Consider the following 57671-nt stretch of genomic DNA (forward strand, 5'->3'; position numbering starts at 1 on the left):
GCACTCGTTTCGCAATTATCAAAGAATAAATCAGACCCCCCTTTTAAGTTAGTGCGTTTAATTGATCCGACATTAGCGCGAACAATGAGTGAAGCAGTATTAACTTGGGTACTGTACTTGCATCGAGATATGCCCATATATTTACAACAACAACAATCAGCACTTTGGCTACAGCATCGCTATGTTCTTCCTCAAGAGCGAACGGTAGGCATTTTAGGTTTAGGTAAACTCGGAAAATGTAGTGCTTTACGGCTGCATGAGAATGGCTTTAATGTGCTTGGTTGGAGTCAAAGTGAAAAGTTAATTAACGGGGTTAATTGCTACTCAGGCGATGACGGATTACTCGCGATGGTGAAACAATGCAATATATTAATTTGTTTACTCCCGCTCACACCAAACACCTACCAACTTATTAATAATAGTCTACTGAGGAATTTACCTTTAGGTGCCAGTGTCATTAATTTTGCCCGAGGTGGTATTGTTGCTAATGACGATCTAATTAAATGCTTAGATATCGGTCATATTAAACATGCCATTTTAGATGTTTTTGAGCAAGAACCTTTAGATGAAGGTGATGCATTTTGGTCACATAAAAAAGTGACGGTACTCCCTCATATTTCTGCACCCACCCACTTTGCCAGTGCTGGCGAAATCGTTGCTAGTAATATCGGTGAATATCGAAGTAACGGTCAGTTACCTGTTTGTATTGATTGGCAACAAGGTTATTAGCACTTTTTATTTTTAAGGATTATCTAAAATTATAAACCGAAAAAAACCTCACAAAGGTTGAGGTTTATTTTCAGTTAATGTTAAAGACCTTTTGAGATGAATTTAGCTAGGTTCATTTAGTCAGACTCAGTTGCTAATATTTCACGAATATTGATATTTTTTTCGTATTTTATAAAGCCTATCTCTTGTGATGTTCTAGCGAGTACCGCCATGCGATCGGCGAGTTCATTACCCTCAATATTAGCGTGGCCTTTAACATGAGTAATAGATATTTGCTTTTTAATTTCTTGATAAAGTGTGTAGCAAGCTTTGACTAATTCTGGATTTTTAATCGCTTCACCGTTAGCTTTTTTCCAACCTTTATTTTTCCATCCTGTTGCCCATTTAGTTATACTGTCGATAGAATATTTCGAGTCAGACAACACTTGAATGGTTTTATCGGGGTTAGTGTCGATATAAGCTTTTGCCAATTTAAAGGCCTGTAACATGCCAATTAACTCAGCGGTATTGTTGGTACCATTTGCGTTATAAGCGCCATACCAGAGGCTACTAATTTCGCCTTGGTGATAAACAGCTACACCTGTTCCTGATTTTCCTGGGTTTGGCGAACATGCACCATCACAATAAATATCAATATTTGATTGAGTTACCTCACGATCGCTACGAACCGTGCTCCCCGCTGGTTTTGTTGAACTTGTCGCTCTACTCGACGACGAACTCGCTGTTTTAGCGGCAGCTGGATATTCAGTTCCTGTTCTTGGTGGCGTTTTTAAAGAGCGCTGGGTTAATGCTTTTGTGTATGTTGATTTAAAAGCAGCTTCGGCTTCGGCCTGTGAAGGGAATCCCATAAATTGTGCATCTGCACGGCCTGACGTTACTGACTGAACCGTCGTCCAATTATCAAACACACCGGTTTTTGACCCTTTCCAAACGACGTAATATTTTTTACTCATGTTCTTTTACTCATGTTCTTTTATTGAATGTTTATTTATGTTTATTTTTAGCTGATAACGACCAAATTAATAAGACAATACCCGCAATGAAAAAGGGAATACTCAGCATTTGTCCGGTATTTAATGCCCATATTGATTCATACGCGGCTTGTTTCACTTTTACCGACTCTATTAAAAATCGAGCCGTGAAGGTTAAAATCAAAAATAAGCCCAATAATGAACCCTTGGGTGTTTTATCTTTTGATTTTTTATAGATAAAGAAGAGAATAATAAAAATCAGTAAATACGCTATGGCTTCATAAAGTTGCGCGGGGTGGCGAGGTATATTATCTATACGCGCAAAAATAATAGCCCAAGGCGCATCACTGGCAACGCCTAATATTTCAGAATTAACAAAGTTAGCTGAACGAACAAATACACCAAAGAGAGCGGTACAAATAGCTAATCGGTCGAGTAGCCATAAATAGTTTTCTTGATACTTTCTTGCGTATATACCTAATGCAACTATGAGTCCTAAACCGCCGCCATGGCTGGCAAGTCCACCTTCCCAAATGGCAAGTATCTTCAATGGGTTAGCAAAGTAATATTGCGGGTCGTAAAAAAAACAATGGCCTAAGCGAGCACCAATAATGATACCAAATACGGCATACATGAGTAAATTGTCGAGCGCCTCAATATCTTTGTGCTCTGTTTGATAAACCCATTTCATCACCTGTAGGCCTGAAATGATTGCCGCTGCAAAAAGAGCGCCATACCAATGAATCGTTAACGGACCAATAGAAAGTAAAACTGGATCAATATCCCAAATAAAATGTTGCAATGAAAAAACCTTATTTATACGTATGCAATGAGTTTGTTATTGATGAACAACAACCATAAAGTCGCTATTATGTCAGTCAATTAGCGATAAAACGAGCGTAAAGTTGTAATGAAAAATTATAGTTTAGGAAAGAGCAATCTTCAGTCATCACGATTAATCTATGGTTGTATGCGAATTGCAGGTGATCAGTCAGTAAATGATATTGCTAACGGTAAACTTGCTGTTCATAGTGCAATCGATGCTGGATACAATCACTTTGATCACGCAGATATTTATGGTGGTGGGGCGAGTGAGCAATTATTTGGTGAATTGTTAAAGCGATCACCACACTTGCGAGAGAAAATGATCCTCACCTCCAAAGCAAGTATTCGCCCAAAAAACAATGAGAACCCTTATGCGCCAACACGTTATGATTTTAGTAAACAATATATTTTATCGAGTGTAGAAGGTTCTTTAAAGCGTTTGCACACAGAACAACTTGATCTTTTTTTATTACATCGTCCAGACTACTTACTTGATATTCATGAAGTTACTGAAACATTCAAGCAACTTAAAGCCAGTGGTAAAGTTGCCCACTTTGGGGTGAGTAACTTTAAACCCTCGCAAGTGGCTATGTTGCAAAGTGCTTTAGGTTTACCATTATTGGTTAATCAGGTGGAAATTAATATTCATAATATTGATGCACTTAATGACGGTACATTGGATCAATGTCAACAGCATAGTATTACACCTATTGCTTGGTGTCCCCTCGGAGGTGTTGCTTACGCTGCATGGGGCAATACTTTCTTGGCAAAAGACGAACAACGCATTGCTGGTGAATTAACATTGCAAGCGCAAAAATATAACTGTGAAGCTTGGCAAGTTATTCTCGCTTGGTTATTAAAGCACCCTGCAGACATATTTCCTATTATTGGTTCAACCACACCTGAACGTATTGTAGCGGCAAAAGTCGCACTTGAACTTAACTACAGCCGCGAAGATTGGTATCGATTATTGGAAGCCAGAAATGGTCAATCAGTTCCATAACTAATAACTATCAATAATAAGTTATCGTTTATCGGTAAATAAGGGGTTGAAATTCAGATTGTATCTGCTACATTAAGCTTATCGAATCAATTTAGATTATGAGTTTTATGTTACCGCATTATCGGATAAGCAAAGTAAGTAAAATCGTTAGGGCATTAGTGGCACTCTTCGTTATGATGCAAATTTTCAGTTTTGCACTTTTGTTATTACTAGGAATTAATAATAATGGCACCTATGAGCTTTCTGAACATTTTTCATTTATTTCTTCTGCTGCCAGTATCGATTTTTCAGGTAGCTGGGAAAATTTAGCGTTAGCCTTAACCGATGAAGGTTTTAACGCTTTGCTTATACTAGGCAGTGCAGATTTGTTGCCAAGCCTTTTAATTTATTGGTCTTTGTTTAAGTTATTTGGTTTATATCAGCAGGGTTTAGTCTTCACTGTCGCCAATATTCAATGCATTAAAAATATTGGTACTGTGCTGTTAGCTTGGATTGCCTTAAAGCTTCTTTATCCGATAGTGGTGACCTTAGTATTACGATTTTCAGGCGCTTCTGATACGTTATCGTTATACATAAGCTTAGGCTCTGATGAGTTAAGATTTTTATTAATTGGTTTAGTGATATACGTGATAGCTTGGATAATGAGCGAAGCGACTAGCTTGCATCAAGAGCAGGAGTTAGTTATCTAGTGGCTATGATTATAGAACTGGACGTTATGCTAGCAAAACGTAAAATGAAATTAAACGATCTTGCTCTGTCAGTAGGTATCACAGCACAAAATTTATCGGTGCTTAAAAGTGGTCGGGCAAAAGCAATACGATTCTCAACACTTGAAGCGATATGCAAAACGCTAGAATGTCAGCCAGGCGACATTTTACTTTACGAAAAAGATCAACAAACAAGGAATGATGATGAATAAATCTTTAGTCATAATGCTTTTAGGTAGTTGCTTCGCCACGAGTATTTCAGTGGTAGCAAACGATGACGAACCTTATAAATTTGTGGCTTTGAACTTAACGAAATACGATAGCCTAAAAAACGTAGATTTAAGTCACACTACAATTGATTTAGTGCCGGAGATTTCTTTTGGGGTAGGCAAGCATTATCAATTAAACGAAGATTGGCAAGTTGCCACAGAGATTTCGCTGCATTATGCTAAAGCACATTTTAGTGGTTTAGTTGAAAAGACGAATGTTAATAACTTCTCTGCAGAGCAACAAATTTTTTCGGGTAATTATGACGCGCTTGGTTTATGGGCTACATCACGTTTTAAGTATGTTAGCTTGAGTGAAAATGTATCTCCTTTTATCGAGTTAGCTGTTGGCGCCGTACAAACGAACCACGGTACACTTTTTGGTGAAGAAAAAAACCAAGATCTTGCTTATAAAGCGATAACAGGTGTAGAGTTTGAAGTCGCTAACGACATGACTTTCTCTATTGGCTTTGGTCTTTCAGATAACGACAACAATCTTTGATTTTGTAATTTACCGATTATTTATCAACGATTGAGCGGCTATTTCGGCCGTTTTTTTTCTGTCTTTAATATAATAAAACCAAGTCGCCGCAAAGAGTATCGCGATAAATGGCATACTGGTAAGTACCACCATATGCCAACCCGCTTTAAATAACACCCAACCTGCCAGTAACGATGCAGTTGCTTGTAAACCAAAGATAATGAAGTCGTTAATCGCTTGTACTTTATGTCGTTCACCCGGCTTATAACTTTGCGGTAGTAATGTTGTACCGGTTAAAAATAAAAAATTCCAACCGATGCCTAACAAAATCAGTGCCCACCAGTAGTGCATGACTTGTTCGCCTGAAAGCGCGACTACAGTTACTATCGCGTAAATTGCGGTCCCTATTAACATTAAACTTTTTAAGCCTATTTTTTTTACTAACCAAGCGGTAAATAGAGAAGGAATAAACATCGCCGCAATATGACTTTGAATAACCCACTTTGTATCATTTAAGCTATGTCCGTGCATTTGATGCATGCTTAAAGGTGTTGCGGTCATTAAGTAACTCATTAAGGCAAAACCAATTGCCGCTGATAGTATCGCGATAATAAATATGGGTTGTTTAATGATTTTACTTAATGGACGAATATCTTCTGCTTGCTGATGACTTTCAATTTGCGTATTTTTAAAGTTCAACATGATTATCATCGCGCAAATGATTAAGCCCGCTAATACTAAAAATGAGCCAGCATAGCCATGAGGTGAAACTAACCAGTCTTTAGCAACTACGGCAATTTCAGGCCCTAAGAAGGCAGAAAAAATGCCACTTAGCATAAGAATTGACAATACAGTAGGGATATCTTTATCCTTTTTTATGCTTTCTATCGCAGCAAAACGTAACTGTTGAATAAATGCCGTACTAATACCAAAGAGTAAACCTGAGAAAACAAAAAGTTCAAAATTGGCAATAAGCGCAGATACCATAGCGGTTAATGTCGCCAATAAGCCACAACTATAACCGGTAAAAATCGCAAAACGACGGCCTTTGTTTTTGGCAAGCATCGCTGCAGGAATCGCGCCACAGGCAACACCTAAAATCATAACCGTAATGGGAAGGGTAGCTAGAGATGGGTCACTTGCCATGCTGGTTGACAATATTCCCCCAATGAAAACAATGACTGGTGATGCGGCCATCACTAAAGGTTGGGCAATAAACAACAGCCAAATATTTTTTGGTAAGGTGAAATGTCGAGACAATAAAAAAGCACTGGCAATTAATAAGGCTAAGGTAATAAAAATATTGGATAACATAGTTGTTCATTTATGATAATTATTCTGTTGCTATCATAACGTATTATTTTTAATTGAAAGAACATAATTTATGTTGGTTTTTATTATTCAAATGATAAACTGCGTTCGTTGAAATTCGACAAATACTGTTACTAAGGTTGTTATGAAATTTAGTCCCCTTGTACAAGAATTAATAAATGCACTTAAATGTTTACCGGGTGTTGGAGCTAAATCTGCTCAGCGTATGGCATTTCAGTTACTTGAACGTAATCGTATCGGTGGTGCTAAACTTGCCGGAACATTAAAGTCAGCAATGGAAAATATTGGTCATTGCTCACAATGTCGAAACTTTACTGAAGATGATACCTGTGAAATTTGTCAAAGTGCTAAACGACTTATTAATCAACAGCTTTGTATTGTTGAAAGTCCAGGAGATGTGATCGCGATAGAGCAAACCGGCGAGTTTCAAGGACGCTATTTTATTTTAATGGGACATTTATCTCCGCTAGATGGAATCGGGCCAGACGATCTTGGTTTAGATATATTAGAAAAACAGCTGGCGACCCAACAGTTTAAAGAAATAATTTTAGCAACCAACCCGACGGTTGAGGGTGAAGCAACGGCTCATTTTATTGCTGAACTGGCTAAAAAACATCAAGTTGTTATTTCTCGTATTGCTCATGGTGTGCCTGTTGGTGGTGAATTGGAATATGTTGACGGTAATACGTTATCTCACGCGTTGTCAGGACGTAAAAACTATAGCTTTTAGTTTCGCTGTAAACTTAGCAGAATATTATATGCAGGCTAAAGCGTGTCCTCTTAACTAAAAGCTAAGTTCAGCAATAACAATTTGAGTATTGTCATCTTTTAAATAATTATACCCTTAGGCATTTTATAAATTATTGGCAAGATGATTTCCTGTCATAAAATGAGTTTTCGCGTATTTGAGTAATAATATGCCACAACAAACAATAAAAGCGGTGAGATAAAGCGCAGCATTATAGTTTTTAAAGTGCTCTATTAATGCGACACAATAAAGCGGTGCTACCACTTGTCCTACACCATAAGCGGCTGTGATGGTTCCCATGATAAATACAGGGTTTTTACCTGCTAATTGCCCACCAAAATTCATAAATAGTGCAACAAGGCCAATGAAGGTTCCACCATATAACACGCCACTTATTAAATTAAGTACAATATTTGAAGAGAAGGTAGGAATTAAAATAGCAACAATTTGTAGCGCCATCGCTACCATCATAATGTTGATACTATTATAACGATGTGCCAAACGCATCCAAATAATACACGAGGGTATACCGGCTAAACCAACGGCTAACCAAGCATAACCACCATACCCTGACAATCCTTCTAATGAATTAATAATATCAGGGAGGAATGTTGCTTGTACAACCATACCAACGCCTTCTGTGAAATACGCTAGGGCTAAAATGATCACCAAGGGATTAAACAACGATTTATCAAATTTGTATTTAATAACTTTATTTGATGTTTGTTTATCAAAACTTAAAATATAGGCTGAATAACTCGCGAATATCGTCCCTGCAATTGCTAGGGCAAGCCAAGCATGTTGCCAATTATCACTATAAATAAATACGCTACGCATAATTAAATCAGCAATAAGTATTGAGAATCCTAAGCCACTAAAATGTATGCCCATTGCTTTAGTTTTATTCGTATTTTGTAATTTTGACATCACGATGGCTGAGCCAACGACTAATGCCATCGCAGCACCAAATCCAGCAAAAAGCCGAGATAGCCACCAAAGTGTATTGTTTTCGGTAACGGCGAGTAATAACGAAGTTATGATAGACAAAGCTAAGCCAATACGAAAAAATTTTACTTTTGCATGAATATCTTTAATAAAAATTGAGAAAATTGAACCCGATAAATAGCCAACATAATTAATGGAGGCGAGTATGCCAGCGAAAGCAATACTTAGGTGGTTTTCTAGCATCGCGGGTAATAAAGAAGTAAACGCAAAACGAGCAACGCCTACGCCAACAACCAAAGCAAGGATACCTGCTAATAAAATAGCCGTATTGTTATTTCGGTCAAGCAACATTTTAAATCCTGTGTTGTCAATTTTATAAATACAGCGACCAAGGCCGCTTTTTTAGAATGAAAATTTTTTGCTAAGCACAAGCTTCAATTTAAGGATAGTAATGGCTGAAAGCAAATCATTATTTGTGATGAAGGATATTTAAAAATGATATAAATAAAATTATTCTCCTAAGAGGGGTAAAATAGGGGCGCATAATTTATGTAAGATTTTTTAATTTTTTGCTTGAAATTGTTTTCTCTACCCCCCACATGTTAACTATCTATGTGAACATCAGCTTCGATGTGCGCTTTTAAACACTGTTAAATTTAGGAAATATCGAAAATGTCAGAAACAGGCCAAAAAGAAAATCATCAGTTTGCAACTGATAACGCTAAATTACTCAAATTAATGATCCACTCACTTTACTCAAACAAAGAAATTTTCTTACGTGAGTTAGTATCAAACGCTGCTGATGCCGCTGACAAATTACGCTTTAACGCACTTTCACATGCTGATTTATACGAAGGTGATGCCGATTTACGTGTACGTGTTAGTTGTGATAAAGAAAACAATACACTGACTATTTCTGATAACGGTATTGGTATGACTCATGATCAAATTGTTGATCATCTAGGTACTATTGCTAAATCTGGTACGGCTGAGTTTTTCTCGCAACTTTCTGGCGATCAAGCTTCAGACTCACAACTTATTGGTCAATTTGGTGTTGGCTTTTACTCAGCATTCATCGTTGCTGACTCAGTAACTGTGCGTTCTCGCGCTGCTGGTGTCGACGCTTCTGAAGGTGTTGAATGGACAAGTGCTGGTGAAGGCGAGTTCACTACGGCTAAAATTTCAAAGACAAACCGTGGTACTGATATAATCCTTCACCTAAAAGCAGAAGAAAAAGAATATGCAGACGACTGGCGCTTAAAGTCAATTGTCACTAAGTACTCAGACCATATCTCAGTTTCTGTTGAAATGTTAACGCCAGCAGTTCCGGTTGTAGAAGCGGTTGCTGAAGTTAAAGATGATGAAGGCAATGTTACTGTTCCAGCAGCTGAAGCTGTTGCTGAAGTTCCTGCAATATGGGAGCCTGTAAATAAAGCTACGGCATTATGGACACGTGAAAAGTCAGAGATTTCTGATGATGAATATAAAGAATTTTACAAGCATGTATCACATGACTTTGGTGACCCACTTGTATGGGAGCACAACAAAGTAGAAGGTAAAACAGAATATACGTCATTACTTTATATCCCAAGTAAAGCGCCATTTGATATGCATAACCGTGAAAAGCAACATGGGTTAAAATTATTTGTACAACGTGTATTTATAATGGACGACGCTGAACAGTTTATGCCAACTTATTTGCGTTTTGTAAAAGGTTTATTAGATTCAAATGATTTACCATTAAACGTTTCTCGTGAAATTTTACAAGATAACAAAATTACCCAAGCAATCCGTAAAGGCTGTACTAAACGTGTCCTTAAAATGCTTGAAAAATTAGGTAAAAAAGATAAAGAGCAATATCAGTCATTTTGGAATGAGTTTGGTCAAGTTTTAAAAGAAGGCCCTGCAGAAGATCAAGGTAATAAAGAGCAAGTTGCAAACTTATTACGCTTTGCTTCAACAGAAAGTGACACGGCTGTGCAAAGTGTTTCAATTCCAGAATACGTAGAACGTATGAAAGAAGGACAAGAAAAAATTTACTACGTGGTTGCAGACAGCTTTGAAGCGGCTAAAAATAGCCCACATTTAGAAGTTTTCCGTAAAAAAGGCATTGAAGTATTATTAATGTCTGACCGTATCGATGAATGGTTAGTGAGTCACTTAACAGAAGTTGATGGTAAGCAATTGCAATCGGTAACTCGTGGCGGTTTAGACCTTGGTGATATGGATGATGAAGAAACAAAGCAAGCTCAAGAAAAACTTGAAAAAGAGTTTGACTCAGTTGTTACTCGTATTAAAAAATCACTAGAGGGTAAAGTGAAAGATGTTAAATTGTCGCAACGTTTAACAGACTCACCAGCTTGTATTGTTGCCGATGAACACGACATGAGCAGCCAAATGATGAAGCTTATGCAATCAGTTGGACAGGAAGTGCCAGATGCCTTGCCTATATTTGAAATTAATGCAGAACATGAGTTAGTAAAACATGTTGCTGATGAAACTGATGATGAGAAATTCAATCAGTGGACTGAAGTATTGTTTGAACAAGCAATGTTAGCTGAACGTGGTAGCTTAAAAGACCCTGCTAGTTTTGTTGCACGTTTAAATAAATTAATGTTGAGCCTCACTAAGTAAGTTAACGTATAAATTTGATGATATAAAAAGGGGCTTTAGCCCCTTTTTTTGATCCCATAAAAGTCTTTATTTTATTTGTTCACTTAATAGAGCTTGTAGCTGTTCAACACTTTTATATCCATGACTCAATGAGTAATTGTCGCCGCGCACAATCATAACCGCCGGAAAACCTCGAAAGGTAAGTTGCTTACCTTCTTTATCTTTAAGGTCATCAAAAACAAAGCTTGAAAGCATAAAGTTGATGGTTGCTTTTACGGGGATAAAGTCTTCATTTAATACTTTAGCTAATGCAGGGTCAGTAAAAACATTTTTTTCCATCGTTGCACAGGTTGTACAAAAACGCATTTTAGCAAAAACAAAAATGGGTTTTGTTGAGTCGATAGTTCGAGCACTTTTATAATTATGCCATTGAACGTTAGGTTCATATAACGTCGGTGAAATTAAAGCATAGAAGCTTGGTATTAAAATAATAGCGGCAATTAGTGCGATAAAAAACTTATTCATAGAGTGCTCGTTGTTCAACAGTATAAGTATTAACTAGACCCTGAAAACGGCTATATACTTTCAACTTATCATGAAAATTTAAAACAATAACAGCGTTTTAGCTATAATTTAAAGATAATTTCGAGGAGTAAGCAATAATGCTTTCAGTGTAAATTATAAGCCACCACTATGGTATAACGGCTTTAATTTATACGTAAAACTTTCTTTTTAATAAATGACTTAGATACGAAAGGGAATGTATTTCTGATGTTAATGACAGATATTCAGTAAAGTAAATACACCCTGAGAAAAAGGAATAACTTATTATTAGTTAATCGCTATTAATAATGAAGGATTAGTTGTTACCTTTAACTTTATCCCTAAGCCTAATCTTGAGTATAACGTAATAATATTTCAGACTAAGCTTCATTATTATTCATTTTTTGAATAATCGGTTCAATATCTTCAAAAACGGCTTGGTTTTTATGTAATACCATAACTTTTCTTGCATACTTATCGTGTCGATGAAGAGAGACATGAAAGAGGTCGCGTTTTTTACTTTGTCTAGTAATATAATTAAATGTAGACTGACTGGTTATTGTGCTATCAATCCCCTTACTTATAAGCATGTTAATTAATGCCTGCTCGCTAATTGTGTTAATGCGATTTATTTCATTTTTAGCGACCAACTCATTTATACCATAGTAATAAAACCCTCTAACTCCCCCAAATTCAAGGTTTTTTAAGGAGGATGGATTGGTATATTCAATAGGGGTATCTGTTAGAGAGATAACTTCATCTTGGTCAATGAAAATATCTGAAGTCCACAGGTATTTATTTTCTTCTTTGTTCTTAAACTAAATAGGATTTACACCCAGTAATATGCCATTTAATGTGTTTTGCACCATCATGTGGTCGATGCGCTTGCGAGGAATAAACACGGTTTTAAAACGATACTTTTCACTCTTACTATTTAAATAAGCAGAAAAATCATAATAAAGCCCTTGCTCCTTTTTTAAGTGAATAATAAATCGAGGTTTTAGGTGATACACATAGACATTAATGGCCTCTTTTTCTATAGCATGAGCAATGAAAACACTAATAATGTAAAAAACATAACAACGACAAGGCTTTTCGTTACATTTACATCAAAGAAGCCTTCTCTGGTTCATATTAAGTTAAAGTTTTGTTAATCGTAGCATTTAAGTTTACGTTAACAGATCAATGTTAAAATTCTACAAAAGGAGGGCTATATTTCCCCAAAATTTATTTACCTAAACAGGTATACACTATGCGGGAGAATGTGTGTGTTGCGAATATCTTTTGCTATCATTGTAGGTAACATTATGATCTTAAGGTTATAAAGTTTCGTAATTTTAGCTATCTGTATAACAATAAGACTAAGGAATATAAATGAAGCATAATATTATCACCTCAAGTATAACCGCTATTCTTCTCATTACTGGCACGGCTACAACATCGAATGCTTTAGCAAATGAAAAGAAAATTGAAGCAAATGATTTAGTTGAAATGTTCGAAAAGCTAGGAGGAAAATATCCTGGTTTTAGAAAGGCACATGCTAAAGGTTTATGTGCTTTGGGCACTTTTATGCCAGCACCTAATAAGCACTTTTCAGGAGCCGCGCTACTCTCAAATGGTGAACTGCCGGTGTCGATGCGCTTTTCATTAGGGGGGACTAACCCAAACAGTGATGAAAAATCCCCTGGTACTCGGGGCATGGGCATGCAAATAAAATTACCTAATGGCGCTTTACATACTTTTACAGGTAACAATTTTCCTGTGTTTGCTGGCAAAGACCCTGAAACTTTTTATGGATTTTTATCAACACTTCTTCCTGATGAAAACGGAAAGCCTGATCCGGCTAAAACAGTGGCATTTATTCAGCAGAACCCGAGTGTGCAAGCTAACGTAATGTGGAATAAAACGGCTAAAACAGCTGCGTCATTTGCGAATACTGCATTTTTTGGTTTGCACACTTTCTACTTTGATCAACCCAATGGACAGAAAACTAAATTTCGTTGGAATATTCAGCCAAGCTTAGGTGTAAAAACACTCGAAAAAGCAGAAGCAGCTAAGATGCCAAATGAGTTTTTAGCTGATACTTTCGCGCAACAACTTAAAGATGAAACGGTTCGTTTTACCATTATGGCAAGCTTAGGAGAAGCTGAAGACAGTGTTATTGATCCCTCACAACAGTGGCCGAATGAACGCCCTCAAGTAATACTAGGTACTGTAACCGTTAATGCGAGTGGTGGTGATGCGTGTAAAAATATTAACTTTGATCCTAATATGATGTCCGCAGGCTTTACACCAAGCGCGGATCCGGTGTTAAAAATGCGCTCACCCGCTTATGCTATTTCTTTTGGTAAAAGGTTAAGTGGTCAATAAAGAACCGCTAACAAAAGATATGTTTATTATCGGATTATTGTCCTAAACACGAGGCTTAATGAGCGTTACTCGATTGATTTTTTGAATGCTTAAGAGTCAATACAGAATAGCTCTCATTTTTTAGAATTCCTGGGGAGAGAGGGATGTAATATGACATCAGTATCACATTTGGTTATTATATTTATATGATTTATGTTGGTATAGCTAATTAACAGAGCCGCAAAGGCATAGACTTTAGTATAAAAAATGTCTTTTAACGGTCTTTTTTGATGATAGAGCGGTAATGCTACTTGTTTGACTACAACTGAACTTGTATAGTGTTGCACATTCAAAAAATACTCATTTGGCTGTTATATTAGCGGTATGTTGTACACAAGTACAACAGCCCAATTAGTATATTAAACATATAAGGCAATATTTTATGCGCATTATTTTATTAGGTGCTCCGGGCGCTGGCAAAGGCACGCAAGCACAATTTCTAATGGCTAAATTTGGTATTCCACAAATTTCTACGGGCGATATGCTACGTGCTGCAATTAAAGCAGGTACAGGACTTGGTAAAAAAGCTAAAGCGGTTATGGATGCTGGGCAATTAGTTTCTGATGACTTAATCATTGGTCTAGTAAAAGAACGCATTGCACAAGATGACTGTAAAGCGGGTTTCTTACTTGATGGTTTTCCTCGTACCATTCCACAAGCTGACGCCATGAAAGATAATAGTGTATCAGTTGATAGTGTTATTGAATTTGATGTGCCAGATGAAGTTATTGTTGACCGCATGAGTGGTCGTCGTGTTCATGCTGGTTCTGGTCGTGTTTATCACTTAGTCTATAATCCACCTAAAGTTGAAGGTAAGGATGACGATACGGGTGAAAGCTTGTCTATTCGCCCTGATGATGAAGAAGCTACTGTTCGTAAACGTTTAGGTATTTATCATGAACAAACTAAACCATTAGTGGCGTATTATCAAAGTGAAGCGAAAGCCGGTGCATGTTCATACTTGACTATTGACGGTACTAAGCCTGTTGAAGAAGTGAGTGCCTTAATTGCTGATGAACTAAGTTAAGCGAAATAAGTTTATTGATAATCCTTACTCGTCATAAAATAATTAATATAAAGTTCGCTTCGGCGAACTTTTTTGTTTTACATGTCGAAAATTTATGTTTTTCCCTATCAAAATAGATTTTAGAACGTAAACTATAATATCTCATTTATAAATATAAGAAGAAATACAATGATAGTCAGTTTATCTATAACCGGTCTTTATACGAGTTTGTTGGCACTTTTATTTGTTGGTTTAGCCATGAATATTATCCGGTTACGTTTACAGTTTAAAACAGGGATTGGTGATGGTGGTCATCAGGCATTAGCACAAGCTATTCGTGTGCATGGTAATTTCGCTGAATTTATTCCTTTAGCGTTATTGATGTTAGGAATATATGAAGTCAATGGAGCAAACCCTATAGCGTTGCACCTTCTAGGAGCGGTTTTATTTATTGGCCGAATATTACATGCTATAGGACTATCAAAAACAACAGGACTTTCAAAACAGCGACAAATAGGTATGGTCTCACTATTTATCGTTATTCTTATTTTAGCGGTTGAAAATATACGTTTATTTATCAGTTAACCGTCTTTAATAACATGGCAATGTGCGGAATATTATCTTCTAAATACATTTTTGATACACGTTCAAAACCATGTTTATTATAAAAATTTTCTAGGTGTTCTTGTGCTGATATTTTTATTTTCTGATCGGGAAAGTACCGTTGACAAACGGTTAAAGCTTTAGTCATTAGCCGATGACCCAAACCTGTGCCTCTCGCTTGTGCTGCCACAATAACTCTACCAATTGCAATATAATCATCGTAACTTTGACCTTTGGCTAAAATACGTAAATAGCCTGCAATATTACCTTCTAGATAACAAAATAGGTGGACAGTATCTTTATGTCGGTCAATATTATCTATATCAGGATAAAAACAAGTTTGCTCAACAACAAAGACATCAATACGCAGTTTTAATATTTCGTATAGTTCATCAATATTGAGATCTTTAAAATTTTTTACTTGCCAAGCTATAGTCATTATCTTACCTATTACGATGAGAAAAAAGGCTATTTTTTCATGATTTTTGATACAGGTAAAGTTAATAACCTATATGCTTAGTGATGAAGCACTTGTAAATAACCATGATAACTTTTGCTTGTTAAGTAATTGGAAATGTCTTTACGATATTCACTAATATTTACTTGAGGAAACTCAATGTACATCGTCTCTTTTAATGAAATATCATCAAGAAAGAGTATGTAGCCTAAAGGTAAGTATTTTGGAGAAAAGTTGTTTTGAAATATTGTCGTACGCACTTCAGAAGCAGTGTAGTATTGTTTGCAGCCAAAATTTCTTTCAAGGGTTGGAAGAAGTTTTGTGCCGTAACTTTTTATTGACCAGTATTTAAACATTGCTATTCCTTAGCTGTTTTTTATCATCCATTTTCTCGAGAAAAATATACGCTGTTCTATGTAAATGTCAATAGTTTTAGCGATTAGCTGATTTTTATACTATATAAAATAAGGGGTGTAGAGAAGTTAGCGGTTTAGTTAACTGTACTATTGAGCATTTAAAACCTTGATTTTATCAGGGTTTATAAAAAATGAGCTGCCTATGAGTTTTTATAAGCAGCACAGCTATTCGTTTATCTATTTGTTATGGCGCTTTTGCAACACAGCCATGACCTCTGACATATCAATATTCTGATCTTGAAGTAAAACGAGCGTGTGATAAAACAAATCTGCGCATTCTCCGAGTAAATCATCTCTTGTTTCTGCAACAGCGGCGAGTGCAACCTCAACACCTTCTTCACCCACTTTCTGAGCTATCTTGGTTGTGCCACGAGAAAATAAATGAGCGGTATAACTTGTTTCCGGGTCTTGTCCTTTTCTACTGGCAATGACTTGTTCTAATTTGCTCAGAAAGTTTTGTTGGCTTAATTTTTGTTCAGGGAAACAAGACTCTGTACCCAGATGACAACTAGGACCGATAGGCCGACAAGCAATTAACAAACTGTCGTTATCACAATCTGTCAAAACCTGGCTAACATTCAGAAAGTTTCCTGACGTTTCACCTTTTACCCAAAGCGCTTGCTTTGAACGACTAAAAAAAGTGGCTTTGCCTGTGGTTAATGTTTTTTCAAGGGATTCAATATTCATATATCCTTGCATTAGCACGGCCCCCGTATCTTGATGCTGAATAATTGCCGGTATTAAATCAGCCATTTTAGCCCAAGCTAATTCGTTGATATTCTCTAGGTTAACTAACATAATCTGATCTCTATATTTTGACTTTTCAACGTTTGTTTTAATTCGTTCATCTCAATGATACCTTTATGGAAAACACTCGCCGCTAATGCACCATCTACATCGGCTTGTTTAAAAACGTCAGAAAAATGTGATATTTCGCCCGCTCCCCCCGAAGCTATTAAGGGAACATTGCACACAGCGCGTGCTTTTTGCAATTGCTCAATATCATACCCTTGACGAACACCATCTTGGTTCATGCAATTTAGAACAATTTCACCAGCCCCACGTTGTTGCACTTCTTTGATCCAATCAAACGTTGTCCATTTCGTTTGTTGAGTACGGGTTTCATCACCAGTAAACTGATAAACTTGATACAAACCGGTTTCTTTATCATAAAAACTGTCAATACCAACAACAATGCATTGTTGACCAAATACATCAGCTAAGCGGGTGATCAAGTCAGGGTCTCGTAAAGCAGGGGAGTTTATCGATATTTTATCTGCGCCCATCATTAATATTTCTTTTGCATCTCGCTCTGTTTTTATACCACCAGCAACACAAAAAGGGATATCGATAACTTCTGCTATTCTGCTAACCCAACTCTTATCAACGACTCTATCATCAGCGCTGGCAGTGATATCATAAAAAACTAATTCATCAGCACCGGCTTGTGCATATTTTTGCGCAAGAGGAACAATATCACCTATTATTTCATGATTTCGAAATTGAATACCTTTAACGACCTTGCCATCGCGAACATCAAGACAAGGTATAATTCTTTTTGCTAACATTAGACTTTACCCTTAGCATTTGGCCAACATGCAATTGCCTCTTCAAGTGTGAATTTACCTTCGAGTAATGAGCGGCCTAGAATAACACCACTAACACCGGTTGGAATCAGTGCTTTTATGTCTTCAAGACTGCCAATACCACCTGAAGCTTGCCACTGGATATCTGGATATTTTGCGCAAACCTCTCGATATAAATCAACATTGGTTCCTGTTAATGTCCCGTCTTTACTGATATCAGTGCAGAGCACGTGTTTAATGCCTGCATCTTGGTATTGGGCAAGCAAGTCTTCTAAATTAACGCCACTGTCTTCAATCCAGCCATGGGTAGGCAGTGTTTTATTACCGTTGGCATCAATTTTAATATCAAGGGCTAAGACAATTTTTTCACTGCCATAGGTCGTTACCCATTGAGTAACGAGTTCAGGTTGCTTAATCGCTAAGCTACCAATAACCACACGGTCGGCACCAAGTGCTAATAGTTGTTTTACGTCTTCTTCGCAGCGTATACCTCCGCCCACCTGTATGGTCATGGTTGGGTGTTTAACAACGGTTTTTAAGGTTTCAAGTTGACGTTTAGTGGAATCTTTTGCGCCATCTAAATCAACAAAGTGCATCACGGTTGCGCCTGATTTAGCATACGCTTGCTGACGCTCTTGAACCGTGTATTGGTAGTTCGTCTTTTGGTTGTAGTCGCCCTGAAATAACCGGACTACTTCGCCGTTTATTAAATCTATTGCGGGTATCATCATGATGTCAGTATCTCTGTTGAGTCGAGCTTTAAAAAATTCTTAATAATTTTACTGCCTAATTCACTTGAACGTTCAGGATGAAATTGACAACCAATAAAGTTATTTTTTGTGATAGCTGCTGAAAATTCACTGCCATATTTACAAACTGCAGCGGTATATTCACTTATTGGCGCAGCAAAGCTATGGACAAAATAAAAATAGTCGCCGATATTAATCCCATTAAATACTGGGTGATCAGTCATAGAAGTTAGCGTGTTCCAGCCCATATGGGGCAGTCTATTGTTTTTAGCATTCAAGGGGACAATATCGGTGTCAATAATACCTAAACATTCAACTTTTTCACCCTCACTGCTTTCCAATGATGAATTACACATTAACTGCATGCCTAAACAAAAACCTAAAACAGGTTGAGTTAAGTTTTGTAATGTTTCTACTAACCCCTTAGCTCTAATATTTGCCATCGCATGTTTTGCAGTGCCAACACCGGGCAGTATCACTTTTTTAGCTTTTTTAATCGTCTCAATATCATCAGTGATGATGACTTGAAAACCTAACCGTTCTACCGCGAATTTTACTGATGATAAGTTGGCGCAGCCAGTATCAACAATAACGTTCATGGTTGCTTTTTCAGCAGACATCACAGAGTACCTTTAGTGCTAGGGAGTACATCGCCACTTACCGTAATTGCTTGGCGTAATGCTCGGCCAAACACCTTAAATAAACTTTCTACTTGGTGATGACAGTTACCTTCGGTTGTTGAAAGGTGCAGGGTAATTGCCATCGAGTCTGCAAGTGAACGGAAAAAGTGTGAAACCATTTGCGTCGACATATTGCCTACTCTGTTATCTGTAAAGTCAGCATCAAATTCAAGCCACGGACGACCTGATAAATCGATAGAGCATTCCGCGCGACATTCATCCATCGGCAGTACAAAACCAAAACGACCAATGCCACGTTTGTCACCTAATGCTTTTCTCAGTGCTTGACCAAGTGCTAGAGCGGTATCTTCAACACTATGATGTTCATCAATGTGATAATCACCATCGACGCTAACGTCTAATGAAAAACCACCATGAGCAGCGATTTGCTCAAGCATGTGATCGAAAAAGCCTAAGCCGGTATTAATTTTTACGATGCCGATTTTATCTAAATTAACGCTAACATTAATATTGGTTTCTTTGGTGGTACGAACAACTTTAGCTTCACGTTGTTGTTGGTTCAATAATTGTGCTGAGATTGCCAACCAATTTAAGTTTTCTCTGTTATATTTTATTCCCTCAATACCCATGTTAGCAGCAAGTTGTATATCGGTTTCACGATCGCCAATGACAAAAGAATTTTCGAAGTTGACTTTACCTTGCTGTAAGTAATCACTGACTAAGCCAAGTTTCGGTTTACGACAACTGCAATTTTCATTGTCAAAATGTGGGCAAAGCAGTACATCATCAAATATAACGCCTTGTGATGAAAATATATCCATCATCTTGTTGTGGGGTAAATCAAAGTCGGCTTGTGGATAACTAATCGTTCCTAAACCATCTTGGTTTGACACCATGACTAAACGAAAGCCCTTTTTTTGCAGTGCTAATAAGACAGGGATGACGTTAGGTTCAAAAACTAATTTCTCAAGGGTATCTACTTGCTTATCAGAAACTGGCTCTTCAATTAAAGTACCATCTCTGTCGATAAATAATATGTTTTGTTTTTTTGTATTGAGCATTTTTAGGTCTCTGATTTAACTTGTGAAAAGGCATTGGCGATCGTGTTTTTGAGTAGCGATAGCTCACGTTCACTACCAATACTAATACGTAAGCAATCGGCTAATTGCTGTTGCGCTGATTGGTCGCGAATTAAAATACCTTGTTGTTTAAGGCAATCGAAAATAAAGTTTTTGGTATCTGTATCTACGGCGCGAAATAAAATGAAGTTAGCATCACTATTAAAAACGTTAACACACCAGTCTTGGCCTTTCAGCCAATCGAATAGTTGGATACGTAAAATTACGGTTTCTTGAACACGGATAGTCACTTGTTCAAGCCCTTTTTTTGCCAATGCGGAGCTTGCAATATCAGCGACGGGCGCTGATATTGGGTAAGGAGCAATAACCTTGCTGAGCATTGTTATAATATCTGCGTTAGCTAAGGTAAAGCCACATCGTAGGCCTGCGAGTGCAAATGCTTTCGATAACGTTCTTAGTATAACCAACTGTGGGTAATCTTTTAACCAATTCGCCGTGCTCTTTTCAGGGCTAAATTCAATATAAGCTTCGTCAACAACAACAATCGCGGTGTCACCAAACATCTCAAGTGCTGCACGAATCGAGTTGGTTGTTAATACATTACCTGTTGGGTTGCCGGGTGAGCACAAAAAAACCACTTTTACTTTACCCACTTGAGCTTTCATTGCTTCAATATCAAGTTGGTTATCAACTAATGGTACGCGCGTAATACCTGCACCGTGATTCTCAGCGCTAATCGCATACATACCGTAGGTCGGCGGACAGATTAAAATGCTGTCTTGATAAGCTTTACTAAAGGTACGTATGATAAGTTCAATACCTTCATCAGCGCCGCGAGTAGCAAGAATATTGGTTGGCATTACCCCTGAATATTCACTATAAGCTTTGATTAAATTATCAGGTTGAAAGTCTGGATAACGGTTAATACAGCTACTATTTAAAGTATATATTCCCGGCCCAGAGGCTTCATTGGCATTAAGCCAAATCTTATGACTTGTTGTCGAAGATGAGTCACTGCCACTTGCATACAGTCGTCTTGCTGATTGATAGGGCACCATATCAACAAGTTCTTCGCGGGCAAGTTTATCGGCTATTGTTGACATAATTATTCCTCTAACCTGATCGTTACGGCTCGTTTGTGACCATCTAAACCTTCAGCATCCGTTAGCTCAGTTATGCATTCGGCAATATTCATCAAGCCTTGTTTAGTGATTTCTTGCACCGTAAATCGTCGAGAAAAATCAGCTAATGACAAACTAGAAATGACCTTTGAATAACCGTAAGTGGGTAAAACATGATTGGTACCACTGGCGTAATCACCTGCAGACTCTGGGGTATATTCACCAACAAATATTGAACCAGCATTACGTAAAGTTTTTAATAATTCTTGGGCATTATCAGTTTGAATGATTAAGTGCTCAGGCGCATAACGGTTAGAGACCTCAACCGCTGTTGATAAATTATCAACTAAAATTAATCGACTTTGAGTGAGCGCTTGTTCTGCTATTTTTTGGCGAGACAGTACGGCTACCTGAGTTAATAACTCACGTTGAACGTTAGCGATTAATTCAGCGCTGTCAGATAATAAAATAACCTGGCTATCAGGACCGTGCTCCGCTTGAGAGAGCAAGTCAGCAGCGATAAAGCTTGCTTTTGCGTTTGCATCAGCAATAACTAAAACTTCAGAAGGGCCTGCAGGCATATCAATAGCAAAACCATTTATTTGCTGAGCCAGCTGCTTTTTCGCTTCGGTAACATATTTATTGCCAGGACCAAATATTTTGTTAACGGGTTTTATTGTCTCAGTGCCAAAAGCCATTGCTGCACAACCATGTGCGCCACCGACCGTATAAATTTCATCAATTTCACATAATTTTGCGGCAACAAGAATTTCGTCAGCAAGTTTACCGTTAATGTCAGGAGGACAAACTAAAACAGTACGTGGACATTTTGCTAGCTGCGATGGAACACCAAGCATTAATACCGTTGAAGGCAATGGAGCAGAACCGGCAGGAATATATAAACCAACGCTTTCTATTGCTTCCGTTTTTAACGTACAACGTACACCAGGTGCCGTTTCTACGGTAATATCTTCAGATAATTGTGCTTGATGAAAACGCTTGATTTGCCCATAGGCGGTTTCAATGGCTTTTAATCTTTTAGCCGACAATGCTGCTCGTGCTGTTGTTATTTGTTCATCAGTAACGGTTAATGTTGTCAGCTTTACACCATCAAATTTCTCCGTTAATTCATAAAGCGCTTTGTCGCCATTTCGTTTCACGTTATTTAATATGTTTTCAACTTGCTGCGAAAGTAAGCCGCTTTCATTTATCTCTGGTCGAGCTAGCGCTGATTGCTGCTCACGTTTTGATAATGCTTGCCAATCAATCATTTTATTTTCCATTACCTTAATCCTAACCTTTATACTTTACTTGTCGTGAAGATGATGATCATTAACCCATCATTTTTTCAATGGGCATAACCAATATAGAGTTACAGCCTAGTGCATTAAGCTTTTCCATGGTTTCCCAAAAGAAAGTTTCTGTCGCAACAACATGTACCGCAACTAAATCATCTCGACCGGCCAAAGGCAAAATTGTGGGTGTTTCTTTACCTGGCATAAGGGCACTTACTTCAGCTATTTTGTCTTTTGGTGCATGTAACATAATGTACTTGCTTTCTTTTGCCTTTATGACCCCTTGAATACGTGGCAGTAGTGTATCGAGAATACTTTGCTTTTCACTACATAATGGGTCAGCTGTTTGAATAAGAGATGCTTTAGATTTAAAAATCTGTTCAACTTCAACCAAACCATTAGCTTCTAATGTTGCGCCGGTTGAGACTAAGTCACATATACCGTCAGACAAACCAACACGCGGTGCAACTTCGACGGAGCCTTTTAATAAACAAAATTCAACATTGATACCTTTGTCTTTTGCATAACGATTAAGTAGCTGCGGGTAAGTGGTTGCAAAACGCAAACCGTCTAAACTTTTGATGCCTTGATAATCAAAACCTTCAGGCATCGCAATCGATAAACGACAGCCACCAAAGTTAAGGGGTGAAGTACGAATATATTGAGACTTTTGACCCATGAGTTCGCGTTCTAACGCGGCTTCTTCTAAGGTGTTGTCACCGACAATACCTAAATCACAAACCCCGTCCATAACTAAACCTGGAATGTCAGAGCTACGAACGCGCATGATATCGATAGGCATATTAGCAACATGTGCTAACAAGCGTCGGTCAGTAACATTGAGCGTTAAACCACAACGTTTGAGTAAAGCTTGAGTGTCGTCACTTAAACGACCTGATTTTTGCATAGCGATGCGTAAGCGAGTTTCTGTTGTCATGTTTGTATTTCCTTTAGTAAAATCTTTGACCAAAATTGTGGTACGTGTATATACAATTTCAAGGCCTATAAAATGCGAAAAACCCCCGAGAGAGATAGACTCTTTCGGGGGTTAGATCTGAGTTATATAACTCGCCGAAAGGTCAATGCCCCTCAGCGAATGAACCTGAGCGGCTAATCGATATGGTGATGATGGCGATGTAATGTGCTTAGGTTAATGTTCATATTGTACTCGTTATCTGTTTTTATTTACTAACAAGTTACTTAACTTGTACTGTTAATATGGTAAATAATTTAACGAAAGATTCATTTCGTTAAGATTATTCTCTAATTGGTACTTACAGTACTGATTATTTTTATAATGGGCAAGTAATAAATAAGTTGTTCTTATAAAATAATCGCATAAGGTTATAAAGAATTCTAAAAAATGGTCGATACTTAAATTAACAGGTTAATAAAAGGTTAAACAATTAATGGATATTTTTACCACCGTATTAACACGTGTTGTACAGGTGCAAATTAAACCAGAACGCTTACGTGTAAAAGCTTTAGCTAAAGAGCCTTCAATTAATAAGTTAACGGATGACCCTGATCATATTGAAAGTCATGAAAACTATGTTGACTTTTCTAAAGAGAATTCAGAAAAAAAACAAGAGCACAAAAATCAGAATCAGCACCCAGAGAGTATATTAGAGGTTGAAGACGATATTGCCGACAATCGTGTAGATGACATATCAGGAGTGATCACCCACAAAGAAGAGCTGATTCACCCCGTAAAAAAACATGATGAACTTGATGAAGACATCCATCATTTAGATCTTTTTGTTTAAAGTTTTTATCAAACACAGACTACATTAATGGAATGTGTATTTCTCTCTGGCTTTTTATTCTTTATACTGGCAACAATATTTATTAGTAGTATTTTTCATGACACTCGTTGAACAAGCATTTTCATCCTCAGGTATTCTCGCTAAAGTGCTTTCCGGCTATTCTCCGAGGCAGGCTCAAATTGATATGGCGATAGATGTTGAACGCGCCATAGAACATAAAAGTTGCTTAATTGTTGAAGCAGGTACGGGGACCGGCAAAACCTTTGCTTATTTGATACCTTCATTGCTTTCAGAAAAAAAAGTGATTGTTTCAACGGGGACGAAAAACTTACAAGAGCAATTGTTTCATAAAGATATTCCGCTTATTCGTAATGCCATGGCGACTAATGTGCAAATTGCCTTACTAAAAGGGCGAGCAAATTACCTGTGTATTTATCGCCTTGAACTTTATGTAAAAGAGCGAGGGCAATTGGATGCAGCAATGCTGACAGATTTTGTCAAAATTCGTTCATGGGCAACATCAACCCGTAGCGGAGATATTGGCGAAATAGTTGATGTAGCCGAAGACTCCGGCATATTTCCTTTTGTTACCAGTACCACCGATAATTGTTTGGCAAAAGATTGCCCTAATTTTGACGACTGTTATTTAGTTCAAGCACGTAAAAAAGCCATTGACGCTGATGTGTTGGTGGTTAATCACCATTTGTTTTTTGCTGATATGGCGCTAAAAGATACCGGTTTTGGTGAACTTATTCCCAAGGCTGATGTGGTCATTTTTGATGAAGCTCATCAAATTCCTGATATTGCGAGTGAATACTTTGGTGAAGCTTTTTCTACTAAGCAAGTGCTTGATTTATGCTCTGATGTTATTCAAATATATAAAACAACATTGACTGATGTGAAGCAACTCGGAAAAGCGGCGGAGAAATGTCAAAAGGCTGCACAAGAGTTTAGGTTGTTATTTTACCATGATCCAGAACGAGGCAATTGGCGAGAAAAATATCGTCAACCAAGATTTGAACAGGCATTTGCTGCATTAAAAACTGATCTCGATTTTCTGTATCAAGTGATTAAATTATGTATCTCACGTAATGAAGCCATTGATAATTGTTATGAGCGTGCGGTAGATATACTTGCTAAATACGACATTATGGCGAATGTTGACATAGATGGTATGAGTTTTTGGTATGAAACGACTCGTCGGCATGTGGTCTTACACTTAACTCCCTTAAGTGTTGCTGACAAATTTAGTGACTATATTGCTAAATCAGAGGCGGGTTGGGTGTTTACTTCAGCCACTTTAGCAGTAAATGGTGGCTTTGATCATTTTTCTCAGCAATTAGGGTTGAATTTAGCCAAAACTAAAGCGGCAACGTTACTTGTTGATAGTCCGTTTGATTATCAAGCGCAGTCACAACTCGTGGTGCCACGTTACTTACCTGATGCTCAGCACCATGGTCGAGCATTAGCATTAGCTGAATTAGCAATACCTTTAATTTTGGCGAGTCAGGGCGCTTGTTTCTTATTGTTCACGAGCTATAGAATGTTAAATCAAGTGGCTGATATTTTAGCCGAAAAGATTGAATCCCCCTTATTAGTGCAGGGGCGAATGAGTAAAGGACTTTTATTAGCTGCTTTTATCGATAATCCGCAAGCGATTTTATTGGCAACGGCAAGTTTCTGGGAAGGCGTTGATGTGCGAGGCGACAAATTAACTTGTGTGATCATTGATAAATTACCGTTCGCTTCGCCTGATGACCCCATGTTGCAGGCGCGTTGTGAGGATGTTCGACGTCGTGGTGGCGATCCTTTTGCTGAAATTCAATTACCGCAAGCTGTTATAGCATTAAAACAGGGCGTTGGTCGTTTAATTCGAGATGTTACCGACCAAGGCGTCATGGTAATATGCGACGATAGGCTAGTGAATCGACCTTATGGTGAAGTCTTTTTAAAAAGCTTACCAACGATGAAACGCAGTCGAGATATTGAGCAAGCAAGCCGATTTTTGACCACGTTATCGAAATAACAGATAATTTAAAAAGCAATAACGACACATTTTAGAGAGAATAATTTGAATTTTTTGGCAATAGACGCTTCAACTGAAGCATGTTCAGTCGCATTAACCTTTAATAACCAAACGATCAGTGAGTTTGAGTTAGCCCCACAATCACACAGCTTACTCTTACTGCCGATGATTGACCGCTTACTTAAAAAAGCAGATATAAAATTAGCGCAATTAGATGGGCTTATTTTTGGACAAGGACCCGGAAGTTTTACAGGGGTACGAATTGGCGTTGGCGTTGCACAAGGTTTAGCTTTTGCGGCAGACCTAAAAGTTGTTGGCGTGTCAACGTTACAAGCGATGGCGCAAAAGGCTTATAGATTGCATCAACAAGTTGAGGTCATCGCGACTATTGATGCCCGTATGTCAGAAGTTTATGCAGGTTATTATCAGTTAAATGCACAAGGTATTATGGAAGCTGCCCTTGATGATACGGTGTTACCTCCTGCCAAATTAGCGGAGTATTTGAGTGGCTTTTTAACTGAAAATCAACAGGTTTATGGTGTCGGTACAGGATGGGACGCTTATAAAACAGAACTTGAAACCTTAAAAATTAATGCTGGAACGCCAGAAATAATTTTTCCTCATGCGGAAGAATTGTTAGATATTGGTCTGTACTACTTTTCAAAAGGAATGGCGGTAAGTGCTGAAAATGCGCAGCCTGTTTATGTACGTGATACCGTTTCATGGAAAAAACTGCCAGGCAGATAATTGATTTTATTTTAAGAAAAACACAAAAAGTTTTGTGATTTCACAAAACTTTGGTAAATTTAAAGTATGCAAATAAATAGTGCAAGTTCGTACACGCCCCAATCAAGCGGATCTTTGTCGGTTGATAACCCAAATCAGGTTGCTGAGCAACGTGACCGTTTTCGTGTACAAGAAACGCAGCAAAGCACGCAGCAAGTAGAAAAAAGTAATAAGCAAAGTGCGCAACAAACGCAAGAGCAAAGCAAACAAGCAGCCCAAGTTGAGCGTTTTGATATTGATGAGCAAGCACTTGCTCTGGTTGAACAAGCCCAATTCGAAAATCAACAAGCACAGCTCAACCAAAGTTCATCTCGAACATCTTTACAAAGTAATAATGCTTTTTCAGGCCAAAGTAACCCGCAAAGTGCTGATAAGAATGGTAGCCAAGCGAGCTATGACTCCCCATCAAAACAAAACCAAACGGCAATTGCGGCATACTCTTCAATAGACAACATTGCTCAACGTGAGAGTATTAAGCAGGTATTTGGTGTTGATTTACTCGCGTAACAACCGCGCTGAATCACTTTTTGTCATTTTATAATTTATCCTTAAATATAATGAAAAATACAATATGAATACTCAATCGTTACCTTTCTCGACAAAATATCGCTTTTGGCTGATATTGTGTGCAGCCTTGATTTTGAGTCAAATTCCGATTATTTCGATTCCTTTTAAGTGGCTTGAAAGCTATTTTCATGAAATCAGTCATGGCTTGGCGGCTTTATTTACTGGCGGTTCTATTGTACAAATTCAATTGTTTTCGAACGGAGCAGGGCTGTGTACGACTCGTGGTGGTATGAGTTTTTTGATTAGCTTTATGGGGTATGCTGGCGCGGCATTATGGGGGATGGGCATTTATTATATTGCCACTATGCACCAACGAATAGCCCAAATATTGAGTGGTATTATTGCTTTATTATTACTAACGACTCTTGTTTTTTGGGCGAGAGATTTATTAACGTTGCTTATTATCACCGCTTTATTAGCGTTAGTTGTGTTGAAGTTTAAATACAGTAAATTAAGTTACTTGCAGATAAGTTTACAAATAACAGGAGCACTTATTTTACTCAATAGTGTAAAAAGCCCTTGGTACTTGATTGATGGACGAAATATTGGTGACGGTGCCGCATTATCACAACTCACTGGCATACCTGAATTTTTATGGGTTATTGTATGGTTTAGCATTGGTGTTGGTGGTATTGTTTGGTTAGCAAGAACGTCTAAAAAAAGGTAAATATGATGAAAAAACGTAACCTACTATTAATGTTACCTTTGTGGGTAAGTGCCTTATTTATGAGTGGCTGTACATCAGTTCCAGAAGCTTTACAGGTATCTGAAGAGACAGTACTGACAAATTTTTCTGTGGTTCGTGATAATACAAATAGTGAACAGGGCAAGCTCGCTCGCTGGGGCGGTGTCATTGCTAAAGTGACTAATAATGTGAACAACAGTATGCTGGAAGTTGTTTACTTTCCACTGAAATCATCGGGTAGACCTAAGCAAAGTGATGAAACACAGGGACGTTTTCGTGTTTACTTTAATGGGTTACTTGATCCTATAATTTATAAAGAAGGTCGAAGTATAACGGCTTTAGGCAGTGTTGCAGTCTCAGAGGAAGGAAAAATTGGCGAACACGAATATAAGTATCCTGTGCTGAAATCGTCGTATATACATTTATGGAAAGACATTCAGAAAGTTGATGTAAGTATGACGCATAATCCTTTTTGGTACTCCCCTTCGTTCTGGCATTATCAGCGCCCATCGTACTATCCCAGAAGCGTAATTGTGCGTAAAGCTTCAGCGCCTGTTAAAAAATAAATAGTTAGCTTTTTTATGATAAATAAAATTGAAGAAATTAGTTTTAATTTAGGTGAACTGACCCTGACTGGTTTGGCTTTTGGCGATAAAAATGATGAGTTGTTGCTGTGCCTGCACGGCTGGTTAGATAACGCAGCTAGCTTTTTACCATTAATGCCTTACTTAAAAGGTAAGCGTGTTATCGCATTAGATTGGCCGGGACATGGCTTGTCGTCTCACAGAAGTGCGGATGCTCATTATCACTTTATAGATTATGTTTATGATTTGTTACTGCTGTGGGAGACAAATCAATGGCAAAAAATTGATATTGTTGCTCATTCAATGGGCGGTATGATCTCTTCTGCATTTTCAGCGGCTTTTCCGGAAAAAGTTAAATCATTAACCTTACTTGATTCTATTGGCTTTATAAGTAGTGACGCACAAGAAAGCACTGAGCATTTGCGTAAAGGGATGCTCAGTCGCTTAAAGAGTAATGCAGACATAACATCCTCATCTAAAAAGAAGAAAATTCATCCAAGTCTTGAATCTGCGGTTAATGCTAGGGTTCAAGTGTCTGATTTAAGTTTTGAACAGGCAAAATTACTTGTTGAACGAGGGATCATTAAAGAAAAGAACGGTTTTTTTTGGCGCTCTGATAGTCGTTTAAGAACCAGTTCTGCGTATCGTCTTACTTTAGGACAAGCGAAACAATTTATTCAAGATATTTCCATACCTGTACAATTAATTTATGGTGATAAAGGTTTGTCTTTTGTACAAAGTGGTTTAAAAGAATTTGCGCCTTTGTTTGGTCACTTTTCCAGTCATAAATTAATAGGAGGACATCATTTCCATATGGAAACCCCTGAGGCCACCAGTAGACAAATTTTAGAGTTTATTAGCTGATTTTTTCTAATATTGGCTATTTATTAAAGAGAAAGCTGTAAACCCTAACAAAAATTATAGACATCAGACCAGTAATCACGTAAAAAGAAAATTCAAACATCCGTTTTAATAATTCAAATAATTAATATAAAATAAAATGACGAGTTCGATTAAACAATAAAACTAAAAATATTAATCGAATAAAACCAATAATCGTCTAAAGTTAAGCTATTAATAGAGGAGTCGTAAAGTGCAAAAAACGCAAAAAATTTGGCTTGAAAAAAGTTATCCACCTGGTGTCCCATTTGAGATTGATGCAGATAAATACTCCTCATTATCTGATATGTTCAATAAATACGTTGATCTTTATGCTGAACGTACTGCCTTTATTAATATGGGTGCAGAGATAAATTACCGAGATTTAGAAATTCAATCAAAAGCTTTTGCTGCTTATCTGCAACATGACTTAGGACTAGTTAAGGGCGATAAGTTCGCTATTATGGTGCCAAACTGTTTGCAATACCCAATCGCATTATTTGGTGCTTTGCTTGCTGGTTTAACGGTTGTTAACGTAAACCCGTTATACACTGCTCGTGAACTTGAGCATCAATTGAAAGATTCTGGTACTAAAGCGATGCTGATCATTGAGAACTTCGCGAGTACCTTAGAAAAAGTCATTGATAATACCTCTGTTGAACATGTCATTCTTACGTCATTAGGCGATAGACTAGGTATGGTAAAAGGCGCAGTGGTTAATTGTGTTGTTAAATACGTTAAAAAAATGGTCCCCGCTTTTAAGCTAGCTAATCCTATTCGATTTAACAAAGTTATTTCACAAGGCCTGCTAAAAACGTATAAGCCTGTTGTTCTTTGCGGTGAAGATCTCGCATTCTTGCAATATACGGGTGGTACAACCGGTGTTTCAAAAGGGGCTATGCTGACCCATCGAAATATGATTGCCAATTTATTACAAGCGAAAGCTGCAATAAAACCATTAATGGAAGATGGTAAAGAACTCGTTGTAACCGCTTTACCGCTTTATCATATCTTTGCATTAACGGCCAACTGTCTAACTTTTTTGACGTTAGGTGGTACCAACTTGTTGATCACTAATCCTCGAGATATGCCAGGTTTTGTAAAAGAACTTGCTAAGTATCGCTTCACGGCAATAACAGGAGTTAATACTTTATTTAATGGTTTATTGAACACATCAGGGTTTAATGAACTTGATTTTAGTGCGTTAAAAATGTCACTAGGCGGCGGCATGGCAGTGCAACGCTCTGTAGGTGAAGAATGGGAGCGTGTTACGGGTACGCGTTTATTAGAAGGGTATGGTTTAACAGAATGTGCGCCTTTAGTGACATTATGTCCTTATAACCAAAAAAGTTACAGTGGTAACATTGGTCTGCCTGCTTCATCAACAGATATACGTATCATCAAAGATGACGGAAGTGACGCAGAAATAGGTGAACCAGGTGAAATGTGGGTTAAAGGCCCGCAAGTTATGAAAGGCTATTATCAACGTGAACAAGAAACAGCTGAAATCCTCAAAGAAGGTTGGTTAGCGACAGGTGATGTAGCGGTTATGGATGATCAAGGTTTCTTTAAAATCGTTGACCGTAAAAAGGATATGATTATTGTTTCAGGCTTTAACGTTTATCCTAATGAAATTGAAGAAGTGGTGATGATGCATGAAGGTGTATTAGAAGTTGCTGCTATCGGTATTGAACATGAAGCAACGGGTGAAGCAGTAAAAATATTTGTTGTTCTTAAAGACAAAACGCTTACAGATAAAGATCTTATTAAACATTGCAGAGAAAACTTAACCAGTTATAAAGTTCCTAAGCATGTTGAGTTTCGAGATGAATTGCCAAAAACAAATGTCGGTAAAATTTTAAGACGAGAACTAAGATAACGCGTGAATACACTGATAAAAATGTATGCATAAAAAAGGCTGCAACTGTTTAACACTTGCAGCCTTTTTTAATTTTACTTTTGTGCGTTAACACGTTGTCCGTTAACCGACAAACTATCAGTCGTCATTAAATAAACATAAGCGGGCATAATATCTTTTGGTTTTGCTGAGTCATGCTCACTTTCTCCTGGGTAAGCAATACCACGCATTGGTGTGCGCGTTGCACCAGGATTAATGACATTAACCCGTAAGGTGCTCGTTTCGTATTCATCAGCAATGACTTGCATGAGTCCTTCAGTGGCAAACTTAGACACACTATAAGCGCCCCAATAAGCTTTACCTTTGTTACCGACACCAGAAGTGGTAAACACTAATGAGGCATTGTCACTGAGTAATAATGCAGGAATTAACGCTTGTGCCATCAAATGTTGAGCCGTTACATTGACTTGCATAACGTCTTGCCAAATTTGTTCGTGCACCTGAGTGTAAGGGGTAAGTTCACCAAGTATTGAAGCATTAAGTAATGCCCCATCAAGTTGTCCAAACTGATCCACAATTGTTGAGGTCATATCAATATAGTTTTGTTTCGACGCACCTTTTAAATCGAGTGGAATAATGGCCGGTTCAGCTGAACCTTGAGCAATTATCTCGTCGTAAACTGATTCTAATTTAGCTGTGGTTTTCCCTAATAAAATAACAGTAGCGCCTAATTCTGCATACGTTAATGCAGCTTGACGACCAATACCATCTCCTGCGCCGGTGACTAAAATTATTTTATTGGCTAAAGATTTTGCCGTTATTGGGTAATTAAACATAGTTTGAACACAAATTATTTATGAAAATATGAGGAGTAATTCTACTACTTTGCCCTACTGACTGACGAGTAATATTTGAAATTTTTAGCTAAAATAGCGCTATAAGTTATAATAAAACAAAAAACCGCTAGCACTTAGGCAATTCTTGCGTTAAGTTTAACTGGTCGAACAAGTTAATTTTGTGATCGAAATATCATAAAATTAAAAATAAATAAAAAATAAAGCATAAAAAGCTAAATAATATAAAGCTCGTCTGTGGGGAGATAAAATGAAAAAGCTCGTACTTAGTGTTGCTATTGCCAGTATTCTAGGATTAACGGCATGTGATGATGAATCAATTAAAGATGTTCAAAAAGAAGTGGTTGATAACGGCAGTGCCGTAACAGCAACCGCGCGTGTCAAATTTGACCCAAGTGCTGGCGCTGCCGGACTTTCTATTCCAAATGACTTGATTTTTCAAGGCACCGTTGACGGTACGTTAGAAATTCCTGTTGTAGATCCAACTGATGGTTCAGACCCTTTAGTCGCCATTAGTGCACTAGACGGTTGGTCCATTTCTCAGCCTTTTCCTTTAGCGATTGAATTCCCTGCGGGTACCTCTTTAGATGCCGCTAGTGCTTCAGAACCTGCGTCGGTAAGAGTTTTTGAAACAATTATGGGGGGTGATGCGAATGACAGTGACTGTACTGCTGTAACACGTGGCCTTGCCTGTAAGGTTGTTGGTGAGCTTGTGTTCATGCAAGATTTTGTTACGCAAAAGTCTGGCGATAATGTTTTGTTTATCCCAATTCAGCCACTTAAGGCAGAAACGACCTATGTTATGGTAATGACGAACAACCTTCGTGATAACAATGGTAAAGCTATTGCGGGTTCAACTACCTATGAATTAGCACGTCAAGATATTAATACTTTACCACTAGGTAATGCATCGCAATTAGGTTTGCAAGCTGCAATTAATAGTTATGAAGCTGCTGTAGTCGCAGCAGGGGTTGGTAGTGATACTATTGTTTATACCGCTGCAATGACAACACAATCAACGACGCGAGTATTAAGTACGGTTAAGTCTTTGATGGCTGCGGGCGTACCTCAAATGGTTGCTAATGCTCAACAAGGAATTCCTGCAATTGGCGTAGTCGATACTGATATTTCAGTTGCAAACGTATTAGCGGGTTCAATTCCAGAAAGTTTGATCCCATTATATTCAGCAGCAAACTACATGCGTGGTTCAATTACACTTCCTTATTACTCAGGTGTACCTTCTGCCGAAAACCCATTAGCTCCTGTTAATGACTGGTGGCGTGCACGTTGTGATTCTGGCGCTACACTTGCAGGCTTAGCAGCAGCAAACCCTGCGGCGATACCTGCTGATGCGTTAGATGCTAATGATGGTTTTTGTATGAATTTTGGTTTACGTGATTTAAGCTCAAGCGCAAATCCAGTATTAGCCACTCTTGATACCGAACGTAATTTAACTAAGTTTAACCCTATCCCTGCAACAAGTGCGATGTTGCCCATTGATGTGCAAATGACTACCCCTGATTTAGTTTGGGCTAACCCAGTACGTGCAAGCATGGGCTTACCGGCATTAGAAGTACCTGAAAATGGTTGGCCAGTAGCGATTTTAGTGCATGGCATTACTTCAACCAAAGAACAAATGTTACCGATCACCGGTATATTATCGGCATTTGGTATCGCAACTATTGCGATTGATCAGCCATTACATGGTAGCCGTGGTTTTGATTTTAATGGTGACGGTATTGACGAGATTAATACCTCTACAGTGTCAACATTACACTATATTAACTTACGTAGTATGCTGAGTATGCGTGATAATACGCGTCAAAGTACCGCTGATTTATTAGGTTTGCGTTTAGGCATGAATTTCTTAGGTGGTGTTGATAGTGATGGTAATCCAATTAAAATTGATAGTTCTAAAGTACACCTTCTAGGACATTCATTAGGAGGTATATATGGTATGAATGCTGTTGGTTTAGCAAATACTGAACTAAATCCACAGATTGACGGATTATTTAAAATTGCTAGTACCTCTTTAGCGATGCCAGGTTTAATGTTAGCCAACTTCGGTATAGATTCACCAATATTTGAAGGCTTAACTAAGTCTAATTTAACTTTACGATTATCGCCTGATTTTGCTGCAGCAGTTGCAGCAACATTACCTGCTGATTATACTCAAGCTGAACTAAGTGGTTTCTATTTTGCTTTCTATGATGGTTTATCTATTGAGCAAAAAGCAACATTAAATGCTGGATTCGCGCAGTTTACGTTTGCCGCGCAAACGGTTACTGATTCTGGTGATCCTATTGCTTATGTACAAGCATTAGCAGCAACGCAAACACCTACACACTTCATTGAAGTTGTTGGTGACGGCGCAGATAACCTTCCAGACCAAACAGTGACTAACAGAGCACCGTTTACCCCTATGGGAGGCACTGAACCTGCTATTGCTTTATTAGGCTTGGAAGCTGTTAGTGAAACTACTGCTGGCTCAGGTGTGGTAAGATTTATTCATGGTCATCATACTTCAATACTTGACCCTCGTGCTACTGCCGCTTCACCTGACGCCGGGTTAAGTGCTAGAGCAACACAAGAGATGCAATCACAAGTAGCCGTATTCTTTGCGACGATGGGACAACAGATTAAAGTAACAGATACAGCTGTTGTAAAATAAAGCTAAGTTTAGCTTAACTGTTAAAAACCCTCTTCGGAGGGTTTTTTATTACCTTTTTTATAGCTTTTTAGTTTCTTAACTTTATTTATGCCGAACACGCCCCATATACCCTATAGATAAATTAATAAGTTAACCTCAAATATCATAAGTTATTGAACAGAACTGAAGTTATTATTAGGAGAAAGTATTGGAATTTTTATACGAATATGGATTATTTTTAGCTAAGGTAGTGACCTTTGTTATTGCTGTTGTAGTCATTGTTGCACTCATTGCATCGTCAGCGATGAAGCAGGGTGGGAAAAAAGGTGAATTAGAGCTTACCGACTTATCCGAAGAGTTTAGTGATGTAGAAGAAGATATTATTCACTATTTATTATCAAAAGATGAGCTTAAAGAAAAAGAGAAGAAAGATAAGAAAGCAGCAAAAGAAAAAGCTAAGGCTGATAAAAAGTTAGCTAAAACTCAAGGTGATAATGAGAATTTTAGCCCTAAAGCTGAACCTCGAATTTTTGTGCTTGATTTTGATGGCAGCATTGACGCACGAGAAGTCAGTGGGTTACGCGAAGAAATATCAGCAATACTCACCGTTGCAACCCCTGAAGATGAAGTGTTTCTTCGTTTAGAAAGTGGCGGAGGTATGGTGCATGGCTATGGCTTAGCGGCTTCACAACTCGATAGACTTCGCCAGCACCAGATACCATTAACCGCTTCGGTTGATAAAGTTGCGGCAAGTGGTGGCTATATGATGGCCTGTGTTGCTAACAAAATAATTTCTGCACCATTTGCTATCCTTGGTTCAATAGGTGTTATTGCGCAGGTGCCTAATTTTCATAAGTTACTCAAGAAAAACGATATTGATTACGAGCAGTTTACTGCAGGTGAATTTAAACGCACTGTTACCATGTTTGGTGAAAACACCGATAAAGGTCGTGAAAAGTTCTCTGAAGAATTAGAAGAGACTCATGTATTATTCAAAGACTTTGTTCGTGAACACCGCCCAAGTTTAGATATTGATAAGGTAGCAACAGGTGAGCATTGGTTTGGTAGCACGGCGAAAGCGCTTGGTTTGGTTGATGAGATACAAACAAGTGATGATTTTTTACAGTCGCGCAGTAAATCACATCAAATAATTGCTTTGAAATACGTGATTAAAAAAACCTTAGCTGAAAAGTTTTCAAAAGCGGCTTCAATGTCTGTTGATACGATTTTTAGTAAACTTTGGCAAAATAATCGTATATTCCCAAGTTAATTCGCATGTAGTGATTAAGATCTAAAAAAGGATGCTTATGGCATCCTTTTTTTTCGTTTTACACTATTATAAATCGATGTATTTAAAACACATTACTTTACGAGAAGTTCTAGAGAAACTACAGATAAAGCTTAAGAGGTAAGGTAAAAATCAAACCATACTAAACGCTATTCAGCAACCGATAGTGACTTTGTAAAGCTTTGCTTATCTGCTTGCTCTAAGTCGTTAATCTGTTCTATCTGAGCGTTAATAACAGCTTTAGCTAACGTTATTTTGCTAGTTTCAAATTTCATTGAATCAGCGAGGCTTTTTTGAGCCGCTTCAATAATTGAAAAACTTGCTACGGTTTCTACTTCTACTAATTCGATAGCCTGAACTTGTGCTAACATCATGGTTGTTACTAATGTTAATGCTGCGATTTTATTAAAAACTTTCATAGGGTCACCTTTAAATTAAACGTTATATCCATATAGATGTTTTGGGACCTTTTCTTACTTAATTCTTGAATATGGGTTGGGAATCACATTCAATAGTTAGCCCAATATTTTTGGGATAAAGATGAAGTCCTTCATCTATGAAGCGAATTCTACGTTAACACTGGCAACTTTTAAAATGACAATTTATAATGTTTCTCATTAGAAAAACTAATGAAAGATAGTTATTTATTATTGTTGGTTATTTATGCATTCGTTTTGAGTGCCATTATAAAAAAATCATAGAAAAAGGTGAATTTTGTCTAATAGACTCCCTCCACTAAACGCTCTTAGGGCATTTGAAGCATCAGCAAGACAATTGAGTTTTACCCGTGCGGCTGAAGAATTATTCGTCACTCAAGCCGCTATTAGCCATCAAATAAAATCGCTAGAAGAATTTTTAGGCATAAAGTTATTTATGCGTAAAAATCGTGCTTTGTTGTTATCTGAAGAAGGTCAAGCATATTATCTCGATATTAAAGATGTTTTTAATGCCATAAATGATGCGACCGAACGTTTGTTAGCACGTGGTGAAAAAGGGGCAATAACGGTTAGTACCCAACCTAGCTTTGCTATTCAGTGGCTTGTACCAAGGTTGAACGCTTTTTATGCTTTACACCCAGACATTGATGTTCGTATTAAAGCGGTTGATCAACCGGAGAATTCGCTTACTGAAGATGTTGATGTCGCTATCTATTATGGACGTGGCCATTGGGTAGATATACACGCAGAGCAATTACAAAAAGAATATCTTGTTCCTGTGTGTTCACCTCTACTTTTACAAGGTAAAAAACCACTCAGTAAAGTTGAAGATCTCGTTAACCATACTTTATTGCATGATACTTCTCGTCGAGATTGGAAGCGATGGTTTAAACAAGTCGGTGTTAAAGCCACTAACGTTAATCATGGGCCTATTTTTAGCCATTCCGCTATGGTTGTACAAGCGGCATTACATGGACAAGGTGTTGCGTTAGCCCATAGTTTCCTTGCCAAACCAGATATTGCTGCTGGAAGGCTTATCTGTCCCTTTGATGAGGTACTAGAAAGTAAAAGTGCTTATTATGTTGTCTGTCGAGGGCGGCAAGTAGATATTGGCAAAATCGCCGCTTTTCGCGAATGGGTCCTTGATACCGTCGCTCAAGACTTAGAAGAATTAAATGACCGATATGACTAGTACAGTAGAGCATCCTATTTCAACGATTAATAATACGGTATCAACCGCCAAAGCTTTTGTTATTTTTGCTCATGGTGCGGGCGCTGATAAAAGTCATGAATTTATGGAGCAAGTCAGTCGTGCTTTAAATAAGAAAAATATAAATGTATTACGATTTAATTTTGCTTATATGGATGCTCGTTTGGCGGAAGGTAACCGTAGGCCTCCCGATAGAATGCCAAAGTTATTACAGTGTTTTGAAAAGGTTATTAACGAATTAGAGACTCATTTGCCTATTTTTCTTGCGGGTAAATCAATGGGAGGCAGAGTTGCCGCTACATTGGCAAGCGATAAAGCGTTAAAGGCTTTGGGAGTGATGTGTTTAGGTTATCCGTTTCATCCTCAGAAACAGCCTGAAAAATTAAGGTTAGCGCCTTTGCAAGAAACACAAAAATCTATTTTAATTTTGCAGGGATCACGTGATGCTTTAGGTAATAAAGAAGAAATATTGGGATATGAATATTCAGCGCATTGCCGTTGTGTATTCTTTGAAGATGGCGATCATAATTTAAAGCCACGGATAAAATCAGGCTTTACTCATATTCAGCATATAGAAAAAGCGGTTAACGAAATGGTGAACTTTATTGATGAGTCTCTTGAAGCCAATCAGGTATTGCTCGCATGAAAAATAGCAATAATAACTTTTATGCGAATTACTTAACGGTCATCATGATATTTGTTGGTATCAGTGGCTGTTTTTCTGTATTATTCGGCGCTTGGTTTGCCCATGCTGGGGTGAACATGCCAAATGAAGTACAATCACGCCTTGCTCACGCATTGCAATATCAATTTTTTCATACTTTAGCACTGTTTTCTGTAGCAATTTTTTTGCAACTGCTAACACGTAAGCATTATGCTGCTAAAGTTATTAATCTTTTATATTTATCGGCGAGTTTTTTTATTGTTGGGATTTTACTTTTTAGTGGTGTTTTGTATATAAAAACATTTTTTGATTTTACCACGATCGGAAAAGTTGTTCCTTTTGGTGGTATATCATTTGCGCTGGGTTGGTTGTGTATCAGCTGGGCGGGAATTAATAGAACTGTGCACAATTCAAGCACAGATCAAGATCGTTTGTAGGTAACATAGTTATGACCTCTATTATATTATATTGTCGCCCAGGCTTTGAAAAAGAGTGTGGTGCAGAAATTCAAGAAAAAGCCTCGTGGAATGAAATATTTGGCTATTTACAGCTGACTAAAAACGAAGGTTTAGTATATTTTCATTTAAATAATCCCGAAGACGGTGAGGTTTTAATGAAAAACATCCCATTGCGACGCTTGATATTTGCTCGCGATTGGTTTGTTACGGTAACTGATAAAATTGATCTACCCGATTATAATCGTGTTGAAGCTATTACTGAAGTATTAGGTAATGAATGGCAATATGCCGATTTACGTATGGAAATGCTTGATACAAACGAAGGCAAAGAACTTTCAAAGTTCTGTCGTAAGTTGTCTGTGCCATTACGCCAAGCATTACGTAAACATAAAATTCTTACGGAAAAAGGGAATCACGATGGCGCGATTTTACATGGCTTGTTTTTAAGTGGTAAAGAAGCCATCTTTGGTTTTTCACTTGCAGATAATAGCTCTGTTTATACGATGGGTATTCCAAGATTGAAGTTTCCTAGCGCTTCGCCAAGTCGTTCAACACTAAAATTAGATGAAGCTTTTTTACACTTTGTTCCGCGTGACGAATGGGATGAACGTTTGACATCAGGGCTTAATGCCGTTGATTTAGGCGCTGCTCCTGGCGGCTGGACCTATCAATTAGTGCGCCGTGGCATGATGGTTACTGCTATTGATAATGGCGCTATGGCCGAGTCATTAATGGATACAGGGCAAGTTAAACACCGTATGATGGATGGCTTTAAATACATACCGATGAAAAGAAATGTTCATTGGTTAGTTTGTGACATGATTGAAAAACCACAGCGTGTTGCTAAGCTAATGGCTGAGTGGCTATTAAATGGTTACTGTAAAGAAGCTATATTTAATTTAAAGCTGCCGATGAAAGGCCGTTATCAGGAAGTCACTAATGACTTACAAATAATTAAAGATGCTTTTAGTGAACATCAAGTAAAGTATGAACTTTATGCTAAGCACCTTTATTATGACCGTGAAGAAATAACAGTACATGCAAGATTATTATCTCCTCCTCCACTAAAAGCAGAGAAAGATTAATGACAGAAACTAAGTGATCATTTTATCTGTGTTTTAAACAGATCTCTTAACAAATATAGCGAGGCTCATTTTGCTTAACAATAAAAAACCGACATGATGTCGGTTTTTTATTGTTTTTTAGAAAGCGATTGAGCGCTAACTATTAATCGGTATTGAAGCCTTATAGGCGTTCTAGTACCGCTTCAGTAAAGTCAGTTGTACCATGTGTACCACCTAAATCACGAGTAGTCCTATCACCACTGGCAATAACATCCGTAATAGCATTACGAATATTACGTGCTTTATCACCCATATCTAAATATTCTAACATTTGAATAGCGGCTAGGATCACTGATGTAGGGTTCGCTAAATTTTTGCCAGCAATATCTGGAGCACTGCCGTGAACGGCTTCGAAAATAGCACAGTCAACGCCAATATTAGCGCCAGGTGCCATACCTAAACCACCAACTAAACCTGCACATAAGTCAGATAGAATATCGCCAAATAAATTGGTAGTAACGATTACGTCGAACTGTTCAGGGTTCATGACTAATTGCATACAACAATTATCAACGATCATTTCTGTGGATTCGATTTGAGGGTAGCGTGTGGCAACTTCTCTGGCTACTTTTAAAAACAAGCCTGAGGTTGATTTTAAAATATTTGCTTTATGAACAGCGGTTACTTTTTTACGGCCTTCTTTTATTGCTGTTTCGTAGGCAAATGTAAGAATACGTTCTGCACCTTCTCGCGTGACTAAGCTTTTCGCTTCAGCAACTTCACCATCTTCAGAGATAATTTGCCCTAAGCCTGAATACATACCTTCAGTATTTTCACGTACGGTAATTATATTGATATCTTCGTAGCGGGCTTTGGTACCTTTAAACGAAATAACAGGGCGAACATTGGCGTAAAGTTGAAAGTGTTTACGTAAAGTTACATTAATAGAGGTAAAACCTTCGCCAACAGGTGTTGTAAGGGGACCTTTAAGTGCAATTCTATTTTTTTGGATGAGCGCTAATGTACTTTCAGGAATTAAGTCACCATGGTTTTGGAGAGCGGTAAGACCAGCATCTGCATATTCATACTCAAAACCACATCCGGCTTTGTCTAGAATTTTAATCGTAGCATCGATAATATCGGGACCGATGCCATCGCCAGGAATTACTGTTATGGTTTGTGTAGCCATTTTTTTGCCTTTCAAAAGAGTTTATCAAGTTAGGAAACGGGTGCTGTTATAGCACGCTGTACGTGTGTAATCTATGATAAAACCTTTCATGCCATATACATGGTAAGTTTTATCTTAGTGAATGTTATAGCAGCTAGTATAGATGATCGTTTAATAAAACGTTATTAGACTTTTGTTTTATTAAACCGGCTTTAAATTCGCCAATTATAGCTGCTGAAATTGTTCATAAGCAGTGTTGCCAATGGCAATAAGTGAGCCATTTTTAAATAACAGTGCTGTGCATTCATCTTGGGTGGTAAACCCGTCAGATTTTACGTGTTGAGTACGATAGAAGGTCACTTGAAAACTATCTTCAGCAATTTTTTTCGCTTCGGTAATATCTGGGCTGCCTAGTTCTTCTATTGCTTGTTCAAAATTAAACTTTTCTAATGTTAATTTACCAATGTACTGTTTGTTATATGATTCACGATCACCCCATTCCATATCAGAAGGACTGTCATCATAAAAGTTTACCACTAGCGCAACAAAAACACCGTAAATGGCTAATGCTATTAAGATACGAGAGACAACTTTCTTATTCATTTATTACAAATTCCATTAAATTATTTCTCAATAGCCATCGATGAAGCTTAAAAATAGCTCATTATTGTAGTCAATTTATATAAAGTTTAACACTGACTTTTATGCTGACATAACCCTAAGATGAAAGTCGAATATCTTTTAAGTTAAAACCCAGAGGTATGTCTTTTTTTAGGGTGAAAAGGTCTCGGCTCAATGCTATTTGTTCTTTGTGTTCAACGAGCTTATTAGCCAATGTTGCTTTGAGATCTGTTGCTTCAAGTATGCACTTCAATGAGCCATACTTGTTCAATAGCTGTGCTGCTGTTACTTGTCCTATACCGGCAACCCCCGGTATTTTATTGGTATTGTCACCGGTTAATGTCCATAAATCCATTAATTGCTGTGGCTTAACGTTGAATTTACTTAGCACAAAGTTAGTATCAAGATGACGACGATTAAAGTGGTCGTAAACACCAATATGCGGGCTAAGTAACGAGAGGAAACCTTTATCGGTCGAAACAATCGTCACGTTTTGATCTTTTAATGCCATCTTTATCGCTAAAGTCGCAATAATATCGTCAGCTTCATCTTCTTCAGGAATTAATGAGTCGACTTGTTGTTTCATTAATTCATCTTGAATATTAGACAGGCTTGTTGCTAAATGCTCAGCCATCTTTTTTCTGCCTTTTTTATAATCAGGGAATAACTCATAACGCCAACAAGGTTTTTCACTGTCAAATACGGCTAAGGCATGGCTCGGTTGAAGGTGGTCGAGTATTTTACTTAAAGCTTGTCCGCAAGCTTTTTGAGTATTAAACAGGACTTGTTTTTTAGTATTTTCAGCAAGCTCGTTATTAAAAAGAAAAGGACGCTCCTGAACAGCGTATATTCTTCTGATTAAATTCAACGCATCAATTAATACAAGATGTGCGGACATTCATTTACCCTTAAATTACTTTATAACACGGTACATATTTACTACCTGGTAATTTCATTCGTTGTTGTTCAACAAATGAGGTAAGTAAATTATCCATCAGTTTCATTATTATTTTATCACCCGATATTTCAAACGGACCATTATCTCTGATCGCCTTAATACCGTGTGACTTTACATTACCCGCTACTATAGCAGAAAAAATACGCCGTAAGTTTGCCGCTAACGTAGCTTTGTCTAAATCGTAGTTAATAGAGAGGTTAGCAATGTTTTTATGTGTGGGTTCAAAGGGCTGTTGAAAATCAGGTTCGATGACAAGTGACCAGTTAAAATGATAAGCATCACCGGTCTTTTTGCGGTAGGTTATGACTTCATTTAACTTATGGCGCATAGCTTTCGCAACAGCAATAGAATCGTCAACAATAATTTCATAAAGACTTTGCGCCTTTTCACCTAAAGTTGTCGCAATAAAGCGATCTATTTCTATAAAATATTCAGCACTCTCTTTGGGGCCCGTTAAAATAATAGGTAATTTTTGAGCCTGGTTTTTGCTATTTAACATAATACCTAAAATATAAAGCAATTCTTCAGCTGTTCCTGCACCACCTGGGAAAATAACAATACCATGTGACATCCTAACAAAAGCCTCTAAACGTTTTTCAATATCAGGCATGATGACGAGTTCATTCACAATTGGGTTTGGAGGCTCTGCAGCGATAATACTGGGTTCTGTTAGGCCAATATAACGTCCATTTTTGTTTCGTTGTTTCGCATGGGCAATGGTGGCTCCTTTCATCGGTCCTTTCATTGCACCAGGGCCACAACCAGTACAAATATTGAACCCCCTGAGCCCTAATTGATAACCAACCTCTTTTGTATATTTATATTCATTATCACTAATTGAATGCCCACCCCAACAAGTGACGAGATTAGGATCACTTTCAGGAATAATGACATTCGCATTGCGAAGAATATCAAACGTTAGATCGGTAATTTTTTGGGTGTGCTGAGCATCGACTTCATATCTCTTATGTGTAAAAAGGATATCACGTAAAACGGCAGACAAAAGCTCTTGAATACCCTTTATAATTTTGCCATCAACAAAGGCATCATTGGGTGGATTGGTTAAAGCAAGTTTAACACCACGTTCACGGCGTAAGACTTGAATTTGAAAATCTTGAAATTTTTGATATATCTCTTCTGCATCGTCAGTATGGCTTCCGGCATTTAATACTGCGAGTGAACAGTTTCGATAGACCTGGTATGTTTTACTGTTTGCTGATTGTTGAAGTTGCTCTATTTCTGACTGAGACAACAGGTTCATGTTGCCAACAGGATTTATTTGCGTATGCATAATTACGTTCCTTTACAAAAATTTAAAGCTTATAGCTTGAAATGAGCTAAGATCATTAGCTGTTCAGGATAAGATTGGAGAAAAAGTAAAACTTTAGACGTTGGCTATATATAAACTACGGTGTTTTTTCCTTTCTCTTTTGCTTGATAAAGTGCACCATCGGCACGCTCAAAAGCCATGTGCACATTGTCATCTTCTCGAATATGGCTAACGCCCATAGACATAGTGATTGAGACTTTAGTATTCTTAAATTTAAAGGGTAATTTCGCTACCTGTAATCGCAATATGTTTAGCCTATCTATTAATTTTTCTTGATTGAACCCTGAAAAGATTAGCACAAATTCTTCTCCGCCGTAGCGGGCAATAAAGGCTTCATTACCAATATTTTTCTTAAGCGTACTTGAAATGACTTGTAGTGTTTTATCACCAGCTGTGTGGCCATAGGTGTCATTAATGCGCTTAAAATTATCCAAATCCATGACAACAATAGCTAATTCGAATTTTTTATTATGATAACGTACAATTTCTTTAGCGAAGTATTCATCAAAGGCCGCGCGGTTATTTAGCTGGGTTAACGCGTCTTGTAAACTTCTTGCTTGCTGTTCTTGAATACGTTTTTCAAAACGTTGGCTTTGCTTTTCTAATAATTCAACTTTTTCGGTCATTGATGATAATTGGCAATGTAAAGATTCTTGTTGTTCACGTTCAAAGGTTGTTTTTTTCTCTAATGTGCCAGCAATAACGCGTAACTTTGCATTAATATCAACTTTGATGTCGGCTAGTGACGTTGCTTTGTCTAGACCATTGGCCATGTCTACTATTTGCTTTTGCAGCTGCTCATTTAATATACTATGTTGTGATTGAGTTGCTTTGCAACTGGTTACTGCCGTTTTTACTGCCGACTGAACCGTTGTTAACGTCTCACTTAATGTTGAAAGAAATATTTTTGCAGTATTTCTTTCATCGTTTAAATCTTCAATGATCACATCAAATACGGTTAATAAATTATGTAATAACTTATTGTTAGATATATCTTTATTAAGCTGAGATTTAATAACAGCTATATCTTTTGCATGGTTGTCTGAAACAGCTAACCCGGTAATGATTTTTTCAAAGCGTTCTATATATTTAAGCTCTGCAGTATCACTAGCGCCAACTGTTTTTACCATTGAATTAGGCTGTTTTAATACTTCAGCAGCAGGGGCTGTTCCCATATTTTTTGCTGATAAAGCCATATCGTAAAACTCTAACAGCTGACTTAGTAGCGGCACATATTGGACAACTGCATCTTTTGGATACTTTGACTCTGTAATTAAGCTGCGTAACTTACGTCTTAAGTCGGCGGGTAAGCCATTAATCTTTTGTAAAGCTAAACCCGCAATATGGAATCTTTCGTGTAATAGATTGAGATTAGTCGCATTCACTTGAGATTGCTGTTGCAGAATAAGCAATGTCAATGCTATATGTGCTTGAATTTCAGGAAGAGCGGCCGATTTTTTAAGTAAAAGTCGTAACTTTGCCAACTTATTATCTAACGTAATATCTATGCCTTCGCAAACAAGAGAAAGCTTTTCTATGAACTTTATTAACAGTGAGGATTGTGACTTAAGGTCTGTCTCAATATCGGCACGTGACGTAATGGCAAGTTCGAGTTTTTTCTTTAGTAAAATCATTTCTTTGCTGGCGGCTGAGTTATTGCTCATAAAAAACGGTCTTCCGTAAAGTGCTTTATTGGCTGAGTGAACTTAATACAGTATATTTTAGTATAGCGACTAAATAGGATTAATTAAAAAAAGAACGCTAAATTCTAAACAATATCAATTAATACTAAACCTTAGATAGTAAAAAGTCAGCATCCAGAATGACTTATAATTGATTTAACTCAAAAAATTGCTATTGCCTGAGTGTTCTTCCTGCTGGCGCGTGTAATTTAGCAGTAGAACGAAATGGATTTATATCTAAACCACCTCTTCTGGTATAACGGGCAAAAACAGTAAGCTCGGTAAGTTGGCAATACTTGGTTAAATCGCAATATATTCTTTCGACACATTGTTCATGAAATTCATTGTGTTGCCTAAATGATATCAAGTAAGCTAAAAGTGCTTTTTGTGAAATTTTTCGACCACTATATTGAATGTAGATACTTGCCCAGTCAGGTTGATTAGTAATTAAACAGTTAGATTTTAATAAGTGACTCACTAAACTTTCACTTTCTACTATTTTTTCTTCAATATTAGCATCAACCAATAAGGTAGGATCAAGTTGATAATTTTCAACATCTAGGTCTACATCATCTATACAGAGTGTCTTTCCAGAAAATATCTGATGATTAATATTAAGTGCAGGACAATTATCGACAGGAAAAAGCTCTGCGAAGGCAATACTACCCGATGTATTTGACAGATCTTTGACTAAGCGACTTTCAACGTCTTGCCAAGATGAAAATCGACTTTGATTAAAGCTGTTCAAATAGAGTTTAAATGATTTAGATTCAACTATGTTAGGGCTGGTGCAAGGAAAACGAAATTCAGCAACTGCTACAACCGGTTTGCCTGAGCTATTTAGCCATGAGATTTCATAAGCATACCAAACATCTTCACCGATAAAAGGTAAGTTATCTGCTGAAATAGCTAAACTGTCTCTATTCAAACTTCGTGGTACCGCTTGTAAGAGTTCTGGGTTATATTCACTACAATAACTCGTAGCTTTTCCAAGTGTTAATTGGCTTAATACTTTTGCGTTTTTATAATTTGTCATAAAAGGGCTAGTTCAGTCTATGGCTATTTGTCGTTACATTTTAAAGGATCTTTTTAGCAGATGAAATCATCACCTTGCGAGTTAATGCAATCTTTATCATTATTTTCAAAAAAATATTTATCACAATACCAAGAGCGTTACCAGCATTTACCGCTTATTGAAAAAGATAAACAATGGCCTTCTCCTTGTTTATCAAATGATTATGATGAAAATCATCAGTACTGGCAGCCATTTGATATAATTGAATCAATAAATTTTGATAATGTTGAACAAGCTTTAGAAGTTAGTATCCATGCCGATTTTAAAACTTATTTCACCACGTTATATAGCGATACCTTAGATGCTAGTTGTGATGATGGTGCATTGTCTTTACTTTTTGCTTGGAGTAAAGAGGATTTTCAACGCTTACAAGAGAATGTGATAGGGCATATTTTAATGAAGCAAAAACTAAAACAACCGCTAACGTTGTTTTTTGCACTGACTGATGATGAAAATATGATCCTAAGTGTTAACAATGACAACGGAGAAATTTGGGTTGAGAAAGTAGGGTGCGAGGCGCATAAAAAAGTTGCCGACTCTCTTACGTGTTTTATTCGTATGTTAACCCCACGAATTCCTTAACCATTATTATTATTGCTGCTTTGTTAAGTTAATCACTAAGGCTTTTAATTGTGCTAACTCTGCTTCAATAGGCTGTAATGCTTTTGCTATAGCCTGTTCTATTTCTGGAGGAATAGAAGTAGAGGTGGATTTTTTTCTTAAAGCCTCTTTAGATTCAATCTCTAATTCAACAAGCTGAGGATCATGTGTCCAATTTCTTAATGTTGTAATGATCGTAGGCAATGGCATTGGTTTTGTTAATTTCGTTTTTACTAATGCTACCGTTGGTTTTTTACCTTGGTTAGCCAGTTGATTTGCGATAAGTGTTATTTCGTCAGTTGTCGTCATAAAATTACTTTTAATTGTTAAAGAGACTATGTTTTAGTGAATATCACAGGTGATTGTTAATTTACTTTTAGTGGTTTTATATTAATCGTAACTATATCAATTGCTTGGAAAACATGGTTTGGCCCTTGCTATTAGCTGAATAGTTTAATTAACAAATGTTCAAAAAATACATAAGGGAAAACTCATGAAAAAATCTATTATAGCATTACTTATTGCTGCGCCTTTAACTTTATCACTATCAGGATGCGTGATTGCTGTTGGAGGTGGTGATGAAGGGCATTCAATGTCAACATCCTTTGGTGATCGCGAATATGAAAATCGTAAGCAAATCGCTAAAATTCAATTAAATTCTCGCTATGACGATATTAAAAGTCAATTCGCCCTTGCCGATTTTAATGAAAAATATCAGATAGATGGGAAGGAAATAAAGGTTCTTTTTTATCGTACACATCGTGTTCATAAAGATGATTTAACCACTAAAGATGAGTGTACATATTTACATTTTGTTGATGGTGTTTTAGTAGAAACTGGGAATGGTGCAGATTATAGACGTAATATTTCAGACTAATATTTTCAGTACTTATTATAAAAATACGGATTTAGTGACCGATTACTTAAACGACATGAAGGTCCATATTTGGGAATATCACCCAACCAATATCAATAATGGTTAACGAGTAAATTAATGTATATGAACAATTAATCGTTATTAACAAATGGCATGTTTTATTTGGCTTTAAAATCAACTTATTGTCATGACTTAGCGTATTATCGACAATGATTTTATGTCGTTAACCTTACTTTTTATATAGTTTTTCCAACAACAATCTGTTTTTTTTAAGATGTTTGTCTTTATAAAATTGGTGATAAAGCGTTCGAGTATTGTTTGACCTTATTCGTTTTTTACTGCTATGGTGATCAAATAAAAATAAAAATAAAAATAAAAAACGCAAGGATGACAAATTATGTCAGAAGCAATACGTGATAAAACAAACCTTGATATAAGAGCTGCTTATTTGTCGGGTGAAGACTTAAAACTCGCGGCATCATTACTGTATCAAGCTTATCATGACGATCCTGTTTTTTTGGAAATATTTTCCAATGAAAACAACGATTACGAACAAAGATTACGTGCAGCCATTCGCGAAGAACTAAGTGCTTTTTGGCATGCCAAACAACCGATGGTTGGCCTGTATTTGGGGGAAGCAATGGTGGGTGTTGCTTGTTTAAATAGTCCAGATGAAAGTGTAAGTTCTGAACGTTTCTGGCACTGGCGTTTAAAGATGATGCTAGGCGCAGGTTATTTTAGTACCAAGCAAATGATTGAAAAAGAAAAAACGGTACTTGCTGCTATTCCAATGAAAAATTTTCATATGCTTTCGTTTATTGCCATTCATCCATTACATCAACACCATGGCTTTGGGCATTATCTTTTGGCTGCTGTCAATACTATATTAGAAGAGCACTCTGATAGTGAAGGGGTGGCTGTTTATGCGACAACAAATAAATATCAACAATTTTTTAAAGACGTTGATTATGAATTTGTTCAAGAGCTTTCAGTTGGAAATGTTACGGGTTCATTGATGATTCATTACAGAAGTAAAAGTTAAGTTCAATTTTATAATAACGTTTTAGAGAAATACCGAATTTTAATTCGGTATTTTGCTTTTATTATTTTGTATTTTCATTAGTGATTATAACGCAATCGAAAGGTTTGACTGTTAACATCGCTAAAGTGGCTAAACACATGTCTAGGGTTATCGATCGTTTTTTACTTCACAAATTAACTGTCATTTTCAAACGTTGAGGGTGCGATAGGTTACTAAATTAATCTTTACTTTATATGATCATCTTGGAAAAAAATGGAAGCATTAAACAAACAATTAGATTTTATTATTGAACTAGATAGGCTTAAGGGTGTTTATCGTCAAGCACTTGTGAAGTCTGATAAAAATAGATTTGAGAACAGCGCTGAGCATAGCTGGCATATTTCATTAACAGCGCAAATACTTCAAGAGTATACTGAAGAAAAAGTCGATATTTCACGTGTTATGAGTATGTTACTTATTCATGATGTTGTTGAAATAGATGCGGGTGATATGTTTGCTTTTTCTGATAAAAAAGCGCTTGCTGAGCAAAAAGATAAAGAAATAAAGGCTGCAACACGATTATTTGGCTTATTACCTGAAAAACAGTTTAAAGCTTTTAATGACTTATGGTTAGAGTTTGAATGTGCTGAAACAATAGACGCTCGATTTGCTAAAGCCATAGACAGTGTATTACCTTTATTACAAAATATGAGAAATGAAGGTGGAAGTTGGGTAAATCATAAGGTTAAAAAATCACAAGTGATAAAACGTAATAACTTTCTTGAAGGACTTGCTCCTCAATTATGGTTATATGTTTGTCAGCAAATTGATATTGCCGTAGCAAAAGGTTGGTTGCAAGATGATTAATAGCAACGATACCACATTAAATATGGTTGGTGATTTTCACTTACATTGCAACGACTACTGATGTTTATTTAATGTAGTGGAACATTATTTTAATAAGGAGTAAGTATGATAGATTTTAAGAACTCATCGGTTTTTAAGTTAAAACCTATTTACATTGAGGATGCGAAAGAGGACTTTCATAAATTTATGATTGAGTGAGAGTCAATTTTTGCTGCTTTTAAAAGTATTAGAGACCAAGTCATTTTCACAAATAAACGTATTATTGCCGCTAACGTTCAAGGCATTACTGGCTCTAAAGTAGATTATACGTCTTTACCTTACAGTAAAATTCAAGCTTTTTCAGTTGAGTCATCTGGCACATTAGATCTAGATTGTGAAATAGAGGTTTATTTAAGTGAATTGGGTATGGCTAAATTTGAAATAAAAGGTTCGTTCGATCTCATAAAATTTAATCAATGTATTAGCCAATATGTACTTGCTTAGTAAATAGACACGGAAAATAGAAAAGTTGTAGGCTTTTTGCCTATTAATACGTAAGTGACCTAAATTTGCGACCTTAATAAGGACTTAACGATGAAGCTGCTATATTCTAACGAAAATCAATTTCTTGTGAATAATGTGAAAAACATTATTGAAGCCGAAAACATCAGTTCATTTATTAAGAATGAATTTGCACAAGGTGCAGTGGGTGAAATCTCAGCCTTTGATTCTTGGCCAGAAGTTTGGGTGGCAAATGACGAAGACTATGAACGTGCGTTAGCGCTATTGGCATCATCTCAACTTGATGTTAAAGGTCATGATTGGCTCTGTAAAAACTGTAAGGAGAAAAATGCTCCTTCTTTTGAAATATGTTGGAATTGTCAGCATGATCATTTATAACCATGAAGTAGAAGCACGCTAAAATTAAAAGCGTCATTGTTTACTTTCTACTTTTCCTCCTTTGAACAACACTAAGTTTGAGCGTTAGAGATTGAAATGACACCAGGTATTAACATCGTCAAAAAGCATCAAGTTATACATAAAATACATGAGTATTCTCATGATGAATTAAGTGAATCTTATGGGCTTGAGGCCGCCGAGAAATTAAGTGTTGATGCCGGTCAAGTTTTCAAAACTTTGGTTGTGACGCTCGATAGTAAAACGTTAGTTGTAGGCGTAATACCTGTTTCATCTATGCTCAGTATGAAGCTCATCGCCAAGGCGGTAGGCGCTAAAAAAGCCACCATGGCTGATAAGTCTGATGTTGAACGCTCCACTGGATATGTACTTGGAGGGGTTAGTCCGCTTGGGCAAAAGAAAGCCCTTAAGACGATTATTGATTTATCGGCTAATCAGTTCGCTACCATCTACGTTAGCGGTGGTCGTAGAGGTTTAGAAATAGAGTTAAGCCCCGAGGACCTCATAAAACTGACAAAAGGTTTACTTGCTAAAATATGTCAATGACCGCTTTTTTAGCAGGTAAACCCAGTAAAAAATGTAGGCAACTAAGCAATAATCACGCAGAGTTTTATCAACCTTGTTCAACATGTATAAATGACTTAATCAATGATCGCTAGAGTACCATTCATTCTCATAAGCTAGGCTCCACCACAACACATGTGTTAAAGCTATTTTAGCGAGTTTATTGTTAATGGATTTAGGTATAAGTATCTTTTCTTTGAAATTATATTCAAAATTTACAGCAGGTTTTTGTGGTTGAAGTATCGTGACCTCATTACATCCCACATACGAAAATCTCTTGGCATATTACACCATTGTTCGCCCAGAAGCATCTGCCTGTTTTAAATCATGGCCAAGTATAGGCGAACGTTTGGTGATCCCTATGAATGATAATAATGTTGGAGCTAGGTCGATTTGGCTAACCATTCTTTTGTCAAAGAAAGCGGGCTTACCTGAATTAGAATTACGCCTGGAGTATGAAAGTTCTTAATGGGAACAAGCTCATTACCTAATGCTCTGGCATCATGATCGGCAACAACGCTAGAGACAGTATCCTTCCAATAGGTTTTTTCCTTATTGATAAACTTTCCAAGGGCATAGTTAGCATATTGAATGGCATTTTGGCGCAATAAAGCGATTGCAGAGGTAAAAATCATAATTAATATTTCTTATAAAACACTCTGCTACACTATCGTATTAAACTTAAACTTAAACTTAAACTTAAGTTAAGCCAGGATAGTTTTTAAAGTCATACTATTAGCCAAATACAACTTGCTACAAGTAGGCTTAACATTACTGCTGCTCCTAAGTTTATTGCAAGACCTGACAATGGATTAATTTCTAAACCAATACTGTCGATAACAGCTTCAATGGCTGTGTTTATTCTTTCTGTAAATATAACAAAAACAATTGCGAGTATTAATATCACTTGTTCTTTAATGCTGATATCAAAAACAAAAGATGCGGTTATAACAACAAGCAGCAGTAAAAGCTCTTGTTTAAAAGTAGATTCATTGTCGTATAACCACTTTAAAGCGCGCAATGAATTTAATGTGGCCAAATAGATTCTTCGCTGGCCTTTAGGTTTAGTGATATTGTCATAACTATTAATCAGTTGCTCTAGTGAACAATTTTGAGTATGGCTACGTTGGAAATCAGGGATAAAAGCATGTCTTTTCTAGAATAGCATTTAAAATAAGTAGGCCGGTGAGAGCTTATTATATGCAGTACAATGACGGTGTGTTTTGATGTGTTAACTGACTGGATTTACTTATTAGGAGCGCTAAAAGTGCTTCGTCATAGCAGTCTCGCCATCACATAAAGGGTTTGATTTATCAAGGTCGACTTGTTGCATTTTTACCGGGTACAAACAACTTTACAGCTGCCGTTATTATTACTTATCCATAAAACATCAGCGCCGCTAAATGGATAATATCAATGACATTTTGTTGGGCTGTTGTCATACGCTTTTCATCGCCGTCTTTATTTAACTTTGAAAAAATACAGGGCACAGATATAGCCGTTGTTGTTTCATATAAACTCATCCTTGAGAATGAGACCACGGCTTGTTTTTTAGCATATTGGTTAGTCGGTTTACTATAGCCATTAAGTAAAAATTTTGGGCGGGAGCTGTTTCTCCAAACACCATAACGGTGACTTTTTTTATAACTGTTAAGTACAATTGACGGTGCGGCATCTAAAAATTTAAATTAAAGTAGCGGATAAAAATAGTGATTGCAGACAAATTTGAATGACGCTACCACCATTTTATATGGCGTTATGTAGGTAATGAGGTGTTTATTGTTTCTGCCAACCACTGCATAATTTGAATAGAAAAAAGCACAGATTAAAAATACAGTGACAAGACTTAAACTAAGCAGTTTTAGCCGGTTCAACAGCTCTTTGAAAAATGGCTTATAAGTTAATTGAAATGAGTAGATGATGAATGTGGGAAGTAATCCAAAAAATATAAAGAATAAAATAGCGTGAAGGTTTATGTAAGATAAGGCTTCTGCTGTATCGGTTTCAAGGGTATTTTGAATCATGCCATAATCAATGACTATCCCTTATGAAATAGTGCCATAAAAGAGTAATGACGAACAAATCACAGTCGCGATAAGTAAGGGTTTGGTTAACCACCTAAATGAAAGAACGCCTTGTATAATAACGGTTAGCGATAAAAAAATATTGGCAAAGACAATAATTATCTAATGCGGTAATTATATCTACTGTTTTTAACAAAAATGGCAAGTTTAAGATCTGTGCAATTTAACAATAGGTAAATAATAACAATTGATTTGTTGTTAATTTCAAACGTTTAAAGTAAGAAATGTAGTGAGTGATTAAATTCATAAAACCACCTATAGATTAGTGGCTTCATACTCATAATATAAGCTTAAGGTTGGCTTAGCTTAAACTGAAAAAAGCCTTTATTTGAATAATCAATTTACCTTAGGGGTGATTTACGCTAAAAAGAGAGGGTTTTACAAATAACGCTTCCCGCATAATCATAATAAGGCACTATTTAGATGTTTCTCTATTCACAATTGTTACGCTCAATTATTACTCAAACTTATCTCTTGTCCTGCTTGGCTATGATCAGTTGTTATGCGCAAAGTACAGAAAACCCTACCGTAGCGAACAATGCTACTTTGATAGAATATACTGCGCATTATACCGTTTACCGAAAAGGTGATAAATATGGCAAAGCAGTAAGAACGTTATCGAGAACTGATGATGCTCTTTATAAGTTAACGTTTAAAACTGAAGCTTCAAAATATTTTTATGTCATCAATACCCAAGAGTCCAGTGAGTTTACATATGATGCTCAGCAAGTAAAACCATTTAAATATATCAGTAGTGATGAGCGAACCTTTAAAGAAAACAAACATCAAATGATTGAATTTGATTATGCGGCAGGAGTCGTTTTAGGTGAAGATATAGCGCAAAAATGGTCACTTCCTTTAACGCCTAATATACTTGACCCCTTGTTAGTTATAGAAAAAATGAGGAGCGAAATCGGCAACCAAAGGCATAACTTGGAGTATTTAGTTTATGATGAAGGATCCGTTAAAACATATTCATTCGAATTTTTAGGCAGAGAAAACATTAAAACAACGATGGGAGCAGTTGATACGATAAAAGTTTCACGAGTAAAAAAGAACAGCTCAAGAAAAACTCACTTTTGGTTAAGTACAGAGCATCATTTTATCCCTTTTAGAGTAGGGCAAGAAAAGGATGGTAAAGAAGTCGCGACACTTGAAATCGAAAAACTGATCTTACCAACATCGCCCAGTAATCGATAAATAATGGTGTAAAACGTTAGTTAACTAAGTGGTTGTTAAAGATGCTAAGCGGATTATATTATGATAGTGAAAACAATCTTTTGGTCATGCTCTATTGAAACGTTTAAAGTTGCACCAATTTTTTGATAGTATGATTGAGCAATGGCTAAAGCTAGCCCATACCTTTTCTTTAGAGGTTCTTGATGAATCTTTTTACCATAAAGGTTCAAAAAAAGAACTCAGTTTTGCTCTGAATAATCAAATGTACTGACATTTGAAATTTTAATTTTCATTTTTTAGTCTTTGGATACGGGCTATAGTAAAGGGCATTATTAATGAGGTTACTTAGCACTGTAGTGAAAGCAAATTCATTTTTTTTAATATTTTCATATTGATGATGAAGGCTTACCTTAACATCTCTATTATTCTTGTTTTCTGTGATAATAATGGTATTTATTAACAATGTAACATCCACTTGTTGTTTTTCTAGCTCAGAGTGTGATGTGCTTTTTTACAGTAAAAGTATACCATTGACTATATTTTTTAAGCGCTGAGTAATTGCCAGTACATTAGTCTTAAAATTCGCCGCTAATTGTTATTCATTAGGACATTTTATCGCAACTTCACTTAAGTTCAGTAACTCAGCAATCGGTGTTTTTAACTCATGAGCAATATCTGAGGTGATTCTTTTTTCTCTTAAATAGAGAATTTTCTTTGCACTGATAAAATGATTAATATCTTCTGTGATAGCAACAAGTTCTTCGGGTAATGTATTTGTCGAAATTTCACTGACTTTAGAGTTTAAATTTATCTGTTTTAGCGCAGCATTTAATTCATTAAGTGGTTTTAAACCACGCTCAACAACATTGAAAACAATGAGCCTTACCGCGATAACAGCGAAAATTGAGGTAAATATAAAAATAATGTCTACAAACCAAAGAATTTTATTTAGGCTTCATTACTTGTTGCGTAAGCTAACTCCATCGGTTTTTTATTTTTTACAAATTCCTCTCTCGCTAAACCAAACATCTCCCTAATATCACTATCAATTTGAGGCTTAAATCTTATGAAATACATTCTGTCAGATCGTCCGTCTGGTAGGGTTATATTCGTTATTGATAACTTATGTAGGGCAACGACTAACCTTGGCAATTCGTTGTATTTAAAAAGCTTAAGTGTTTCTGAACGTTCAAAAACTTTATTGTCACACCATAATTGAAAGTACTCTGGATCGTTTACCCCTGAAAACTCATACATAAATTCATCAGCAAAATCAAAGTCAATTTTTTCTGGAGCTTCGCTGACTAATGTTTCTAAAAATCCTGCTTTGTTTACCATCGCTCGATCAAATTGATTACTGATCTAACTATCAACACTTATGTCTGTTATAAAAAAGCGATACCAATAATATAAATATGGAAATTGATATGTATCGACTTAACTTTTTGTTAATAGAGTTCATTAACAGCTATTAACAAAGTAACCAAAACCATGTTGAGTTTTTATTGGTAAATCATGCCCAATATCTCTCACTTTTTATGGGCGGTGGAAAGATGAGCTTCACTTGAGTTTTTAGGGACTGCATTATATGTCCCGCTAAGTACTCACTTAATTTTTCAGGTGAAACTACTTTACCTTGATTAGTAAAAATACATTAAACAAGCTTATATTCATTAAGTGTTAAATGAGCATCTGCTCCATTACACAGTAATTGTTTTAAATGAATGTCTAATGAAAAAAAACCAATATTAATCTTATTGTCATTGACATTTAAGCTACCCTTGCGCATTTAGCAGAACAGGCGAACATGAAGTTCATCAAAAGAAAAAGGTTTTGTTAAGCAGTAATAAGCCTGAAATTTTATTTTCTGTAAGATATCGTACTGAAAGTATCAGTAATCTGAGGTATTTGTTCGCTTTTCTGATGGCTTTTAATATAGCCTTACCGTCAATAGACGGTAGCATTAAATCAAGTATGAGTAAGGAATAATCGCTCGCTAAAGCCATGTTTAAATCTTATGAGCCATCATCGGTATCGTCAATAGTACAGCCAAAATTTGACAACCCTATTCTTAGACCCTTTCGCAACGAAGTCGAGTCCTCAATAATCAATAACTTTAATGTTAGCCTACTATAAATATGTTTTATTTATAGAACACAGCAGAGTTAACTTAAGGTTTGTAGAGTAAAGCGCTTAAAATAATATCGGTATAAAAGTATCTACAAAAAGCATAGGGACCTTACTCTGGGCTATATTTATAACCCACCTTCTTAATAACAGCGGGGTGTAGCTTTATTAGACCTATAAAAAGTTAATGACTTTTCTTTAATATTACCCTGATCCATTTAGTCTTTGGGTGTTTCACTTTTTGATTGAGATTTTGTAAGATATATCTTACAAACACGTAAGATATTGAGTAAATAACTTCTAGCAAATAGATTGTGAAT

At 36.9% G+C, this 57671-nt stretch carries 62 protein-coding genes and 1 pseudogene (1 of these 63 cut by a window edge); 32 read left to right on the top strand and 31 right to left on the bottom strand.

Features of this window, described 5'->3' with window-relative positions; genetic code table 11:
• Positions 1–729, top strand: the 3' portion of a protein-coding gene (locus tag H4J73_RS19505; protein ID WP_220460007.1) for a glyoxylate/hydroxypyruvate reductase A. It extends 231 nt beyond the left edge of the window; the window shows 729 of its 960 coding nt (coding positions 232–960); its start codon lies off the left edge, out of view; it ends in the stop codon at positions 727–729.
• A gap of 116 nt (positions 730–845) precedes the next feature.
• On the opposite strand, the gene H4J73_RS19510 is transcribed toward H4J73_RS19505, so the two are convergent.
• Entirely contained in the window at positions 846–1682 is an 837-nt protein-coding gene (locus H4J73_RS19510; RefSeq protein ID WP_182178404.1) for a ribonuclease H family protein, read from the bottom strand.
• 31 nt (positions 1683–1713) lie between these two features.
• Entirely contained in the window at positions 1714–2502 is a 789-nt protein-coding gene (gene lgt / locus H4J73_RS19515; protein WP_182178406.1) for a prolipoprotein diacylglyceryl transferase, read from the bottom strand.
• Between the two features lie 108 nt (positions 2503–2610).
• Here lgt and H4J73_RS19520 point away from each other — a divergent pair, with 108 nt between their 5' ends.
• The 4 genes from H4J73_RS19520 (at position 2611) to H4J73_RS19535 (ending at position 5003) form a co-directional block, all read left to right on the top strand.
• Complete coding sequence (locus tag H4J73_RS19520) at positions 2611–3528, top strand: aldo/keto reductase family oxidoreductase (RefSeq protein WP_182178408.1); 918 nt, start codon at positions 2611–2613, stop codon at positions 3526–3528.
• A gap of 173 nt (positions 3529–3701) precedes the next feature.
• Positions 3702–4217 carry a DUF2975 domain-containing protein gene (locus H4J73_RS19525; RefSeq protein ID WP_182178410.1) on the top strand — a complete coding sequence of 172 codons (516 nt, stop codon included), beginning with the start codon at positions 3702–3704 and terminating at the stop codon, positions 4215–4217.
• Positions 4217–4447: a helix-turn-helix transcriptional regulator gene (locus H4J73_RS19530; protein ID WP_182178412.1), complete on the top strand. Its 231-nt coding sequence runs from the start codon at positions 4217–4219 to the stop codon at positions 4445–4447. Before H4J73_RS19525 ends, H4J73_RS19530 begins: the two co-directional genes overlap by 1 nt.
• The gene (locus tag H4J73_RS19535) at positions 4440–5003 is read left to right on the top strand and encodes a hypothetical protein (RefSeq protein WP_182178414.1); all 564 of its coding nucleotides are present in this window, start codon (positions 4440–4442) and stop codon (positions 5001–5003) included. The genes H4J73_RS19530 and H4J73_RS19535 overlap by 8 nt, the downstream gene beginning before the upstream one ends.
• 9 nt (positions 5004–5012) lie before the next feature.
• On the opposite strand, the gene H4J73_RS19540 is transcribed toward H4J73_RS19535, so the two are convergent.
• On the bottom strand, positions 5013–6296 hold the full coding sequence (locus H4J73_RS19540) for an MFS transporter (protein ID WP_182178416.1): 1284 nt from the start codon (positions 6294–6296) through the stop codon (positions 5013–5015).
• A gap of 142 nt (positions 6297–6438) precedes the next feature.
• Here H4J73_RS19540 and recR point away from each other — a divergent pair, with 142 nt between their 5' ends.
• On the top strand, positions 6439–7044 hold the full coding sequence (gene recR / locus H4J73_RS19545; protein WP_182178418.1) for a recombination mediator RecR: 606 nt from the start codon (positions 6439–6441) through the stop codon (positions 7042–7044).
• 123 nt (positions 7045–7167) lie between these two features.
• Here the strand turns inward: recR and H4J73_RS19550 are convergent, their stop codons facing one another.
• On the bottom strand, positions 7168–8358 hold the full coding sequence (locus H4J73_RS19550; RefSeq protein ID WP_182178420.1) for a YbfB/YjiJ family MFS transporter: 1191 nt from the start codon (positions 8356–8358) through the stop codon (positions 7168–7170).
• Positions 8359–8679: 321 nt separating this feature from the next.
• Between H4J73_RS19550 and htpG the strand changes: the two genes are divergently transcribed.
• Positions 8680–10641, top strand: coding sequence for a molecular chaperone HtpG (htpG, locus tag H4J73_RS19555; RefSeq protein WP_182178422.1), 1962 nt, complete (start codon positions 8680–8682; stop codon positions 10639–10641).
• 66 nt (positions 10642–10707) lie between these two features.
• On the opposite strand, the gene H4J73_RS19560 is transcribed toward htpG, so the two are convergent.
• The gene (locus tag H4J73_RS19560; RefSeq protein WP_182178424.1) at positions 10708–11145 is read right to left on the bottom strand and encodes a thioredoxin family protein; all 438 of its coding nucleotides are present in this window, start codon (positions 11143–11145) and stop codon (positions 10708–10710) included.
• A 398-nt stretch (positions 11146–11543) separates the two neighbouring features.
• On the bottom strand, positions 11544–11753 hold the full coding sequence (locus tag H4J73_RS19565) for a hypothetical protein (protein ID WP_182223391.1): 210 nt from the start codon (positions 11751–11753) through the stop codon (positions 11544–11546).
• 784 nt (positions 11754–12537) lie between these two features.
• Here H4J73_RS19565 and H4J73_RS19570 point away from each other — a divergent pair.
• From H4J73_RS19570 to H4J73_RS19580, 3 genes are all read left to right on the top strand, one after another.
• On the top strand, positions 12538–13533 hold the full coding sequence (locus tag H4J73_RS19570) for a catalase family peroxidase (RefSeq protein WP_182178426.1): 996 nt from the start codon (positions 12538–12540) through the stop codon (positions 13531–13533).
• Between the two features lie 421 nt (positions 13534–13954).
• Positions 13955–14599, top strand: coding sequence for an adenylate kinase (gene adk / locus H4J73_RS19575; protein ID WP_182178428.1), 645 nt, complete (start codon positions 13955–13957; stop codon positions 14597–14599).
• Between the two features lie 168 nt (positions 14600–14767).
• Positions 14768–15163, top strand: coding sequence for an MAPEG family protein (locus tag H4J73_RS19580; protein ID WP_182178430.1), 396 nt, complete (start codon positions 14768–14770; stop codon positions 15161–15163).
• Here the strand turns inward: H4J73_RS19580 and H4J73_RS19585 are convergent.
• From H4J73_RS19585 to hisG, 10 genes are all read right to left on the bottom strand, one after another.
• Complete coding sequence (locus H4J73_RS19585; protein WP_182178432.1) at positions 15156–15620, bottom strand: GNAT family N-acetyltransferase; 465 nt, start codon at positions 15618–15620, stop codon at positions 15156–15158. The genes H4J73_RS19580 and H4J73_RS19585 overlap by 8 nt on opposite strands.
• 77 nt (positions 15621–15697) lie before the next feature.
• On the bottom strand, positions 15698–15994 hold the full coding sequence (locus tag H4J73_RS19590) for a DUF6559 family protein (RefSeq protein ID WP_182178434.1): 297 nt from the start codon (positions 15992–15994) through the stop codon (positions 15698–15700).
• 237 nt (positions 15995–16231) lie between these two features.
• Entirely contained in the window at positions 16232–16852 is a 621-nt protein-coding gene (gene hisIE / locus H4J73_RS19595) for a bifunctional phosphoribosyl-AMP cyclohydrolase/phosphoribosyl-ATP diphosphatase HisIE (protein ID WP_182178442.1), read from the bottom strand.
• Positions 16846–17622, bottom strand: a complete 777-nt coding sequence (gene hisF, locus H4J73_RS19600; RefSeq protein ID WP_182178444.1) for an imidazole glycerol phosphate synthase subunit HisF — start codon at positions 17620–17622, stop codon at positions 16846–16848. Before hisF ends, hisIE begins: the two co-directional genes overlap by 7 nt.
• A complete protein-coding gene (gene hisA, locus H4J73_RS19605) occupies positions 17622–18371 on the bottom strand; it encodes a 1-(5-phosphoribosyl)-5-[(5-phosphoribosylamino)methylideneamino]imidazole-4-carboxamide isomerase (RefSeq protein ID WP_182178446.1) in 750 nt (249 codons plus the stop codon). Before hisA ends, hisF begins: the two co-directional genes overlap by 1 nt.
• Positions 18368–19009, bottom strand: a complete 642-nt coding sequence (hisH, locus tag H4J73_RS19610; protein WP_182178448.1) for an imidazole glycerol phosphate synthase subunit HisH — start codon at positions 19007–19009, stop codon at positions 18368–18370. Before hisH ends, hisA begins: the two co-directional genes overlap by 4 nt.
• Positions 19009–20091: a bifunctional histidinol-phosphatase/imidazoleglycerol-phosphate dehydratase HisB gene (hisB, locus tag H4J73_RS19615; protein ID WP_182178450.1), complete on the bottom strand. Its 1083-nt coding sequence runs from the start codon at positions 20089–20091 to the stop codon at positions 19009–19011. The genes hisH and hisB overlap by 1 nt, the downstream gene beginning before the upstream one ends.
• 2 nt (positions 20092–20093) lie before the next feature.
• Complete coding sequence (gene hisC, locus H4J73_RS19620) at positions 20094–21212, bottom strand: histidinol-phosphate transaminase (RefSeq protein WP_182178452.1); 1119 nt, start codon at positions 21210–21212, stop codon at positions 20094–20096.
• Positions 21213–21214: 2 nt separating this feature from the next.
• Positions 21215–22513 carry a histidinol dehydrogenase gene (hisD, locus tag H4J73_RS19625; RefSeq protein ID WP_182178454.1) on the bottom strand — a complete coding sequence of 433 codons (1299 nt, stop codon included), beginning with the start codon at positions 22511–22513 and terminating at the stop codon, positions 21215–21217.
• Positions 22514–22562: 49 nt separating this feature from the next.
• Positions 22563–23462 carry an ATP phosphoribosyltransferase gene (gene hisG, locus H4J73_RS19630; RefSeq protein ID WP_182178456.1) on the bottom strand — a complete coding sequence of 300 codons (900 nt, stop codon included), beginning with the start codon at positions 23460–23462 and terminating at the stop codon, positions 22563–22565.
• Between the two features lie 472 nt (positions 23463–23934).
• Here hisG and H4J73_RS19635 point away from each other — a divergent pair, with 472 nt between their 5' ends.
• The 8 genes from H4J73_RS19635 (at position 23935) to fadD (ending at position 31697) form a co-directional block, all read left to right on the top strand.
• The gene (locus H4J73_RS19635) at positions 23935–24291 is read left to right on the top strand and encodes a hypothetical protein (RefSeq protein ID WP_182178458.1); all 357 of its coding nucleotides are present in this window, start codon (positions 23935–23937) and stop codon (positions 24289–24291) included.
• 97 nt (positions 24292–24388) lie between these two features.
• Positions 24389–26317: an ATP-dependent DNA helicase gene (locus tag H4J73_RS19640; protein ID WP_182178460.1), complete on the top strand. Its 1929-nt coding sequence runs from the start codon at positions 24389–24391 to the stop codon at positions 26315–26317.
• 45 nt (positions 26318–26362) lie between these two features.
• The gene (gene tsaB, locus H4J73_RS19645) at positions 26363–27064 is read left to right on the top strand and encodes a tRNA (adenosine(37)-N6)-threonylcarbamoyltransferase complex dimerization subunit type 1 TsaB (RefSeq protein WP_182178462.1); all 702 of its coding nucleotides are present in this window, start codon (positions 26363–26365) and stop codon (positions 27062–27064) included.
• 66 nt (positions 27065–27130) lie between these two features.
• Complete coding sequence (locus tag H4J73_RS19650; RefSeq protein WP_182178464.1) at positions 27131–27610, top strand: hypothetical protein; 480 nt, start codon at positions 27131–27133, stop codon at positions 27608–27610.
• A 64-nt stretch (positions 27611–27674) separates the two neighbouring features.
• Positions 27675–28337: a M50 family metallopeptidase gene (locus H4J73_RS19655; protein WP_182178466.1), complete on the top strand. Its 663-nt coding sequence runs from the start codon at positions 27675–27677 to the stop codon at positions 28335–28337.
• A gap of 2 nt (positions 28338–28339) precedes the next feature.
• Positions 28340–28921 (top strand): Slp family lipoprotein, encoded by a 582-nt coding sequence (locus tag H4J73_RS19660; RefSeq protein WP_182178468.1) that lies wholly within the window; start codon positions 28340–28342, stop codon positions 28919–28921.
• 15 nt (positions 28922–28936) lie between these two features.
• Entirely contained in the window at positions 28937–29803 is an 867-nt protein-coding gene (locus tag H4J73_RS19665; RefSeq protein WP_182178470.1) for an alpha/beta fold hydrolase, read from the top strand.
• A 229-nt stretch (positions 29804–30032) separates the two neighbouring features.
• Positions 30033–31697, top strand: a complete 1665-nt coding sequence (gene fadD, locus H4J73_RS19670; protein WP_182178472.1) for a long-chain-fatty-acid--CoA ligase FadD — start codon at positions 30033–30035, stop codon at positions 31695–31697.
• 74 nt (positions 31698–31771) lie between these two features.
• Here the strand turns inward: fadD and H4J73_RS19675 are convergent, their stop codons facing one another.
• Positions 31772–32512 (bottom strand): YciK family oxidoreductase, encoded by a 741-nt coding sequence (locus tag H4J73_RS19675; RefSeq protein WP_182178474.1) that lies wholly within the window; start codon positions 32510–32512, stop codon positions 31772–31774.
• A gap of 268 nt (positions 32513–32780) precedes the next feature.
• On the opposite strand from H4J73_RS19675, the gene H4J73_RS19680 reads away from it, so the two are divergent.
• Together H4J73_RS19680 and sohB are read left to right on the top strand one after the other, a co-directional pair.
• Complete coding sequence (locus H4J73_RS19680; RefSeq protein WP_182178476.1) at positions 32781–35201, top strand: VolA/Pla-1 family phospholipase; 2421 nt, start codon at positions 32781–32783, stop codon at positions 35199–35201.
• A gap of 187 nt (positions 35202–35388) precedes the next feature.
• A complete protein-coding gene (sohB, locus tag H4J73_RS19685; protein WP_182178478.1) occupies positions 35389–36450 on the top strand; it encodes a protease SohB in 1062 nt (353 codons plus the stop codon).
• A 167-nt stretch (positions 36451–36617) separates the two neighbouring features.
• Here sohB and H4J73_RS19690 read toward each other — a convergent pair whose 3' ends face one another.
• The gene (locus H4J73_RS19690; protein WP_182178480.1) at positions 36618–36887 is read right to left on the bottom strand and encodes a hypothetical protein; all 270 of its coding nucleotides are present in this window, start codon (positions 36885–36887) and stop codon (positions 36618–36620) included.
• 295 nt (positions 36888–37182) lie between these two features.
• Here H4J73_RS19690 and H4J73_RS19695 point away from each other — a divergent pair, with 295 nt between their 5' ends.
• The 4 genes from H4J73_RS19695 to rlmM are packed head-to-tail and all read left to right on the top strand — an operon-like array spanning position 37183 to position 40322.
• On the top strand, positions 37183–38097 hold the full coding sequence (locus H4J73_RS19695) for a transcriptional regulator GcvA (protein ID WP_182178482.1): 915 nt from the start codon (positions 37183–37185) through the stop codon (positions 38095–38097).
• Complete coding sequence (locus H4J73_RS19700; protein ID WP_220460008.1) at positions 38081–38761, top strand: alpha/beta family hydrolase; 681 nt, start codon at positions 38081–38083, stop codon at positions 38759–38761. The genes H4J73_RS19695 and H4J73_RS19700 overlap by 17 nt, the downstream gene beginning before the upstream one ends.
• Complete coding sequence (locus tag H4J73_RS19705; RefSeq protein ID WP_182178484.1) at positions 38758–39216, top strand: DUF423 domain-containing protein; 459 nt, start codon at positions 38758–38760, stop codon at positions 39214–39216. The genes H4J73_RS19700 and H4J73_RS19705 overlap by 4 nt, the downstream gene beginning before the upstream one ends.
• A gap of 11 nt (positions 39217–39227) precedes the next feature.
• Positions 39228–40322 carry a 23S rRNA (cytidine(2498)-2'-O)-methyltransferase RlmM gene (rlmM, locus tag H4J73_RS19710; protein WP_182178486.1) on the top strand — a complete coding sequence of 365 codons (1095 nt, stop codon included), beginning with the start codon at positions 39228–39230 and terminating at the stop codon, positions 40320–40322.
• A 160-nt stretch (positions 40323–40482) separates the two neighbouring features.
• On the opposite strand, the gene H4J73_RS19715 is transcribed toward rlmM, so the two are convergent.
• The 6 genes from H4J73_RS19715 to queF all read right to left on the bottom strand — a co-directional run bounded on the left by H4J73_RS19715 (position 40483) and on the right by queF (position 47096).
• Positions 40483–41490 (bottom strand): isocitrate dehydrogenase, encoded by a 1008-nt coding sequence (locus H4J73_RS19715; RefSeq protein WP_182178488.1) that lies wholly within the window; start codon positions 41488–41490, stop codon positions 40483–40485.
• A gap of 204 nt (positions 41491–41694) precedes the next feature.
• Entirely contained in the window at positions 41695–42072 is a 378-nt protein-coding gene (locus H4J73_RS19720) for a DUF3192 domain-containing protein (RefSeq protein ID WP_182178490.1), read from the bottom strand.
• A 115-nt stretch (positions 42073–42187) separates the two neighbouring features.
• A complete protein-coding gene (gene xni / locus H4J73_RS19725; protein WP_182178492.1) occupies positions 42188–42988 on the bottom strand; it encodes a flap endonuclease Xni in 801 nt (266 codons plus the stop codon).
• A gap of 10 nt (positions 42989–42998) precedes the next feature.
• Positions 42999–44339 carry a nucleotide 5'-monophosphate nucleosidase PpnN gene (gene ppnN, locus H4J73_RS19730; protein ID WP_182178494.1) on the bottom strand — a complete coding sequence of 447 codons (1341 nt, stop codon included), beginning with the start codon at positions 44337–44339 and terminating at the stop codon, positions 42999–43001.
• A 104-nt stretch (positions 44340–44443) separates the two neighbouring features.
• Positions 44444–46042, bottom strand: a complete 1599-nt coding sequence (locus H4J73_RS19735) for a GGDEF domain-containing protein (RefSeq protein ID WP_182178501.1) — start codon at positions 46040–46042, stop codon at positions 44444–44446.
• Positions 46043–46232: 190 nt separating this feature from the next.
• A complete protein-coding gene (queF, locus tag H4J73_RS19740) occupies positions 46233–47096 on the bottom strand; it encodes an NADPH-dependent 7-cyano-7-deazaguanine reductase QueF (protein WP_182178504.1) in 864 nt (287 codons plus the stop codon).
• Between the two features lie 60 nt (positions 47097–47156).
• Between queF and syd the strand changes: the two genes are divergently transcribed.
• Complete coding sequence (syd, locus tag H4J73_RS19745) at positions 47157–47717, top strand: SecY-interacting protein (RefSeq protein WP_182178506.1); 561 nt, start codon at positions 47157–47159, stop codon at positions 47715–47717.
• Between the two features lie 9 nt (positions 47718–47726).
• On the opposite strand, the gene H4J73_RS19750 is transcribed toward syd, so the two are convergent.
• Positions 47727–48044 (bottom strand): hypothetical protein, encoded by a 318-nt coding sequence (locus H4J73_RS19750; RefSeq protein WP_182178508.1) that lies wholly within the window; start codon positions 48042–48044, stop codon positions 47727–47729.
• A gap of 184 nt (positions 48045–48228) precedes the next feature.
• Between H4J73_RS19750 and H4J73_RS19755 the strand changes: the two genes are divergently transcribed.
• The 6 genes from H4J73_RS19755 (at position 48229) to ybaK (ending at position 51943) form a co-directional block, all read left to right on the top strand.
• Positions 48229–48612 carry a DUF3192 domain-containing protein gene (locus tag H4J73_RS19755; RefSeq protein WP_182178510.1) on the top strand — a complete coding sequence of 128 codons (384 nt, stop codon included), beginning with the start codon at positions 48229–48231 and terminating at the stop codon, positions 48610–48612.
• Positions 48613–49009: 397 nt separating this feature from the next.
• Positions 49010–49654, top strand: a complete 645-nt coding sequence (locus tag H4J73_RS19760) for a GNAT family N-acetyltransferase (RefSeq protein ID WP_182178512.1) — start codon at positions 49010–49012, stop codon at positions 49652–49654.
• 252 nt (positions 49655–49906) lie between these two features.
• Positions 49907–50500, top strand: coding sequence for an HD family hydrolase (locus H4J73_RS19765; protein WP_182178514.1), 594 nt, complete (start codon positions 49907–49909; stop codon positions 50498–50500).
• Positions 50501–50704: 204 nt separating this feature from the next.
• Complete coding sequence (locus H4J73_RS21110; protein WP_404851840.1) at positions 50705–50983, top strand: PH domain-containing protein; 279 nt, start codon at positions 50705–50707, stop codon at positions 50981–50983.
• Between the two features lie 90 nt (positions 50984–51073).
• The gene (locus tag H4J73_RS19775) at positions 51074–51379 is read left to right on the top strand and encodes a DUF2007 domain-containing protein (RefSeq protein WP_182178516.1); all 306 of its coding nucleotides are present in this window, start codon (positions 51074–51076) and stop codon (positions 51377–51379) included.
• 96 nt (positions 51380–51475) lie between these two features.
• Positions 51476–51943, top strand: a complete 468-nt coding sequence (gene ybaK / locus H4J73_RS19780; RefSeq protein ID WP_182178519.1) for a Cys-tRNA(Pro) deacylase — start codon at positions 51476–51478, stop codon at positions 51941–51943.
• 401 nt (positions 51944–52344) lie between these two features.
• On the opposite strand, the gene H4J73_RS19785 is transcribed toward ybaK, so the two are convergent.
• The 4 genes from H4J73_RS19785 to H4J73_RS20715 all read right to left on the bottom strand — a co-directional run bounded on the left by H4J73_RS19785 (position 52345) and on the right by H4J73_RS20715 (position 53985).
• The gene (locus H4J73_RS19785; protein WP_182178521.1) at positions 52345–52596 is read right to left on the bottom strand and encodes a hypothetical protein; all 252 of its coding nucleotides are present in this window, start codon (positions 52594–52596) and stop codon (positions 52345–52347) included.
• Between the two features lie 92 nt (positions 52597–52688).
• Positions 52689–53000 carry a diacylglycerol kinase gene (locus H4J73_RS19790; protein ID WP_259366633.1) on the bottom strand — a complete coding sequence of 104 codons (312 nt, stop codon included), beginning with the start codon at positions 52998–53000 and terminating at the stop codon, positions 52689–52691.
• Positions 53001–53337: 337 nt separating this feature from the next.
• On the bottom strand, positions 53338–53484 hold the full coding sequence (locus H4J73_RS20710; protein ID WP_259366634.1) for a hypothetical protein: 147 nt from the start codon (positions 53482–53484) through the stop codon (positions 53338–53340).
• A gap of 165 nt (positions 53485–53649) precedes the next feature.
• Positions 53650–53985, bottom strand: coding sequence for a DUF1705 domain-containing protein (locus H4J73_RS20715; RefSeq protein WP_259366635.1), 336 nt, complete (start codon positions 53983–53985; stop codon positions 53650–53652).
• 483 nt (positions 53986–54468) lie between these two features.
• Between H4J73_RS20715 and H4J73_RS19800 the strand changes: the two genes are divergently transcribed.
• Positions 54469–55245, top strand: a complete 777-nt coding sequence (locus H4J73_RS19800) for a DUF3108 domain-containing protein (protein WP_182178523.1) — start codon at positions 54469–54471, stop codon at positions 55243–55245.
• A 927-nt stretch (positions 55246–56172) separates the two neighbouring features.
• Here H4J73_RS19800 and H4J73_RS20720 read toward each other — a convergent pair.
• A complete protein-coding gene (locus H4J73_RS20720) occupies positions 56173–56562 on the bottom strand; it encodes a hypothetical protein (RefSeq protein ID WP_259366636.1) in 390 nt (129 codons plus the stop codon).
• 123 nt (positions 56563–56685) lie between these two features.
• Positions 56686–57362: pseudogene (locus H4J73_RS20725) on the bottom strand (response regulator transcription factor).
• Positions 57363–57671 lie beyond the last annotated feature (309 nt).

Source organism: Colwellia sp. MB3u-41 (assembly GCF_014076845.1).
Lineage (GTDB): Bacteria > Pseudomonadota > Gammaproteobacteria > Enterobacterales > Alteromonadaceae > Colwellia_A.

Bases quoted from the DNA above. Each gene is read 5' to 3' on its own strand.
- H4J73_RS19510 (WP_182178404.1), bottom strand. From the start codon at position 1,682: ATGAGTAAAAAATATTACGTCGTTTGGAAAGGGTCAAAAACCGGTGTG.
- H4J73_RS19520 (WP_182178408.1), top strand. From the start codon at position 2,611: ATGAAAAATTATAGTTTAGGAAAGAGCAATCTTCAGTCATCACGATTA.
- H4J73_RS19525 (WP_182178410.1), top strand. From the start codon at position 3,702: ATGATGCAAATTTTCAGTTTTGCACTTTTGTTATTACTAGGAATTAAT.
- H4J73_RS19535 (WP_182178414.1), top strand. From the start codon at position 4,440: ATGAATAAATCTTTAGTCATAATGCTTTTAGGTAGTTGCTTCGCCACG.
- H4J73_RS19540 (WP_182178416.1), bottom strand. From the start codon at position 6,296: ATGTTATCCAATATTTTTATTACCTTAGCCTTATTAATTGCCAGTGCT.
- recR (WP_182178418.1), top strand. From the start codon at position 6,439: ATGAAATTTAGTCCCCTTGTACAAGAATTAATAAATGCACTTAAATGT.
- H4J73_RS19550 (WP_182178420.1), bottom strand. From the start codon at position 8,358: ATGTTGCTTGACCGAAATAACAATACGGCTATTTTATTAGCAGGTATC.
- htpG (WP_182178422.1), top strand. From the start codon at position 8,680: ATGTCAGAAACAGGCCAAAAAGAAAATCATCAGTTTGCAACTGATAAC.
- H4J73_RS19560 (WP_182178424.1), bottom strand. From the start codon at position 11,145: ATGAATAAGTTTTTTATCGCACTAATTGCCGCTATTATTTTAATACCA.
- H4J73_RS19565 (WP_182223391.1), bottom strand. From the start codon at position 11,753: ATGCTTATAAGTAAGGGGATTGATAGCACAATAACCAGTCAGTCTACA.
- H4J73_RS19570 (WP_182178426.1), top strand. From the start codon at position 12,538: ATGAAGCATAATATTATCACCTCAAGTATAACCGCTATTCTTCTCATT.
- adk (WP_182178428.1), top strand. From the start codon at position 13,955: ATGCGCATTATTTTATTAGGTGCTCCGGGCGCTGGCAAAGGCACGCAA.
- H4J73_RS19580 (WP_182178430.1), top strand. From the start codon at position 14,768: ATGATAGTCAGTTTATCTATAACCGGTCTTTATACGAGTTTGTTGGCA.
- H4J73_RS19585 (WP_182178432.1), bottom strand. From the start codon at position 15,620: ATGACTATAGCTTGGCAAGTAAAAAATTTTAAAGATCTCAATATTGAT.
- H4J73_RS19590 (WP_182178434.1), bottom strand. From the start codon at position 15,994: ATGTTTAAATACTGGTCAATAAAAAGTTACGGCACAAAACTTCTTCCA.
- hisIE (WP_182178442.1), bottom strand. From the start codon at position 16,852: ATGTTAGTTAACCTAGAGAATATCAACGAATTAGCTTGGGCTAAAATG.
- hisF (WP_182178444.1), bottom strand. From the start codon at position 17,622: ATGTTAGCAAAAAGAATTATACCTTGTCTTGATGTTCGCGATGGCAAG.
- hisA (WP_182178446.1), bottom strand. From the start codon at position 18,371: ATGATGATACCCGCAATAGATTTAATAAACGGCGAAGTAGTCCGGTTA.
- hisH (WP_182178448.1), bottom strand. From the start codon at position 19,009: ATGTCTGCTGAAAAAGCAACCATGAACGTTATTGTTGATACTGGCTGC.
- hisB (WP_182178450.1), bottom strand. From the start codon at position 20,091: ATGCTCAATACAAAAAAACAAAACATATTATTTATCGACAGAGATGGT.
- hisC (WP_182178452.1), bottom strand. From the start codon at position 21,212: ATGTCAACAATAGCCGATAAACTTGCCCGCGAAGAACTTGTTGATATG.
- hisD (WP_182178454.1), bottom strand. From the start codon at position 22,513: ATGGAAAATAAAATGATTGATTGGCAAGCATTATCAAAACGTGAGCAG.
- hisG (WP_182178456.1), bottom strand. From the start codon at position 23,462: ATGACAACAGAAACTCGCTTACGCATCGCTATGCAAAAATCAGGTCGT.
- H4J73_RS19635 (WP_182178458.1), top strand. From the start codon at position 23,935: ATGGATATTTTTACCACCGTATTAACACGTGTTGTACAGGTGCAAATT.
- H4J73_RS19640 (WP_182178460.1), top strand. From the start codon at position 24,389: ATGACACTCGTTGAACAAGCATTTTCATCCTCAGGTATTCTCGCTAAA.
- H4J73_RS19650 (WP_182178464.1), top strand. From the start codon at position 27,131: ATGCAAATAAATAGTGCAAGTTCGTACACGCCCCAATCAAGCGGATCT.
- H4J73_RS19655 (WP_182178466.1), top strand. From the start codon at position 27,675: ATGAATACTCAATCGTTACCTTTCTCGACAAAATATCGCTTTTGGCTG.
- H4J73_RS19660 (WP_182178468.1), top strand. From the start codon at position 28,340: ATGATGAAAAAACGTAACCTACTATTAATGTTACCTTTGTGGGTAAGT.
- H4J73_RS19665 (WP_182178470.1), top strand. From the start codon at position 28,937: ATGATAAATAAAATTGAAGAAATTAGTTTTAATTTAGGTGAACTGACC.
- H4J73_RS19675 (WP_182178474.1), bottom strand. From the start codon at position 32,512: ATGTTTAATTACCCAATAACGGCAAAATCTTTAGCCAATAAAATAATT.
- H4J73_RS19680 (WP_182178476.1), top strand. From the start codon at position 32,781: ATGAAAAAGCTCGTACTTAGTGTTGCTATTGCCAGTATTCTAGGATTA.
- H4J73_RS19690 (WP_182178480.1), bottom strand. From the start codon at position 36,887: ATGAAAGTTTTTAATAAAATCGCAGCATTAACATTAGTAACAACCATG.
- H4J73_RS19700 (WP_220460008.1), top strand. From the start codon at position 38,081: ATGACCGATATGACTAGTACAGTAGAGCATCCTATTTCAACGATTAAT.
- H4J73_RS19705 (WP_182178484.1), top strand. From the start codon at position 38,758: ATGAAAAATAGCAATAATAACTTTTATGCGAATTACTTAACGGTCATC.
- rlmM (WP_182178486.1), top strand. From the start codon at position 39,228: ATGACCTCTATTATATTATATTGTCGCCCAGGCTTTGAAAAAGAGTGT.
- H4J73_RS19715 (WP_182178488.1), bottom strand. From the start codon at position 41,490: ATGGCTACACAAACCATAACAGTAATTCCTGGCGATGGCATCGGTCCC.
- H4J73_RS19720 (WP_182178490.1), bottom strand. From the start codon at position 42,072: ATGAATAAGAAAGTTGTCTCTCGTATCTTAATAGCATTAGCCATTTAC.
- xni (WP_182178492.1), bottom strand. From the start codon at position 42,988: ATGTCCGCACATCTTGTATTAATTGATGCGTTGAATTTAATCAGAAGA.
- ppnN (WP_182178494.1), bottom strand. From the start codon at position 44,339: ATGCATACGCAAATAAATCCTGTTGGCAACATGAACCTGTTGTCTCAG.
- H4J73_RS19735 (WP_182178501.1), bottom strand. From the start codon at position 46,042: ATGAGCAATAACTCAGCCGCCAGCAAAGAAATGATTTTACTAAAGAAA.
- queF (WP_182178504.1), bottom strand. From the start codon at position 47,096: ATGACAAATTATAAAAACGCAAAAGTATTAAGCCAATTAACACTTGGA.
- syd (WP_182178506.1), top strand. From the start codon at position 47,157: ATGAAATCATCACCTTGCGAGTTAATGCAATCTTTATCATTATTTTCA.
- H4J73_RS19750 (WP_182178508.1), bottom strand. From the start codon at position 48,044: ATGACGACAACTGACGAAATAACACTTATCGCAAATCAACTGGCTAAC.
- H4J73_RS19755 (WP_182178510.1), top strand. From the start codon at position 48,229: ATGAAAAAATCTATTATAGCATTACTTATTGCTGCGCCTTTAACTTTA.
- H4J73_RS19760 (WP_182178512.1), top strand. From the start codon at position 49,010: ATGTCAGAAGCAATACGTGATAAAACAAACCTTGATATAAGAGCTGCT.
- H4J73_RS19765 (WP_182178514.1), top strand. From the start codon at position 49,907: ATGGAAGCATTAAACAAACAATTAGATTTTATTATTGAACTAGATAGG.
- H4J73_RS19775 (WP_182178516.1), top strand. From the start codon at position 51,074: ATGAAGCTGCTATATTCTAACGAAAATCAATTTCTTGTGAATAATGTG.
- ybaK (WP_182178519.1), top strand. From the start codon at position 51,476: ATGACACCAGGTATTAACATCGTCAAAAAGCATCAAGTTATACATAAA.
- H4J73_RS19785 (WP_182178521.1), bottom strand. From the start codon at position 52,596: ATGATTTTTACCTCTGCAATCGCTTTATTGCGCCAAAATGCCATTCAA.
- H4J73_RS20710 (WP_259366634.1), bottom strand. From the start codon at position 53,484: ATGAGTTTATATGAAACAACAACGGCTATATCTGTGCCCTGTATTTTT.
- H4J73_RS20715 (WP_259366635.1), bottom strand. From the start codon at position 53,985: ATGATTCAAAATACCCTTGAAACCGATACAGCAGAAGCCTTATCTTAC.
- H4J73_RS19800 (WP_182178523.1), top strand. From the start codon at position 54,469: ATGTTTCTCTATTCACAATTGTTACGCTCAATTATTACTCAAACTTAT.
- H4J73_RS20720 (WP_259366636.1), bottom strand. From the start codon at position 56,562: ATGGTAAACAAAGCAGGATTTTTAGAAACATTAGTCAGCGAAGCTCCA.